58 protein-coding genes, 1 pseudogene and 1 other annotated feature (1 of these 60 running past the window's edge) are annotated in these 57671 nt (G+C 36.3%); of the genes and pseudogenes, 14 read left to right on the plus strand and 45 right to left on the minus strand.

Annotated elements, in window-relative coordinates:
• Positions 1–172 precede the first annotated feature (172 nt).
• Positions 173–553 (minus strand): hypothetical protein, encoded by a 381-nt coding sequence (locus AC1ECF_RS14090; protein WP_480390071.1) that lies wholly within the window; start codon positions 551–553, stop codon positions 173–175.
• Between the two features lie 138 nt (positions 554–691).
• A complete protein-coding gene (locus AC1ECF_RS14095; RefSeq protein ID WP_480390072.1) occupies positions 692–823 on the minus strand; it encodes a hypothetical protein in 132 nt (43 codons plus the stop codon).
• 127 nt (positions 824–950) lie between these two features.
• Here AC1ECF_RS14095 and AC1ECF_RS14100 point away from each other — a divergent pair, with 127 nt between their 5' ends.
• Entirely contained in the window at positions 951–1304 is a 354-nt protein-coding gene (locus tag AC1ECF_RS14100) for a DUF6262 family protein (protein ID WP_480390073.1), read from the plus strand.
• 116 nt (positions 1305–1420) lie between these two features.
• Here the strand turns inward: AC1ECF_RS14100 and AC1ECF_RS14105 are convergent, their stop codons facing one another.
• From AC1ECF_RS14105 to AC1ECF_RS14125, 5 genes are all read right to left on the minus strand, one after another.
• Positions 1421–2455 carry a hypothetical protein gene (locus AC1ECF_RS14105; RefSeq protein ID WP_480390074.1) on the minus strand — a complete coding sequence of 345 codons (1035 nt, stop codon included), beginning with the start codon at positions 2453–2455 and terminating at the stop codon, positions 1421–1423.
• A 48-nt stretch (positions 2456–2503) separates the two neighbouring features.
• A complete protein-coding gene (locus AC1ECF_RS14110) occupies positions 2504–2695 on the minus strand; it encodes a hypothetical protein (protein ID WP_480390075.1) in 192 nt (63 codons plus the stop codon).
• A 344-nt stretch (positions 2696–3039) separates the two neighbouring features.
• Positions 3040–3288 carry a DUF3006 family protein gene (locus tag AC1ECF_RS14115; protein ID WP_480390076.1) on the minus strand — a complete coding sequence of 83 codons (249 nt, stop codon included), beginning with the start codon at positions 3286–3288 and terminating at the stop codon, positions 3040–3042.
• Entirely contained in the window at positions 3288–4319 is a 1032-nt protein-coding gene (locus AC1ECF_RS14120) for an MBL fold metallo-hydrolase (protein WP_480390077.1), read from the minus strand. The genes AC1ECF_RS14115 and AC1ECF_RS14120 overlap by 1 nt, the downstream gene beginning before the upstream one ends.
• 237 nt (positions 4320–4556) lie before the next feature.
• Positions 4557–4835 carry a recombinase family protein gene (locus AC1ECF_RS14125; RefSeq protein WP_480390078.1) on the minus strand — a complete coding sequence of 93 codons (279 nt, stop codon included), beginning with the start codon at positions 4833–4835 and terminating at the stop codon, positions 4557–4559.
• Positions 4836–5297: 462 nt separating this feature from the next.
• On the opposite strand from AC1ECF_RS14125, the gene AC1ECF_RS14130 reads away from it, so the two are divergent.
• A complete protein-coding gene (locus AC1ECF_RS14130) occupies positions 5298–5915 on the plus strand; it encodes a hypothetical protein (protein WP_480390079.1) in 618 nt (205 codons plus the stop codon).
• Between the two features lie 407 nt (positions 5916–6322).
• A complete protein-coding gene (locus AC1ECF_RS14135) occupies positions 6323–7702 on the plus strand; it encodes a WG repeat-containing protein (protein ID WP_480390080.1) in 1380 nt (459 codons plus the stop codon).
• A 305-nt stretch (positions 7703–8007) separates the two neighbouring features.
• Here AC1ECF_RS14135 and AC1ECF_RS14140 read toward each other — a convergent pair whose 3' ends face one another.
• The 3 genes from AC1ECF_RS14140 to AC1ECF_RS14150 all read right to left on the minus strand — a co-directional run bounded on the left by AC1ECF_RS14140 (position 8008) and on the right by AC1ECF_RS14150 (position 11313).
• On the minus strand, positions 8008–8967 hold the full coding sequence (locus AC1ECF_RS14140; protein ID WP_480390081.1) for a DnaB-like helicase C-terminal domain-containing protein: 960 nt from the start codon (positions 8965–8967) through the stop codon (positions 8008–8010).
• Positions 8960–10045, minus strand: coding sequence for a toprim domain-containing protein (locus AC1ECF_RS14145; protein ID WP_480390082.1), 1086 nt, complete (start codon positions 10043–10045; stop codon positions 8960–8962). The genes AC1ECF_RS14140 and AC1ECF_RS14145 overlap by 8 nt, the downstream gene beginning before the upstream one ends.
• A gap of 455 nt (positions 10046–10500) precedes the next feature.
• Positions 10501–11313 (minus strand): hypothetical protein, encoded by an 813-nt coding sequence (locus tag AC1ECF_RS14150; protein WP_480390083.1) that lies wholly within the window; start codon positions 11311–11313, stop codon positions 10501–10503.
• 522 nt (positions 11314–11835) lie between these two features.
• On the opposite strand from AC1ECF_RS14150, the gene AC1ECF_RS14155 reads away from it, so the two are divergent.
• Positions 11836–12801: a DUF4238 domain-containing protein gene (locus AC1ECF_RS14155; RefSeq protein WP_480390084.1), complete on the plus strand. Its 966-nt coding sequence runs from the start codon at positions 11836–11838 to the stop codon at positions 12799–12801.
• Positions 12802–13143: 342 nt separating this feature from the next.
• Here the strand turns inward: AC1ECF_RS14155 and AC1ECF_RS14160 are convergent, their stop codons facing one another.
• The 4 genes from AC1ECF_RS14160 to AC1ECF_RS14175 form a co-directional block, all read right to left on the minus strand.
• Positions 13144–13512 (minus strand): hypothetical protein, encoded by a 369-nt coding sequence (locus AC1ECF_RS14160; RefSeq protein ID WP_480390085.1) that lies wholly within the window; start codon positions 13510–13512, stop codon positions 13144–13146.
• A gap of 179 nt (positions 13513–13691) precedes the next feature.
• Positions 13692–14186 carry a hypothetical protein gene (locus tag AC1ECF_RS14165; RefSeq protein ID WP_480390086.1) on the minus strand — a complete coding sequence of 165 codons (495 nt, stop codon included), beginning with the start codon at positions 14184–14186 and terminating at the stop codon, positions 13692–13694.
• Between the two features lie 138 nt (positions 14187–14324).
• On the minus strand, positions 14325–14648 hold the full coding sequence (locus AC1ECF_RS14170) for a hypothetical protein (RefSeq protein WP_480390087.1): 324 nt from the start codon (positions 14646–14648) through the stop codon (positions 14325–14327).
• 330 nt (positions 14649–14978) lie between these two features.
• Positions 14979–15095 carry a phage holin family protein gene (locus AC1ECF_RS14175; RefSeq protein WP_480390088.1) on the minus strand — a complete coding sequence of 39 codons (117 nt, stop codon included), beginning with the start codon at positions 15093–15095 and terminating at the stop codon, positions 14979–14981.
• Between AC1ECF_RS14175 and AC1ECF_RS14180 the strand changes: the two are divergent.
• Positions 15082–15410: pseudogene (locus tag AC1ECF_RS14180) on the plus strand (IS1595 family transposase); the annotation flags it as partial. The gene AC1ECF_RS14175 and the pseudogene AC1ECF_RS14180 sit on opposite strands and share 14 nt — an antisense overlap.
• 61 nt (positions 15411–15471) lie before the next feature.
• Here AC1ECF_RS14180 and AC1ECF_RS14185 read toward each other — a convergent pair.
• The 5 genes from AC1ECF_RS14185 to AC1ECF_RS14205 form a co-directional block, all read right to left on the minus strand.
• The gene (locus tag AC1ECF_RS14185; protein ID WP_480390089.1) at positions 15472–15843 is read right to left on the minus strand and encodes a hypothetical protein; all 372 of its coding nucleotides are present in this window, start codon (positions 15841–15843) and stop codon (positions 15472–15474) included.
• A 208-nt stretch (positions 15844–16051) separates the two neighbouring features.
• Complete coding sequence (locus tag AC1ECF_RS14190) at positions 16052–16309, minus strand: hypothetical protein (protein WP_480390090.1); 258 nt, start codon at positions 16307–16309, stop codon at positions 16052–16054.
• A gap of 57 nt (positions 16310–16366) precedes the next feature.
• On the minus strand, positions 16367–16690 hold the full coding sequence (locus AC1ECF_RS14195) for a hypothetical protein (RefSeq protein WP_480390091.1): 324 nt from the start codon (positions 16688–16690) through the stop codon (positions 16367–16369).
• A gap of 465 nt (positions 16691–17155) precedes the next feature.
• Complete coding sequence (locus tag AC1ECF_RS14200; RefSeq protein WP_480390092.1) at positions 17156–18238, minus strand: hypothetical protein; 1083 nt, start codon at positions 18236–18238, stop codon at positions 17156–17158.
• A gap of 542 nt (positions 18239–18780) precedes the next feature.
• Positions 18781–19053 carry a hypothetical protein gene (locus AC1ECF_RS14205; protein WP_480390093.1) on the minus strand — a complete coding sequence of 91 codons (273 nt, stop codon included), beginning with the start codon at positions 19051–19053 and terminating at the stop codon, positions 18781–18783.
• A gap of 312 nt (positions 19054–19365) precedes the next feature.
• On the opposite strand from AC1ECF_RS14205, the gene AC1ECF_RS14210 reads away from it, so the two are divergent.
• Both AC1ECF_RS14210 and AC1ECF_RS14215 read left to right on the plus strand, forming a co-directional pair.
• Positions 19366–20010, plus strand: coding sequence for a helix-turn-helix domain-containing protein (locus AC1ECF_RS14210; protein ID WP_480390094.1), 645 nt, complete (start codon positions 19366–19368; stop codon positions 20008–20010).
• Positions 20011–20076: 66 nt separating this feature from the next.
• A complete protein-coding gene (locus AC1ECF_RS14215; protein WP_480390095.1) occupies positions 20077–21339 on the plus strand; it encodes a tyrosine-type recombinase/integrase in 1263 nt (420 codons plus the stop codon).
• Positions 21340–21440: 101 nt separating this feature from the next.
• On the opposite strand, the gene AC1ECF_RS14220 is transcribed toward AC1ECF_RS14215, so the two are convergent.
• From AC1ECF_RS14220 to tyrS, 3 genes are all read right to left on the minus strand, one after another.
• A complete protein-coding gene (locus tag AC1ECF_RS14220; protein ID WP_480390096.1) occupies positions 21441–22187 on the minus strand; it encodes an alpha/beta hydrolase in 747 nt (248 codons plus the stop codon).
• 206 nt (positions 22188–22393) lie between these two features.
• Positions 22394–22642: a DUF3006 family protein gene (locus AC1ECF_RS14225; RefSeq protein ID WP_480390097.1), complete on the minus strand. Its 249-nt coding sequence runs from the start codon at positions 22640–22642 to the stop codon at positions 22394–22396.
• Between the two features lie 304 nt (positions 22643–22946).
• Positions 22947–24212, minus strand: coding sequence for a tyrosine--tRNA ligase (gene tyrS / locus AC1ECF_RS14230; protein WP_480390098.1), 1266 nt, complete (start codon positions 24210–24212; stop codon positions 22947–22949).
• Between the two features lie 92 nt (positions 24213–24304).
• Positions 24305–24502 (minus strand) — a binding site (T-box leader).
• Positions 24503–24601: 99 nt separating this feature from the next.
• Between tyrS and AC1ECF_RS14235 the strand changes: the two genes are divergently transcribed.
• A complete protein-coding gene (locus tag AC1ECF_RS14235) occupies positions 24602–27511 on the plus strand; it encodes a transglycosylase domain-containing protein (RefSeq protein WP_480390099.1) in 2910 nt (969 codons plus the stop codon).
• Between the two features lie 169 nt (positions 27512–27680).
• Here the strand turns inward: AC1ECF_RS14235 and AC1ECF_RS14240 are convergent, their stop codons facing one another.
• Both AC1ECF_RS14240 and acsA read right to left on the minus strand, forming a co-directional pair.
• Complete coding sequence (locus tag AC1ECF_RS14240; RefSeq protein WP_480390100.1) at positions 27681–28241, minus strand: hypothetical protein; 561 nt, start codon at positions 28239–28241, stop codon at positions 27681–27683.
• Positions 28242–28441: 200 nt separating this feature from the next.
• The gene (gene acsA, locus AC1ECF_RS14245) at positions 28442–30160 is read right to left on the minus strand and encodes an acetate--CoA ligase (RefSeq protein ID WP_480390101.1); all 1719 of its coding nucleotides are present in this window, start codon (positions 30158–30160) and stop codon (positions 28442–28444) included.
• A gap of 170 nt (positions 30161–30330) precedes the next feature.
• Here acsA and AC1ECF_RS14250 point away from each other — a divergent pair, with 170 nt between their 5' ends.
• Genes AC1ECF_RS14250 through AC1ECF_RS14260 form a run of 3 tightly spaced genes read left to right on the plus strand, consistent with a single transcriptional unit; the run spans position 30331 to position 32793 of the window.
• Positions 30331–30963 (plus strand): GNAT family N-acetyltransferase, encoded by a 633-nt coding sequence (locus AC1ECF_RS14250; RefSeq protein ID WP_480390102.1) that lies wholly within the window; start codon positions 30331–30333, stop codon positions 30961–30963.
• 34 nt (positions 30964–30997) lie between these two features.
• On the plus strand, positions 30998–31642 hold the full coding sequence (locus AC1ECF_RS14255; RefSeq protein ID WP_480390103.1) for an acetoin utilization AcuB family protein: 645 nt from the start codon (positions 30998–31000) through the stop codon (positions 31640–31642).
• Complete coding sequence (locus AC1ECF_RS14260; RefSeq protein WP_480390104.1) at positions 31639–32793, plus strand: acetoin utilization protein AcuC; 1155 nt, start codon at positions 31639–31641, stop codon at positions 32791–32793. The genes AC1ECF_RS14255 and AC1ECF_RS14260 overlap by 4 nt, the downstream gene beginning before the upstream one ends.
• A gap of 829 nt (positions 32794–33622) precedes the next feature.
• Here the strand turns inward: AC1ECF_RS14260 and ccpA are convergent.
• Entirely contained in the window at positions 33623–34621 is a 999-nt protein-coding gene (gene ccpA / locus AC1ECF_RS14265) for a catabolite control protein A (RefSeq protein WP_480390105.1), read from the minus strand.
• A gap of 172 nt (positions 34622–34793) precedes the next feature.
• Positions 34794–35879: a bifunctional 3-deoxy-7-phosphoheptulonate synthase/chorismate mutase gene (locus AC1ECF_RS14270; RefSeq protein ID WP_480390106.1), complete on the minus strand. Its 1086-nt coding sequence runs from the start codon at positions 35877–35879 to the stop codon at positions 34794–34796.
• A 165-nt stretch (positions 35880–36044) separates the two neighbouring features.
• Between AC1ECF_RS14270 and AC1ECF_RS14275 the strand changes: the two genes are divergently transcribed.
• Positions 36045–38177, plus strand: a complete 2133-nt coding sequence (locus AC1ECF_RS14275) for a cell division protein FtsA (protein WP_480390107.1) — start codon at positions 36045–36047, stop codon at positions 38175–38177.
• Between the two features lie 52 nt (positions 38178–38229).
• On the opposite strand, the gene AC1ECF_RS14280 is transcribed toward AC1ECF_RS14275, so the two are convergent.
• The 10 genes from AC1ECF_RS14280 to AC1ECF_RS14325 form a co-directional block, all read right to left on the minus strand.
• Positions 38230–38799 (minus strand): YtxH domain-containing protein, encoded by a 570-nt coding sequence (locus AC1ECF_RS14280; RefSeq protein ID WP_480390108.1) that lies wholly within the window; start codon positions 38797–38799, stop codon positions 38230–38232.
• 18 nt (positions 38800–38817) lie between these two features.
• Positions 38818–39276: a DUF948 domain-containing protein gene (locus AC1ECF_RS14285; protein ID WP_480390109.1), complete on the minus strand. Its 459-nt coding sequence runs from the start codon at positions 39274–39276 to the stop codon at positions 38818–38820.
• Between the two features lie 259 nt (positions 39277–39535).
• Positions 39536–40837 (minus strand): UDP-N-acetylmuramate--L-alanine ligase, encoded by a 1302-nt coding sequence (gene murC, locus AC1ECF_RS14290; RefSeq protein WP_480390110.1) that lies wholly within the window; start codon positions 40835–40837, stop codon positions 39536–39538.
• A 111-nt stretch (positions 40838–40948) separates the two neighbouring features.
• Positions 40949–43303 (minus strand): DNA translocase FtsK, encoded by a 2355-nt coding sequence (locus AC1ECF_RS14295; protein ID WP_480390111.1) that lies wholly within the window; start codon positions 43301–43303, stop codon positions 40949–40951.
• 403 nt (positions 43304–43706) lie between these two features.
• The gene (gene ytpR, locus AC1ECF_RS14300) at positions 43707–44315 is read right to left on the minus strand and encodes a YtpR family tRNA-binding protein (RefSeq protein ID WP_480390112.1); all 609 of its coding nucleotides are present in this window, start codon (positions 44313–44315) and stop codon (positions 43707–43709) included.
• Positions 44312–45121, minus strand: a complete 810-nt coding sequence (locus AC1ECF_RS14305; protein ID WP_480390156.1) for a DUF1444 family protein — start codon at positions 45119–45121, stop codon at positions 44312–44314. Before AC1ECF_RS14305 ends, ytpR begins: the two co-directional genes overlap by 4 nt.
• A gap of 59 nt (positions 45122–45180) precedes the next feature.
• Positions 45181–45492, minus strand: a complete 312-nt coding sequence (locus tag AC1ECF_RS14310) for a thioredoxin family protein (protein ID WP_480390113.1) — start codon at positions 45490–45492, stop codon at positions 45181–45183.
• A 12-nt stretch (positions 45493–45504) separates the two neighbouring features.
• On the minus strand, positions 45505–46017 hold the full coding sequence (locus AC1ECF_RS14315; protein WP_480390114.1) for a hypothetical protein: 513 nt from the start codon (positions 46015–46017) through the stop codon (positions 45505–45507).
• Positions 46018–46098: 81 nt separating this feature from the next.
• Positions 46099–46620, minus strand: coding sequence for a DUF84 family protein (locus tag AC1ECF_RS14320; RefSeq protein WP_480390115.1), 522 nt, complete (start codon positions 46618–46620; stop codon positions 46099–46101).
• Between the two features lie 57 nt (positions 46621–46677).
• Positions 46678–47751, minus strand: a complete 1074-nt coding sequence (locus AC1ECF_RS14325) for a M42 family metallopeptidase (protein ID WP_480390116.1) — start codon at positions 47749–47751, stop codon at positions 46678–46680.
• Between the two features lie 174 nt (positions 47752–47925).
• Between AC1ECF_RS14325 and AC1ECF_RS14330 the strand changes: the two genes are divergently transcribed.
• Positions 47926–48240: a hypothetical protein gene (locus AC1ECF_RS14330; RefSeq protein ID WP_480390117.1), complete on the plus strand. Its 315-nt coding sequence runs from the start codon at positions 47926–47928 to the stop codon at positions 48238–48240.
• A gap of 625 nt (positions 48241–48865) precedes the next feature.
• Here the strand turns inward: AC1ECF_RS14330 and AC1ECF_RS14335 are convergent.
• Genes AC1ECF_RS14335 through pepV form a run of 7 tightly spaced genes read right to left on the minus strand, consistent with a single transcriptional unit; the run spans position 48866 to position 55070 of the window.
• Positions 48866–49711, minus strand: a complete 846-nt coding sequence (locus AC1ECF_RS14335; protein WP_480390118.1) for a YtnP family quorum-quenching lactonase — start codon at positions 49709–49711, stop codon at positions 48866–48868.
• Positions 49712–49729: 18 nt separating this feature from the next.
• Positions 49730–50371 carry a tRNA (guanosine(46)-N7)-methyltransferase TrmB gene (gene trmB, locus AC1ECF_RS14340; protein WP_480390119.1) on the minus strand — a complete coding sequence of 214 codons (642 nt, stop codon included), beginning with the start codon at positions 50369–50371 and terminating at the stop codon, positions 49730–49732.
• On the minus strand, positions 50368–51309 hold the full coding sequence (locus tag AC1ECF_RS14345) for a diacylglycerol/lipid kinase family protein (RefSeq protein WP_480390120.1): 942 nt from the start codon (positions 51307–51309) through the stop codon (positions 50368–50370). Before AC1ECF_RS14345 ends, trmB begins: the two co-directional genes overlap by 4 nt.
• The gene (locus tag AC1ECF_RS14350) at positions 51302–52273 is read right to left on the minus strand and encodes a nuclease-related domain-containing protein (RefSeq protein WP_480390121.1); all 972 of its coding nucleotides are present in this window, start codon (positions 52271–52273) and stop codon (positions 51302–51304) included. Before AC1ECF_RS14350 ends, AC1ECF_RS14345 begins: the two co-directional genes overlap by 8 nt.
• A 1-nt stretch (position 52274) precedes the next feature.
• Positions 52275–52817 (minus strand): RNA 2',3'-cyclic phosphodiesterase, encoded by a 543-nt coding sequence (gene thpR, locus AC1ECF_RS14355; RefSeq protein WP_480390122.1) that lies wholly within the window; start codon positions 52815–52817, stop codon positions 52275–52277.
• Positions 52814–53665, minus strand: coding sequence for a D-amino-acid transaminase (dat, locus tag AC1ECF_RS14360; RefSeq protein ID WP_480390123.1), 852 nt, complete (start codon positions 53663–53665; stop codon positions 52814–52816). The genes thpR and dat overlap by 4 nt, the downstream gene beginning before the upstream one ends.
• Before the next feature lies 1 nt (position 53666).
• Positions 53667–55070, minus strand: coding sequence for a dipeptidase PepV (pepV, locus tag AC1ECF_RS14365; protein ID WP_480390124.1), 1404 nt, complete (start codon positions 55068–55070; stop codon positions 53667–53669).
• Between the two features lie 344 nt (positions 55071–55414).
• Here pepV and AC1ECF_RS14370 point away from each other — a divergent pair, with 344 nt between their 5' ends.
• The gene (locus AC1ECF_RS14370; protein ID WP_480390125.1) at positions 55415–55636 is read left to right on the plus strand and encodes a DeoR family transcriptional regulator; all 222 of its coding nucleotides are present in this window, start codon (positions 55415–55417) and stop codon (positions 55634–55636) included.
• 31 nt (positions 55637–55667) lie between these two features.
• Here AC1ECF_RS14370 and AC1ECF_RS14375 read toward each other — a convergent pair whose 3' ends face one another.
• The gene (locus AC1ECF_RS14375; RefSeq protein ID WP_480390126.1) at positions 55668–56390 is read right to left on the minus strand and encodes a pseudouridine synthase; all 723 of its coding nucleotides are present in this window, start codon (positions 56388–56390) and stop codon (positions 55668–55670) included.
• 9 nt (positions 56391–56399) lie between these two features.
• A protein-coding gene (locus tag AC1ECF_RS14380; RefSeq protein WP_480390127.1) for a putative polysaccharide biosynthesis protein crosses the window boundary here: on the minus strand, positions 56400–57671 show its 3' portion. 345 nt of this gene lie beyond the right edge of the window; 1272 of the gene's 1617 nt are visible here — the last part of the coding sequence; the start codon falls outside the window, past its right edge — the gene reads right to left on this strand; it ends in the stop codon at positions 56400–56402.

Genomic DNA, 57671 nt, shown 5'->3' on the forward strand with positions numbered 1-57671 from the left:
TAAACAATTTACATATATTAACTTATTCAACGCAATTGCAAAAAAACCTCCTTCTTCAACAAACCTGCCCCGTTTGTACAATAAGGAATTCAACAAAAAGAGCGTTAATCCCTTCTTGGATCAATGCCCCTGAGTTACAGTGAAATGTTTCACAATATAATAAATAAAGTTATTAGTTAACAATATTTTCATTGAAGAATTTCTCGGCTTCATTTATGTCATTTGTTTGAAAGACATTTTCTTCAGAATCCAAAAAGATATAGTATGGAGTATTATTTAGGTCAAATTGATAGCCATATAATTGGTTGAAATCTTTTAGGTCATGGTATATTAAAGTTGACATTTTATCAGGAGATTTTGATTGTAGAAATATAGGTAACATATCATCGTTCATCACATTATTTCCAGATAAATCCTCAATATAGAAAACCGTATACTTACCTTCATCTGGAACATCCAGTTTATCGGGAAAAGTAAAAGTAATTGAATTAGTTTTCGAACATCCACACAACAATAGTGCAATAAGTATTAAAACGAAAAAATTGTTTTTCAAGACACTTCCCCCTTATTTCTAACCTAATATTACCATATTCTTATTGAACTAACCTGCCCCGTTTCTATAATAAGGAATTCACCAAAAAGAGCGTTAATCCCTTCTTGAATCAACGCACCCGTTAGTAAAAAATAAAAGTTATTTTTCTCCGTACTTTCCATCCCTAATTGCCATTCTATACTTAACATCTTCTTCTTTAATGGAAACTGCTTCTTCAACGCTTACTCCGAACAAAAGAACCGTGGTTGGCACCTTTATAATTTTATCCATTCTAAATAGATCACTTTCTTAAGTGAGTGTGGTCTTTTATTATTAATTTTTATTTTAGCATGCTAATTTATAGTATAATGTTATAAAAAATAGGTGGTTTGAGAATAAGTGCACTAATACAGATTCAATGGTAAAGCACGCTAAACTTAAGAGTGAGGAAACTTTAAGTAAGGTCGATGAGGCTATAAAACAGTTACTTAAAAAACAAGACAAAATCAACTTTAACTCTGTAGCAAAAGAGGCAAATGTTTCTAAAAGTTATTTGTATAAACACAAAGAATTAAGAAATCGAATAGAATTACTAAGAACTCAGCAAGTAGTGTTGACTTCCTCGAAACAAGTTAAACGAAATATGACAGATGCATCTAAAGATGTATTAATTGCGAGTTTAAAAAAGCGATTACAAGAAAAAGAACTTGAAAATGAACAATTAAAAAAACAAATTCAGGTTCTTCTAAAACAAGTTTACACAGAGACGTAACAATTGTGTTTTGGACATGATTGTATTCATTAAAATCGATAGTTAAAAAAATCTATAAATGCTGTTATATCAACATTTGTATCTTTTTAATGTATCCAAATTTTCTATTAGGAACTTTACTTGTATGGGTTATTAAGCATCTTGATTGTACCCTTTTTTGAGATTTCATCAATAAGTAGTTCTTTAATGGCAATATCTATGTCTTCAAAACCCATGTTCTCGTTAAAACCTTTTGTAGAATCAAGCCACTGGCAATTCATTGTTCTATCAAATGTTGCTTCACAGGTTCGTCTTGGAAACATTCCTAATGTAGTATCAAAAAAGTTAGTAACATATGAGTAATGATGAGTATGAATGAAATTATTCCATGAATTCAATACATCATTTTCATCTCTAATATCAATTATTTCAATTTCCTCTAAGTTTCGTTTATCAATTGAACCCCATGCTTGCTCCATCATTTCAATTGCAGCAATATCGCTTGCAGGAGCACTGTATCCAAAAATTGTAACCATGTATGCTTTCTCGAGAGCATTACTTAAACTTTGCCATGATTTTTGGATTGCAACATCACTGTTATAATCTTTTTGCTTAACTGGATATAGTAGTTTTGTTGGTTTAAGAAACTTGTTACATTTGCATTTACTTCCCACATAACCTATAACATTATCTTCTTCACAATAACCAACAGCAACGTTTCCATGTAAAAAAACAAGATTGGGAAGATTTTTAGTATATGTAAGAGCACGTTGAAAAGCTTGAACTAGAAGAGGATCCCAATTAAATGTAGCGATTAAATCTTTTTGGGTAAGACTTAGTATTAGAAAATCATAAATAGTTGGTTCGCTTGGTAGCTTATAGTCACTCATATATCTATTAATAATTTCTTCTAATTCAGATTTTACCTCGAGACATTTAGGTTCAGTTGCACTACGTGCATCTAATTCCATATAAATATCTTCAAGGTTATCTGATTGTGTATGAATAGAAACTTTATTAAGGATATGTCCAAGCCCTAACTTTTCTATAAATCCACTCATTGCAGATATTTTCTTACCATACTTGTCCCCATTTGGAATAGCAGCACAACTTGCCCCTGCTCCTAAAATTACTACATGTGGTCTCTGCTTCATTACAGTTTCATAATTCATTTAAACACTTCCCTAATCCGTATTTATCTGATACTTCTGCTTACAGCATTATTCCTCTGTCTTTAAAAAAATTTGATTAGTTAAAGTTTCATGTAATGATGGAGCATCATTTTCAATCAAATCTAGCAACTCTAAAAATTGTGTACGTAATTTAATCGCATTATTAGCTAAATATCCATCACCTCTAGCTTGCGTTTTCTCATAATAACGTCCATTTTCTATATTTTGAATAGCATACAATCAACGTTTATGTTCAAATAATCTCCCACTCCTAAGTCCAGTAATGGAATATTAACGCAAAATCCATATTCTTCTTCAACTATCCTGCCCCTTTACTTCAATAAGAAGTTCAACACAAAAAGGCATTAAACCACTCATTATATTACTCTATTAGGAATTTATATAACATTAGCCGTTTTACGTTTAACTTTAGGTTATATAGGTCCCTCCATTGAAGAGGTCCTAAATAAAGAAAAATATTAAAGGACTTGATTAAGGATAAAATAATTTCAAACTTCAGTTTTCTCTCTCCAATATTCTTTATAAAATAATGACCTATCCAAATAGGATAGGCGTTGTCTTTATTATTTATTTTTACTCTTTAGTTTTTCTATTAACGCATTAACTTTTTCATTAATATTAGCTGTTTCATCATTCAATTTTTCTATTAAGTATTCTGAATCCACAATACTTATAATTACTCTTTCACCCTCCACTAGCTTTCCACTGTATTTATTTACTGGAACTAACAACTGATTCTGTTCTTCTGGATACTCTAAAAATACATAAAAATCTTCCTCTATTCTATCAAGTGTAAATTTTTTATTTTTCATTATCGCTCACACCCCCAACCGTCTTTATCTCTATCAAATTTAGATAAGTACGCAGGGTGACTGCTAGACACTCCATCTGGATAAACCTTTCTTAGTTCTGTACAGTTTTTAAATCCAGTTTGAACAGTAGTCTTTGCTGGTGTTTTAACAGTTGATTTCACAGGTACCTTTGCAGGTGTTTTAGAGGCTGCTTTCTTACATCCACTTGTAACCGAATGTTTAACGCCATTTGTAGTTACTGTAATATCACAATCAGTAGCGGTTTTATATATTTTGGAGTTAACATTTTTGAGGCTTTTTACAACTTTGCTATTAGGATGCCCATAAGAATTATTTTTTCCATAGCTTAGTATCCCAACCTTTGGTTTTACATTACTAATGAATTTTGGAGAACTACTTGTATCAGAACCATGGTGTCCAACTTTCAACACAGTCGAAGCCACATCAAAATCTGTACGTATTTGATCTTCTATTTCTGTACTTGCATCACCCATTAATAAGAATGAAACTTTGTTATAAGTTAATTTCATTACAATAGAAGCATCGTTACTATCAGACGCATCCTCGTTTATATATAGTACTTGAGTAGTCATGTTTTTATCTAATTGAAAAGTGTCCGCTGTTTTAGGAATAAGATACTTAATATTCTTCTTGTCAATCAACGAAAGTAACTCATAGTACGTTTGAGTAGAATGTACTTTCCCACTATCGATAAAACGAGTAACAGGGAATGTTTTTAACACAGAGATTAATCCACCTATATGATCGGCATCTGGATGTGTTGCTACTACATAATCCAGTTTCTTTATACCTTTAGATTTTAAGAAAGCTATTAGTTTTTCCCCTGAAGATTTTGGGCCACCATCTACAAGCATTGTCTTACCACCTGGAGCTTGAATTAATATCGAGTCCCCTTGTCCTACATCAATAAAATGTACTTTTAGTTCCTTAGTGTTGGCATTAACAATAGTTGCTGGTACCAAGTTTAAAAATATAATAAGAGAGACGATGACCAATAAAAATTTTTTCACTTCCATTATTCCTCCTTTTTCCAACTTTTTATCTATTTTTATAATAAATAACATTTACATATAAGTCTAGAATTATTTGGTAAATAAGAAGGAATAACAAATAGTTATTTAGACTCATATTTTTTAAGTTCAGCATAGAAGGTAGCTTTAGGTATTCCATTCAGCTTTAATATATCAGTAACACTCATTTTATTTTCCAAACGGTTATTATACTGTTCTATAGCCTTCTGCATTGCTTTAGGAGTAAATCCAGCCTGCCTTCCTTCCCATATGTTTTCCCTGTTTTTTAGCCCTCTCCCTACCTTCGGTTGTTCGCTCTACTATAAGATCACGTTCGAACTGAGCAAAAGAACCAAGTATATTAAATAATAAAACACCCAAACTATTAGACTTACCTTCTGCTTCAAAGACCATATTTTCTTTAAGAAATCTTACATTTACCCCTCTCTCCCGAAGTTCTTCTACTATCTTATTTAAGCCCATTAAGGAACGAGCAAGACGATCAATCTTCGTCACAATAAGCGTGTCCCCTTTTCTTATATTTAAGTTAATAGTGCCAGTAGGTTTAAGTATAGGTATCGCTCTCGGATGTATGAGATCCTCACTTCATAATTTGTAGATATTTGTATAATTTTAACCGAAGTGCTTACCAAGAGAGGGTTCTTTAGAAAAATCTTAGGCATAACGATTCAAAGAGTATTATGGGTAAAATTCAGAACAGATGGAAGTGAGATCTTAAACTTCAATTTGAATCATTCAAAGAGAACTTCGAAAATAAAGACTAAACGCTCACAAGAAATTAGATTCACTAAAAAAGGCTTACCTAAATTAACTATCAGAGCTAGCAAGTAAATAAAAGTTCCCTAGAACGCTCCTACATGAATCGAGTTTTACCACCCCTCTCTATACCAATTAAAACAATACTTTGGAACTATACACATTTATGGTACAATTTGTTTATACAAGGAGGTTGGAATAATGAAAAAAGGGCTAGTCATAGCAATCACAATATCGGTTCTTATCATCAGTGTTGGAGTTGGTTATTATATTTGGAATAATAATGTAAAAGAAAAAGAATATTCTTCTGAGTTAAGTTCGTTATTAAATGAAATAGAACTTTCGACTGCTGAATCAGCAATAATTGGTGCTACTTATCAAAAATATTGGGGAGAAATAATAGATAGAAGTATCCCAATATCTACCCTAAGTGAAGAATTAAAAATTTCCGAAGAAGAAATTGAACCATTTATAAATTGGGCAAATAGAGCTTATTTCGGTGGTAGCTTAGGATCAGGGTTAGAGAAAGGGAACTTTGATACAATGATTTCAATAGTGACAATCGCTACATTAGATGAAACATCAGTAGCTTTAGACAACTATGGTGCTATCACAGACAAATTATCTTCACTTAAAAATCCACCGTCAAAATTCGAATCAGATTATAAAACTATTTTAGACTTGTATGAGACTTATAATACTTTTATTAGCCTATCTACAGACCCTGTAGGTTCTTATATCGAGTATTCTAGAAATCTAAATTCTACATACGAAAGTGTGCAAAGTAAGATTCAAACTGCAAAAATTCAAATTCAATAACTCAGAATCACTCATTTACTAAATTGATTAACTTATCCATTGGTTCTTAGTGAGTAACGCTCTAATTGCATTCTCATTACGAGCCTTTTTAGCTTTACTAATAAACCATAACCTGCAGCTCTCTATAGCTCTATAAGACTAATCGAGAATTGACTTTGTGCATGATGGAAGCAATATTAATTCTCTTAAAAAAAAGCTGTTTTCTCAAAGATTGTTGCCGTATCAATTAATGCCTATTTTTGTTGGAATAATTGTACTGACGCAGCAGGTTAGTTGAAGAATTTTAGTAAATTTTGCTCAATCTCTTTTTCAAAAGGGACAATTTCAATAAAACTTTAGGAAAAAATAAAATATCACTATTATACTCCGATAACTTATCGGAATATAGTTTTTAAAGGAGAGTTAGAATGTTTAATAATTGGATTACTAAAGGATTGGCACTAACGGTATTAGGAGTATCTTTAACAGCCTGCCAAACATCAGAAGAGTCGAGTGAATTTGTAGGTTCTAATAATGAAAAGAAAGAAGAAATTCAAACAACCTTATTAGAACAGGGTTATCAAGTAATGGATATTGAATCATATGATAAAAATGTAAATGTAGTAAAGCTCGAAAAAGATGGAGAAATCTATTTTGGGACAATAGATGATAATTTCGAATGGTTAATGAAACCAACTTCTGAATTTAATTCATCTGTTGATTTAGAAAATGATAAAATGTTGGAATTTTCTGATGGACTTGCAGCAGTATCAGTACCAGATACAAGAGAAATGCGAGAAGGTAAAGATTTATGGGGCTTCATTAATCCAAAAGGCGAATGGGTTATAGAACCAATTTACCGTAGCGTAAGAACCTTTAGTAGCGATTTGGCTATTGTTTCTACTGTTGAGGAAGATAGAGATGATTTATCTAATTCAAGATTAATCACAATTGACAAGAGTGGTAACGAAGTAGCGGAACTACTTGATTCTAAAGCATATAGAAAATCTGATATTGACATCGAAGACTATGAAGGGGATTATGCGTATGCTGATGGATATTATGAAAACAACATTACGCATGGGGATGACGTAATTTATGATAAAAATGGTAATTACAAAGTTATGGGTGGTGACATCCGTTTAAGTGAAGAGGATTCATTTTCTTTCATTGGTGACAAGATAGTTACATACCAAGAGGACTACCCTCAAGTGAAAATACTGGACTTAAATGGCAATGTCTTAAATGACTCTATCGGAGATACAGCCGGTGATGATTATAGAGTTTCGGAATTTTATTATGATGAATTCCTTGCCAAAAATAATCTGTTTGAAATACATTTCAATAGTAGTGAAGATGTTATTTTTGATACAAATGGTAATGCTGTTTTCACTGAAAAAGGAGATACACTTAAATATGAACTTGACTCTGGATATGCAGAAGGGTTGATTTATAACCATACAGAGAATTCTGGAAGCGGTAAGACGAGTGGTACTTTCTATGATTTGACAGGGAAAGAAATGTTCTCGGTAAAAAAAATGATAGGTCCTTTATATAGTAATAACCGCTACTTTGTAGAAGGTAAAGAATATTATAAATTGGTGGATGTTGAAGGAAATACATTAATCGACGAATCAATGAAGATAACATGGACATCTGCGAAAGATTTTCGTGATTTCTGGGATAACCCTGCGGTTAATCTAGTGAAAATAGAGTACAGAGAGGATTCTAAGGACACAAATCCTAAATCAGCTTTATTAAACATTGAGTCTTTAGAAGTTATACAATGGGAAGAATTATTGCATTAAATTATTGAATACAAGTAAAACATCGAATTTTGAAATTCGATGTTTTTATTTATTTAGTTTTAGTCTACACATTTGTAGATTAAATCCTTCTTTTTGTTTTAACAGCGACATTCTTTGAGAAAACAGTCTAAAAAAATAATAAAAAACCTCTAAACTTAAGCCCTATCTAGAATTCACGAATTGTTTGGCAACAATATATTTATCTCCATGCTAAATTACTTCAAACAAAAAGGATAAGGATTCCAAAATTCTCGCTATCCCTTATGTTCGAAGTATTTTTGTTCAATAACTACACATCTTCCAAATTACCATTCATCCCCCTCAACAACTTCTTCAAAAAAATGATACTTGGAATAATAGTCCAAATCAACCTTTCCAACACCAACCCCGTTTCGGTTTTTCAATAACACAAACTCAATCTCCCTTGTTTCTTTTGCCTTTTCTTTAAAAATTAATTCTCTCTCTTGTTGAATCGAATCTGATGGATTTTTGGTCTTGTTTTTTTGATTTTTTTTAGATTTGAATTGGAGACCGGAAATAATATCAGCACCGTACTCTATTGCTCCACTTTCCTTGAATGATGAGAAATCTAGGTCTTTATTGTAATTTGATCGGTTTAGACTAGAAATCAATATTACACAAATCTCTTTATCTCGTGATAGTCTTTTAAACTCCGGTACCAATTGATCTAAATGTTGCTTCTCTGATTTCGCTCCATCCATTGGCATAATTTGGAGATAATCAACGATAACCACTATTTTTTTATAATCCTGCAATCTTGGTTTCGAATCAAGTACTAGTTTCTTTAGTTTTTCGAAATTCATTGTTTGATCACATTGATGTATGAATAAGGTTGATGCACTCTTTTCATAATGACTCAATGTTTTGTTCACCTCATCCTCCACATTACTCTGTAATCTACTTAGAACAATATCTGTAGTCATTGATTCAATCTCTTCATTCTCATATGAGATTCTTGATAAACTTTTTAAAACAAGCTCTACTCTTGACATTTCGTAAGCAAAGTAATGTACAAGGTGTCCATTTTTCGCCATTTCGTCTGCAATTTGCAATAGGAAAGTAGTTTTCCCCATTCCCGGTATGGCTCCTAATATAGAAAGCCCTACTGGCAGTCCTCCTATTAACAATTTGTCTATGGCTTCAAAGCCCGTAGATAATCGCTGATTTCTTTGTAATTTCATTTCTTGCAAGATTTGTTCCATGCTTTCTATGACTGGTTTGACTGGTTTGTTAATGTTAGTCATTGTTGGTTCCTCCAATTTCTTTTAATTTTTGTGTAACCAGTTCTTCTAATTTTGACCGGTCTTTAATTAACAGATCGTTAGCATCCTTATAACTTTTTTCGATTTCAAGGATTTTATGATTTACATTTATACGTTGCATTGCAGAGCTATACTTGTCTTTTAGATTGCTGCCTGCCTGATCATTGTCGGGTATTAGGATAAAAGTGGTTTCAGTTATATTACGTTTCGTTATCTCATTGATGAGCTTATTTAAATTACTAACACCACATAAAGCTATAGCAGGGTATCCAATTTCTTCTATGGAAAGTGCATCAAATGGTCCCTCTACTATAAAAACAACTTTGTGTTTTTCATTTAGATGAAATCCGTTATATAGCGGAATTGATAAACCAGGAAGGTTATATGCTTTTGGCAAGTTTAGGTGTTTTTGCTCCCACTCATTAAGTTCTTTTGGATCCATTCTGGTTTGCAAATAAATTACCTTATCCTCTGACCCTTGAGTTAGAAAAGGAAAGATATATTTGTATCTTCCTCTAAAACGTTTTTTGGTTGAATCTGTAGGCATTCCCTCTAGCTTGTTTAGCCCATCCTTGGCAAACCCCAGTTTGTACTTAGTAATGGTTGTTTTGCTTAACCCTCGATTTGTAAAGTAGTCTGTATATCCAACATCAAGACTTGCTCTCTCAACAAATGGAGCAAAGTTGTAACTTACAAGGCTATCTTGTGAAGCCTCTCTCCTAATAATTGTTGATTCTTGTACATTGAACTCCGATGGTGTTAATTTTGCTAACCTAAACACCTGTTTTATCGCCTCGCCTGTACTAAGTCCATCTTTGGCAATAAGATAATCTATTAACGTGCCACTTTTAGCACATTCTGCAAAGGTAATAAATGCAAAATCCCCTACTTTTAAATGAGCCCCACCTCCACAAATAGGGCATACTGGTAAAACATAAACACCTTTTCCTTCATGTCTTGCAACTTGGTTCGAAGTGGTTTCAATGTATTCCTTTAAATTAATGCTTGCTAGTGCTCTTGATAGTGCATCATCCTTCAGTCTGTCATGATGTAACGGCATGTATAGTTCCTCCTTGTATGATTGTTAACGAGATGCTTTATGCTCTTTAATATTTACTTTCGAATCGAAAAATCTATAAACCTGTATCAGCATCAATTTGCCCCTTATTTCTTTTAGGCTCCTTTAAAAACGTGCAGCTATTTTTGCTGTTACCTAGAATTGAATTAATCCTTCATCTATAGGAAAGACACAACTTCTAATCTAAAAATTAGAAGTATGGCTGTCCAACCACATCACTGGTAGTACATTAAGTAGCAAGCAGCTTTACTTGCACTTGTATTAATTTATTAAGTTATTAATTTATTAGGAGCAAATTATACTCCAAAACCATTGATATATATGAGTTTTCTTCTCCTTACTTGTACAAGTACTGTATGTTTTGGTAATAGGTAATGTATGTTTTATATACAAGTACTGTATGTTTGCTGTTGTAATACTGTATATTTTATATCTCATTAGCCAGTGTCTATTTTCTTTTTGGATCTAATGTGCATCATTGTATTTTGCAACTCTAGCAATGAAGTAAACTCTGACTGGGCAATACTCACACAGATGCTATCTGCTTTATTTATGTCGCTAACAACTTTTGAAATCAGTACTCCCACAGCCGATAGTCGCTTACGAGATAAACTGTGCTGATCATATCCAAGAAAGCCGAGTAAAGAGGATATCCGTAATTTGTTCTTAGACATATGCATAAGTTGTGTGACCTTTAGCATCGCTAGTATTGAATGGGAATATCTCTGTCCTTTAAATTGAAAAAACTCTACTGGGAGTTCCACATATTTATTGGAAGACACTGTTTCGATCCAAGAATCAAAGACAACTTGTACACTTTGATTAATAACACTAAATTTTTTTAGTATTCCAGAACTGGTTTGTTTTTGTATGCCCTTTACTGTATAATTTATCTCCATGTCAATTTCAGACAAAAACTGCAAATCTTCTAATAGTGTTTTTCGGTTTTCTGAACGTGCAACCACTCCTCTAAGTCTAGTTAGTTCACTAGCTTTAAAGACTATTTTTTTGGTAGTTGTGAGTTTGTACTGACTTAAAAGATAGATAAGTGTTTGAATCACAGAGCCTCTGACACATGAGGCTGGGCACGTACTGCTCATATTATCTCTATTACAACGAATAATACTTTCATTTCTTGTAGAGGCTGTATGTCTTTTAGAGGATTTAGCATTCTTTAATCTCCATATTCCTTCTATAATCTCCATGACAACGTCATTAAGTGGTACTTTGATGTAATTATTTGATATCAATGTAACTCCTCCTTTTTACAACATAATATTCATTACTACACTTCTCATTCCGTTATCTAAGTCGAACAAGGTTTTATGCTTGTAAAAGCATTAGAATTCACTAACTTGTCGTTATATTAAACTTTAGAAATTTCAATACTAAATTGAATTTGTGTGATAGCTATGTATATACTTGTTCTTAATAGTTACTAATCTTTTGAACAAAAAAACTACTTAAGGTTGGGTGAAATCCTTAAGTAGTTTTATAGCTTCCTATACATTTTTGTTTATCAATATATCAAAATCATAATACCGCGGTATTAAAGTAGGAGGTATATAGATCGCTTCCGAACAAAATCTAATTTAATCACCGAACATTATCATAACAAGATTATCTTTCTGACCTAATTACCAACCTACACTCTGATAAAAAGATACCAAAATGTTGTAATGTAAAGAGTTATGTTTAGGAATCATAGATGACGTACAGCTATAATTAGCAATGTCCACAAGAAAATAGGAACATGAGGGGGATGAGATTTTATGTCAAGAGTTAAAATGGAGCATTATGTACCTCAATCATATTTAAGAAATTTTTCTAACAAAAAAGAACAGGTTTATGTCTATGATAAAGGGCAGAAAAAACATTTCATATCAAACATTAAACATGTTGCTGCCGAAGGTAAATATTTTCACTTCGACAAATTGGGAGAAGACAACCCTATTGCTAGCTTCATGAATGAGGAACAGGTTATTGAAAAATTCTTTTCTAAGGAAATAGAAGGAAATTTTAAAAATCTCTTAAATCAAATAAAGACTAGAGCAAAAATGACATATGTGCCTTCTTTCAAACTTGCAATAACAAAAGATGAAAAAGCTGACCTGGCATTTTTTTTAGCTATTCAAATGCTGAGAACAAAGGATGTTAGACAAGCTATTTCAGATGCATCAGAAAAATTATTTAGTGCAATGTCTGACAAAGAAGTGATGCTTACAAGTAAAATGACTTCTTTTCTTGATGAAATTAGAAATACAGATCAAAAAACTGTACAGGCAGGAATGTTATTTGATTCAGAACTAACTGAAAGTATATCAGCAACTATCTCTAGGCACATATGGTTATTCTATATAAATACGACAAAAGATAAATTTATCACCTCGGACAATCCAATAGTTAGGAATGGCAATGTTGCTGATCCCTATATGAGCAATACAGGATTATCTTCGAAAGGTGTAGAAATAGCTTTCCCAATATCCCCAGATTTGCTCTTAGTTATGTATGAGAGAGAATATCACTCGGAGTTGGAACCATGTGATGAAATGTTTATTATCCTAAATGATGAAGGTCTTGTAATGCGATATAATTTGTTACAAATTTATCATTGTCACAAGCAAGTCTATAGTTTAAGTGACCTCAAGCCTTTTATAAGGAATGTAGAAGTTAAATTTCCTAGATTCTTAGAGAAAAGAAGCAAAGTAGACCTTTTTTACAATGGAAAAAAGTATTAGTCCACCAATCTAATGGAGAAAGCAATAACCGGAAATTCGTTTTCTACAGACGGACTACTACCTACATCTTAATTATTAGTACCAACAATTTCAGCTTCAATACGTTTGTTCGCTTTCCTATAGGTTTCAATTGCTTTAAATTTAGTTACCACCAGAACCATTTTCTAAAATCATCAGTCTCTCCATCAAACTAATTTGCGTGGATTGCTCATATTCAAGCAATTCTTGATGTTTTGTAAATAGGGTCCCATTAATTCTGATAAATATCTTCTAAACGCAACAGTTGAGTACAATGAAATGGCCTCGCATCAATTTTAGAAGCGAAGCCAAAGATAATATATTTTATTTGTAACGAAGTGATTTGATTTTTTCCAACAAAGCCTTGTTTTCTTTTTCTATCTTAGTTTCACCTGTGAATTGAGTTACTTTAAGAGGCCTAACTCTTTTTTTTCTCGGAGTTTCGAGTAAATTCTCCAAATTTGTACTTTCCTTATAAAGATGGTTGAGTGTAATCCTTAATCCATTTTTCCAACATAATTCTTCCTTCGATTCATCAATCTCTGCTGATAAAAACAAATCTAGATTTTCACTAACTTCTTTCAACAATAAATAATCAAGGTTATTTACATTCTTTATATCTATTACTCGTGTTCCTGTTTCAAAATCTATTACCAATTTAAAAGTTTTAGTTGCATAAAATGACTTTATCACTATAACGTGCCTCCATCTTTTATTGTCTAAGTAATAGAAAGCAAAAGTAATAAGCCTTCTACCCGACAGATTTACCAGGGTTGTGGTGGCAATGGCACTGCCAAGATTGTAGTAAGTAGATGCATAAGAACTCTCCTTTTTTTATCAGTCTTGTATGATTATTATCCTTTACTATTCGATTACCCATATTTCTCAGTAAATTCTACCATCGCTTGGGCTAAAAGATCCTGCATTTTAAGATAAGAAAATTTTTCCTCACAAAGTTTAGTAAATTGCTCATTTACACTTTTCCCCACTTTAGTGTTTCGAACTACATACTCACTGCTCGACTGGACTACTTTCGGAGATAAGACCAATACGTTATCGGTATCTGCTTTTGACTCTCTATCTAGCAGTCTTTTAATAAGATGATAGTTTTCTTGAAGGTACTTTACAACTTCATTCTTATCCTGTGTAACGTTAGAGTCTTTACCTTCTCGAGGGACATATTGCTTGAAGGAACGCGAATAGCGATATAATCCTTCCTGAGTCATTATCTTACCCAAGACTGAGGCACTTATCCCAATTTTTTTTGCGACATCCTCGACTTTTGTTATGTCAGCACCAAGTAACATTTCATTAATAACTTTAACTCTCTCTTCTTCGTTCATTGAAAGTAACTCATGTTTGTTCATATGTTTTCTCCTCTATTTTTGTTTATCATATCTTATACAAAATTGAGGAGATTCATAACAAAAGAGTTAGCTTATATAATTTGTTTAACAGATTTCACATTGTATATACTAAACAGCAAAGTTAAACCAAATGTATTTCTAGACCCAAGCAGAAATCCACTTTAATTTGTTTAGATCTATTGTTCCCTCTAATGCATACCATAAATATTCAATTTGAATGGTATTTCCAAAAATGGATTTGCCATTGAAATCCCCAAGATAACAGACAATAAGACTTTGCCCTACTTTTAAATCACCCAACTTAGGATCTAACGCTAAAAATCTGTAAAACACAATGCCTTCTCCATTTTCAGGATATGGCGTTAAGACTTTGATGTGTTTTTTGTTTATTTCCTTTATTCTAACCTTTACTTCCTCCCCGTGAAAGTACGTATACTTATTTGTTCTTATCGTTTTATCCATTATTTCATCTCCTAGCTAATTTTTTCTACCAGGTAAACGTTTGTAAATTCTCGTTGACTATAGGCAACAAAAAAAGACCAACACTTTACCCTTTAATAAGGTTCGTGTTGGTCTTATATTTTTGCTTATATAAACTTCTTCTTTTCAATCTTTCCCTCAATTTTGGCACCTCCCAATAATCAGAATAATATTACTCTATCATCGTAATTGTTAAGAGTAAGAGAGTCAATACTTATTTTAATAACTTAAGAGAATGCTCCAACGTGTCTTTTACCTCTACTGATTTACTTCTTTTTAATTATAACCAAAAGGTTAAAAATTACTCTCCCCTTATATAGAATCTGAAACACCTGAAGCAGTGAGTACATCTAATAAGTTCGCTATGCTGATAACTATTATGATTGAAGTTTTCTTTAAGAACCCCCTAAAGGACACTTTAGATTGCACAGATACAGTTACCAACTATAAGAAGTTTACAAGAATTAAGTGATTACAACACGAAACTTTGAATGAAAGACAAAAACAACGTATGAAAAAGGGTATCTACCACATTCAACACGTTAATAACTTTCATAATCGCCTAAAAGGTTGGATGGAACGATTTCAAGGTGTTGGAACTCGTTATTTAGACAACTACCTTTATTGGTTCCGTTGGCTTGAATTAGGAAAAAATTTAGCATTCGATAAACGTGTAGAACAAATGCTTATTTCAGCGTGTCAAAAATCCACAATACTACTGTTGAAACGCTAAGAAGTGCATAAGGAAAGACCTCATTATAAGAGGTCTTTAGGAGTTTTTGAGTTCTTTATTCTTCTACAATTTCTAACTGTTTGTAGTAGTATCTACAATGGGGCGAATATCTGGATTCGAATCGTAATAGGTATTATCAATTTGATTTAGAGTAAACTTAAATTCTTTTTCGCAATCAAAAAGAATGATACCATATCGCCACCCTTCACGTTTTCCTTGATTATCTTGTGGAGTATATTCTATTTCTTTAATCAGAGATAGAAATTCAACGATTTGTTCTTGATTAGTTATGGTTTTAGTTGAACCATCTTGAATGATAACTTTATCTACATTTTCAATTTTTGCATCCTTATAAAACCCTTCTAATGATTGCGTTTTTCCATTAGAACAGGCAGAAGGTAACAATAGGGATATTAACAACATTAAGAACAAGTATTTTTTCATATAACCACATCCAAGTTTATTCTACTACCAATTAGACTTATTAAATTACAAAAAGTTACTTTTTATATATTAAAAAAGATTATTTGTCTAACTTTTTTAAAAAACAACAATCTTTTAGAAAACATCCTAATTTTTCTATGATAAACACCTCCTGTGTCTAAATTTGACCATAGAAAAAGCCACACTCATATGAATGTGACTTAACTAATTATTTATCAATTACTTCTAGAGAGTTTAAAGCTCTAAGTAAATCTTCCTTCCTCAATACTAGTTCACAGATTTTTTTCATTTTATTATTTTCCGTCTCTGTCATTACATTTACCCCAATGTAAATATCATTTGATGGTGTAGTGTCAAACTGCAACCATCTACTAGATACTTCACAAGGTACATATCCATTGCCATGCTCATTAATTTTTCGTTGCGTATACGTGATTGGTATTCTTACAACTTTTTTATCATCCATAAATAACCACCTCAAATTTTCAAAAAAGCCATACCATTAGATGTGACTTAATTTTATTTAAATTTTCTTTTCTCCATCTACAAATAGAGTACCTACATCTAAAATCCTATCTTTTACATCATTTAGATAAAGCCATTTTGACTTACTAAGTTCTTTAATACCCTCATCTCTATCATGTTTTATTCTTGTATGGATAAATCTCCAAGAAAGATCATTATCCTCTTTTAAAAATAACCTAACTACAGTGTACAATTCATCTCCATCATTGACTTCTCTAAAACGTGTTCCATATATAATAAAATATTTCCCTTCAACATCTTCAATTAAATAACATTTTTCCTTAACTCTTCTGTAAGTAATTTCTTCTATTTTCATTTGCATACTATTTACCTCCTATTTATTTTGAATTTGGAATAATTAACTCATCATATATTTCAATCAAACTTACTATTATTAGAAGTATTTGATAAAACTTAACTTTTGTCCATTGATCTGGTTTGTTGGATTAGGTTTCTACTAAACACTTCTCCTTCTACTTGTTTGGTAGCTGTTCTCAGTATGAAGTTCAATAACTTTACAATCTCTTGTGCATTTTTAGTAATTAAAAATGAGTATGGAATCCCCTTTATTGTCTTTCGAAAGTTACTCTTTAAATGTTTACCAAACAAATTCTCTTCACCATCAATTAATTACAACTAGGGATTAGAACTTCGGTTCTACCTCTATCTAAACGTTGATTTATAGCCATTGTTGTATAATGCCCATTATAAACCCACTAAGATATTTCTATCTTTTATTTACCCAAAATAACCATATTTACTTCAGCATAAAATAAGCGTTATTGAACTAAAATTCGTTAGTAAGACTTTTAATCCGACGTGCAATTTTTTCAATATCGTCCATACTTTCATAAGATTGAATGTTAATGGCATTAGAAATAGCTTCTCTTATTGTATATATGTAATTACTAAATATAGTTCTAATTAATCTATCCGGGTATTCAAGTTCCTTTTTAATTCGCTGCTGTAGGTGGTCATAAAAATTAATCCCATTGTTATTATAATGAATCATATTTCTTAGAGTTTTCATCTCATCTTCAAGTGTATTTTCGTACTCAGCAAGTAAATAATTTAAATTGTTTAAGTTCGAGTTAATCCAATAATTTTCAAGTTCAGGCCGATTTTTAATATCCAATAAATTCCGCATTGTTTCAAATAACTTTGTGGATGTTAAACGTAATAAGATGTATTTATCAAAGTTTAGTTTTGGTGAATGATAGTCTAAGTGATTTTCTAGCCAAATGCAGGTAGTTAGTTCATTTTGAACAAGAAGAAGTCGAGTTAGAAATACATTATATGTTATATCATTTGTAAAAAATCTCTGATCCCAAATATCCTTTTGAATATATTCTTTTTCATTAAGAATTAGTAATGGTTTAGAGTCTAAATTTATAGGTTTATTAATATAATATAGAACTTCCTGTAATATTGAACCAATACTGGATGTGAAGCTTAGAGTAGTTTCTTTATCAAATTGATTAAATAAAGGGGTATCAGCGAAAACGAAAGTAGGAAATAAAGTAGTGCTAGCCAAAATCTGATTATCTAGATAAAATCCTAGATTATCTATATCGCTCCCAAAAACACTTTTATGTCCATTTAGAAGTTTATTAAAGGTTTTTCTGTTTTTTAAACCTTGATTAGACTTCACCTTATGACGGACTTCTTCAATCACTTGCATATGTAGTAAATCAGATTGAATAACCCCATCTTCTTTCAATACTTTATTAGTTTCGTAAAGAGTTATACAAATATCACGGAAAAGAGAAAAAATAGGACCTGAGGTAAAATTGTTAGTAGACTGTCCTTCTATCAATAGTTTTCTTAATCCTTGTAAATCGTGATTTATAGTTGTTAAATAGTTTTTCATATTTAATCCCCCACATTTTACAGAATACATATAATTGTATCATTTTTCCATTCGAAACATAAGAAAAAGCGAGACTTCCTTTTAAGAAGAATCGCAGATATTTTGAATCACTATTTAAATATTGCTTTTGCGAGCCATTTCTGACCGCAAAAATTCGAAGTCGCTCTTTCTGCATAATATGAACCAATAATTTAGAGAACTCAATTCTTACACTATTGATTTCTCGATGATAGATTCGAAAAGCTGCATGGTTGATTAACTGTTCAAAAACCACTTCATATACAGACACCTGATCGACTTAAGTTATAGAAGTAAAGGGGCTGCTTCCTGCAATCAATGAACAATTTGGTTAAGTATGTGAAAGAACGTACTTAAACTAATGTGAGCTTTAGTATAATTAGACAATAAAGCAAACGGAACTTCCGGTATATGGGAGTTCCGTTTGTTATTTAAATACATTATCAACAACAAACTTTAAAGACATCTTCTTTACCATTATTTACATTTTCAAGTCCATGCTCGCTCTCCCAAGCATATAAATTTTACTCCCATTCATTAATTATCTGTTCAATAGCTTCCATTGTCGGCTTATATAGCCAATATCTCTTGCGTGACTTCCTACGTTCATATTGCTTCACTCGAGGATCATTTAGGATAAACTCTTCTAAATATCTTGATTTCATGCAAGTGATTTTCATTAGCTTTTCCAGGTCTATTAAGAAAAAATATTCGCTTAAATGCTCGTCAATCTTATTCATGATATAATCCTTCATAATCTTTTCATCAATATCAAGTGAAATTTGGGCTGGAATCATATATTTATCTCCTATCTTTTTAGTTACTCACATTAACCCGTTTGGTATCTAAATAACTCTTTATATCAAAATTACCCCATTAAGACTTGTAATCAATGAGTTGCCACTATCTCTTTGTACTTAATTCACTTAACGATTTTCCTCAAAACACTATTTCGTCTCTGGTCACTTCCTCCAACAAAATTTCTAATATTTGAATTAATTATAAAGCCACAATTACACTCTGTCAACCACTATCAACCAAATTCGGTTGACGAACAACCAATGGGGTGATATATTGTTAATACGAAATAATTAGAAGGAGTGCTAATAATGACAGACTTTGGAACGGTTATCAAAGAAGGAAGAAAAAGAAAAGGTCTATCCCTAAGGGAACTTGCTCGAAGAATCGAAATTTCACATCCATATCTCTCTCAACTTGAAAACAATCGTAATAACAACCCTTCCCCTATAATTATAGTAAAACTTGCTAAATCCTTAGATATACCTGTAGGTATCCTAATACACTTAAGTAAAATTGATATTGGAATAGAATTAATACCACCTGAAACTATTGATTTAAATCTTACAGATAAAAACCTTTATGAAAGCCTAGATTGTTGGGAAAATTTCTTAGACTATTACCGAGTATATAAATATGGTAACAATCAAAACCAGTTAGATTCCACAATACAGGAAGAAGCACATAACCTATTTAGTTATTTTAATCAGCTCAATAGTTTTACTAAAGAGTTTAATTATATAGGGGAAATGCATAAAGATACTGGAAGCCCTAAAACTGATTTATCAGATGTTACAATACCACTTGAAGATATGTTATCAAGCCAATATGGTGTTACTATTAACGGCAGATTATTAAGCAATTCAGAGAAGATTAAAGCTTTAAGTCTCTTAAGATTAGTATTTGAAGAGAATAGTGTAGAAGATAATCCTAAAAGTTCAGGTAAATACTGGTGATAATTTAAAATATACATCCTAATTCTTATTCGCTTCCACCATGCAAAGAAAGAATGGAGATGCAAAATGACATTAAACAGGTCTAACAAAGAACCCGGTGTTTACTCTTACTACTCTAGAAAAGAAAAGTTATGGATGTATCGTTACAAATATTACGACGAGTTAGGAAAAAGAAGAGAAAAAAGTCGAGCAAAATTTAAAACCGAACAAGCTGCTATTAAGGCTCTAATAGAAGTCAAAGCAGCTCTATTAAATGGTCATGTTAGACAAGTGGAGCATGACCAACTTACAGTGTCAGAATGGGTAGATATTTGGTTCGAATCCAATAAACACAGTTGGAAATTAACTACAATTAAACAGCGTGAAATGGCTATAAGATTGCATTTCAAACCACTGTTAGGTCACTACAATCTACAAAAACTAGACAAATCTACTTATAAAAGAGTGTTTATAAACCCTCTATTAAAGCGTTACAAGGTTTCTACCGTGCAGTTGCTCCACAAGTTGTTTAAAGTTGCTGTTAACTCAGCAGTAGATGACGAAATTCTTGCTCGCAATCGTTTTACAAAAATAGCTATCACAAACAGCAAAATTGACCAATCAAAAGAAAAGCTTAAATATTTTAATTCTAAGCAATTGGTAACTTTCCTTGATTTCGCAAAAAAAACTGTACCTTTAACTCCATATATGGCATTATTGGTAATTAGCTATTCCGGGATACGTAAAGGAGAAGCTTTGGGCTTAGTTTGGGAAAACCTTAACTTTGACAGAAACACGTTAACTGTTATGCAAACAAGAGACAACAAAGGCTTAAGAACACCTAAAACTAAAAATAGCTACCGGACAATATTAATGGATCCTAACATTATGAAAGAACTTAAAGCATATCGGGCTTGGTGTGAAAAAACAATGCTCGATTATGGTCTAAAATATTCCGATAAATCATTTGTATTTATTTCAAGTCAAACTGGAAAACCTTATACAGATAATGGTCTTCTTTATTCATTGAGACGCGTAATAGAAGCAGCCAATGTATCTGTAAAAAACAATGGGGATGAAAAATTGCCTGATATCACTATACACGGATTACGCCACACTCACGCTACCCTGCTTATGTTAAACAACGTAAATGTAAAAACAATTGCGGAACGACTCGGCAATACTCCAGATATGATAAATAATATATACGGGCACGTACTTGAAGAGATGGAACAAGAGTCAATGATAATCTTTAGTAAGACACTAGAACAAAGTGGGGCTGAATTTGGGGGCAACTCTTTGAATAAACCTCAAAACCATCTACACGACAACGATTCGTTCGACAGTTGAGTTCTACTCTCGTTAATTAAATTGCTCACTAGTGAGCATAATAAAACCCCTAGAACCCTTAAAAGGAGTTCTAGGGGTTTTCTGTTTCCTACTATAGAAAGTTATATTCTTTCTTTCATAAAAGCAATGCATTTTTGTGCAATTTCCTCTTTGTCGTTATCAAGAGTTGCCACATGATAGCTTTCTTTTAATTCGACTAAGGTCTTATCCTGAGAGGAGATAGATTCGTAAATAAGATCAGAATTTTGTGGAGGAACTACATGATCCTCTTGTGATTTAAAGATTAGTGCTGGTGCAGTGATATGACTAAGCCTACCCTTCACTTCATTGGTTAAAGTAATAATGTCAGCCATCGATTTAACAGGTGTCTTAGAATACGCTAACTCTTTTACTCCCTCTTGTTTAATATCAGAGCCGATTCCTTCTACAAATCTAGTATTTGATTTGGACAACAACTCATAATTGCTTATAAACTCTGGAAGATCAATAGCAGCATTTATTGGCATAATCCCTTTAATCTCTTGGTTATTTTCAGCTAAATATAAGGTTAGCGTACCACCCATAGATAAGCCACACACAAAAATACTTTGACAAGTTTCCTTTAACTTATCAACACCCTTTTGGACATCCTCTACCCAATTTTCATAGCTAGAAGCTTCCATATCCTCTGGATCTGTACCATGACCAGTTAGACGAGGACCAAATACCGTATAGCCCGCCTCTGCTATTCTCTCTCCTAAAAATCGCATACTTTGTGTAGAGCCCGTAAAACCATGAATGACTAAAACGCCAATTTCATTTCCCGGAAAATAAAAAGCCTCTGCTTCTTTCATTACTTCATATTTCATAAATCCTTTCCCCCCTTCCATACAAATTCCTCTACATTTTACCATATATAGAAAATGGAGCATCTGAAAAATCTTTTTGAGACGCTCCATTCGCGACGAGGATGGTGGCATGACTATGCAACCTCCGCAGGAGCACAACAAATAGGTTTTCTGCAAAAGAAAAAGGGCGTACCATAAGCTTTCTACTTATGGCACACCCCAAGAAACTAGTTATTATCCATATTCTCAATTAAATCTAGCAATCTTTTTCTCTTTTCATCTTTTTCTTCTTTGAGAAGCTTAATATTATATCCTGATTTTTCGTCATTAATGCTGATTTCCAGTTGATCTCCTTCTTTCGCATCAATCGTGAATTTCTCTTTCAGAATGACAAGCTTATCTGACTTATCATTTTTACTAAATAAGATAACAAAAAAATCATCAAAATGGTCTAAAACGTATTTCTTCGGTTCCATTTAGAACCACACCTCGTTTCCGCTCTATTTATAAAACAAAATAACAAAAAGTTATTTGTATTTGATAGCTATTTTCTTTCTTATTCTTATTTTATACTATTAACCACTTACTTTTCATCTATTATGATTAGTGTTTATTTATTCTCTATTAAATAATAATTTTCCTTCTTAATTAGGAAACTTTTTAAAAAAACTTTAAAAAAATTATATAATTCATTAACTTTTTCCTAAAATTATCGAGAATTTCTAAATGAAATGAACAAAAAAGCTACTTCTTAATTATTTTAAGAAGTAGCAATAAGAATTATATAAATTTAATCATTTTATAATTTTTCTTTCCTCGACGTATAATCATAAATGTATCATCTAAAATATCTTTATTACTTATAATATATCCAATATCTGTAACTTTTTCTCCATTTAGAGAAATTGCACCGTTCGTTACATCTTCTCTTGCTTGACGTTTGGAAGGAGATACTTTAGCTTCTACAATAAAATCAACTATATTCTTCTCTTCTTTACTCATTTCAACTGACGGAACATCCTTAAAAGCGTCCTTCATTTCTGCAGCAGTTAAATCTTTTAAGTTGCCACTGAACAATGCTTGAGAGATTCTTTTTGCTTGCTGTAATGCTTCTTCACCATGAATTAACGTAGTCATTTCTTCAGCCAATGTGATTTGTGCCTTACGAAGATGAGGCTCCTCTTCCACCGTTTTTTCTAATGCTTCAATTTGTTCTCTTTCTAAGAAAGTAAAGATTTTCAAGTATTTCACTACATCCGCATCCGCAGTGTTAATCCAGAATTGGTAAAACTCGTATGGAGAGGTTTTCTCTGGATCTAACCAAACAGAGCCAGAAGCTGATTTTCCAAACTTTGTACCGTCTGCTTTTGTAACTAAAGGAATGGTAATACCAAATGCTTTCGCTTCTTCGTCCTTTGTTTTACGAATTATTTCTAGCCCTGTTGTAATGTTCCCCCATTGGTCAGACCCACCAACCTGAACTCGACAGCCATGATGCTCATAGAGATATTTAAAATCGATCCCTTGAATTAAGGTGTAAGCAAATTCCGTAAAGGAAAGACCTGAATCCAAACGAGATGCAATAGAGTCTTTCGCAAGCATGTAATTGATATTAATTAGCTTTCCATAATCTCTTAAAAATTCAATTACAGACATTGGCCCTATCCAATCACGGTTGTTTACCATTTTCGCACCGTTATTAGCATCAAAGTCAAAAATCTGCTCCATTTGCTTTTTAATCCCTGCTACATTTTTATCTATTTGCTCAACTGTTTGCAGCTGACGCTCCTCTGATCTACCTGAAGGATCGCCTATCATACCAGTTGCTCCACCTACCAGCAAGATAGGCTGATGTCCATGTAACTGAAAACGTCTAAGTGTTAAGAGCGGAACGATATGACCAATATGCATGCTATCAGCAGTTGGATCCACTCCACAATATAGAGAAATTTTTTCTTTTGATAATAACTCCTCCATACCTTCTGCATCTGTTTGTTGATATAACAAACCTCTCCATTTTAAATCTTCCAGTAACGCGTTTGTCATTTTTATTCCTCCTTTAAATTATCGTTAGCAAAGCTTAAAATGAATGATCAGCGTACTCCTTCTAAATACAAAAAGTCCCTGCATAAAAAGTATGCAGGGACGCTTCAGTCGATTAGCGCGGTACCACCCAGCTTGAAGGGAATTCCCTTCCGCTTTGCTCACTTGTATCGTTGTGACGACGTTTAACTCCAAGCCTGTAATTCGTAATTATACACTGACTAGCTTGCACCAACCGCTAGCTCTCTATACAGTATGCATAACAACTACTTCGGACTCTTCACCATTAAAAGATATTCCTATTTTACCTAATCTGATACGGTTGTCAATAAGTATCGTCTTCTAATATATGTCTATGTTATAATATGGTGGATGTGGAGGTAGAGTGATAAATGAACAAATGGCTCGAAAAATTAAAAATATATAAAGACAAATACGACGCTTGGCAAGCGACAAAATGGGCAAAAGGATTACGAGTCTCAGGAAGCGTAATCTGGAACTTAGGCCTAATTTTTCTAGTTGTAGGAGTGACCTTAGGAGTTTTTGGAGCGTCAGTTGCAGCTGGATATTTTGCCTCCCTCGTAAAAGATGAACCTCTTCGATCGAAGGAAGAAATGAGAAGTGCGGTTTTTAACTATGAAGAAACCTCCGAAATCTATTTTGCCGGAGATATATACTTGGGTAAACTTCGAACGGATTTGGAAAGAACAGAAACCAAGTTGTCTGAGGTTTCTCCTTATGTAATAGATGCAGTACTTGCAACGGAGGACGAATACTTTGAAGTGCATAACGGAATTGTTCCTAAAGCTATTTTCCGTGGTCTCCTCCAAGACGTAACAAATTCTGATACCCAGACTGGTGGTTCTACTTTAACCCAACAGCTAATTAAAAATCAGATTCTTACGAACGAGGTTTCCTACGAGCGTAAAGCAAAAGAAATTCTATTAGCAATGCGTCTTGAAAAGTTTATGGAGAAAGACGAAATATTAGAAGCCTACCTAAATATTATCCCATATGGTAGAAATGCGAATGGAAGAAATATTGCAGGTATAGAAACAGCAGCTCAAGGAATTTTTAATGTGAAGGCAAAGGACCTTACCCTTCCTCAAGCAGCTTATATTGCTGGTATTCCACAAGCTCCATTCAAATATACTCCATTTAAAAATGGTGGAGAGCTAAAGGAGAACGAATCCCTCCAAGCCGGCATTGACCGTATGAAAGTAGTACTTTTTAGAATGAAGGAAACTGGATATATTTCAGACGAAGATTATAATACAGCCTTAAAATATGATATTACAAAGGATTTTAGAGAGCCTGAGGTTCTTCCAGAGGAAAAATATCCTTGGCTTACAGTGGAAATTGAAAAGCGTGTTGTCGACATTTTAAGTAAAGAGCTGGCAAAACAAGATGGTGTTGATCCAGAACGCTTAGATAAGGAAGCTAGTACGAAAGAAAAATATACAATCATGGCTAAGCGTGCCGCAAGCACTGGTGGTTATCGAATCCATACAACAATTAATAAAGAAATGTATGAAACAATGCTCAAGGTACGAGATGAATTTGAACTGTATGGAGCCACTTATACGGATAGAGAGGTAAAGGATAGTGTAACAGGAGAATTAGTGAAGAAGGATTTCCCTGTACAGGTAGGGGGCATGATTATTGAGAACTCTACCGGCAAAATATTGTCGTTCCTTGGTGGAAGAGATTATAATCTAGGGCAGTATAATCATGCAACACAAGCAAAACGTTCGATGGGATCTACTATCAAACCGTTACTTGTATATGCCCCTGCATTAGAATATGGAGTAATTGGCGCTGGAAGTCCCGTAGTGGATGTGAAGTTTGAGTATAATGATCACGGAACCATCTGGAAACCAAACAACTACACGGTAAGTCAAGAACTGGGTATTATCTCTGCCCGTCAAGCACTGACTACATCTCAAAACCTTTCTACCATTCGTTTGTATGATCTCATTAAGGATCGTAAGCCGACTGATTTTATGACAAAAATGGGATTTGACCATATTGGTGAGAATGAATATGCAAACCTAGCACTTTCTATCGGTGGTATGAATAATGGAGCCACGTTAGAAGAAGTAACAAACGCCTATGGTACATTTGCTAATAATGGACAGTTTATAGAAGGTTATATGATTGAAAAGATTGAAGATGTAGATGGGAATCTCATATATGAGCATCAAGTAGAACCTGTAGATGTATTTAGTCCAGAGACTGCCTATATTACAACAGATATTCTAAGAGATGTTGTAAAAACAGGTACAGCGAAGCTTGCTGGCTCTAGACTAAAATTCCAATCAGATTTTGCGGCTAAGACTGGTACTACACAAAATCACAATGATTCTTGGCTTATTGGTTATAATCCAAACATTTCGATGGGTGTATGGCTCGGATATGACGATAATACGATTACATTAAACCGCTTGAACAACCGCTATGGTCATCCAAGTACTAGGATCAACACACTTTGGTCGAATATGATGAATGCAATGTATGAGGTAAATCCAGACTTAGTCAACGGTCCTAATAAATTTACACAGCCCGAAGGAGTCGTATCCAAATCCTTCTGTGGTATCTCTGGTTTAGCTGTCTCTGACGCTTGTCAGCAAGCAGGATTAGTGAAAACTGATTTATTCAATAAAAACGTGATGCTACCTACAGAGCCAGACGATAGCTTAATTACTTCCTCTTATGTGGTGATTAAAGGAAGTAGATACAGAGCCCTTGACTCAACCCCAGCTGAGTTTGTTGTTAGTGGTGGTCATGGTGTGAACCAAGAATTCATCAGTAGGATGCTGGGAAGATTAGGAGGAGATGCAAGTAAGCTTTTCCCTAATAATTCTTCGTTTGCAAGCAATGTAGTTTCTGAACAGGTTTTTGAAGCAGATACGGCCCCTCCTGCTCCTGTAACTGTATCGATGTCCGGCAGCACCATTTCATGGACAGACTCAGCTTCAAATGATGTAGTGGGCTATAGAATATATGAACAGATAAATGACAGCTGGTCTTTCATAGCTACACAACTAGAGGCACAAGAGAACAGTTATACTTTAGGATGGCCAGGAACATTTATGGTAGTAGCAGTTGATATTACCGGTTTACAATCTGGCGCTTCTAACCAAGTAAACAACCTACAGTTTATCCCTACTCCATCTGAACCAACGGATGAAGAGGAACCTGAAGATGGTAATCCAGAAGATGAGATAACTAATCCAGAGCCGACTGACCCGACCGAACCACCTGATGAGGAAACCCCTCCTGAAGAGGATACAGAAGAATAATGGAAAGCAAAAGGGGGGGTGTCCCATAAGTTTTTTACTTATGGGACACCCCCTTCCTTCTTAGACAGATATCTGCTATATAGCATTGCTCCTGCGGTGGTCGCATCAAAATGCCACCACCGCAGGAGCAAAGGGGCGTCTCAAAATGACTTTTCAGACGGCCCCTTTTCTATTCCTCTACTACTTCAAATATTATTTCTCCTTTTAGGTTGTATCTTTTTTCTTCTCCATCAATCACGAAGTCAGTTACAGCCTCAATCTTATAGATACCTGGTGGAAAATCATCTTCCGCCATGCGTTTAAATTCTTCTTCTGAATAGGGTTCCCCTGTATTCCCATCATGATAGGTTCCACCCGAAAATGAGTAAGTATCTGTGATAGTTTCTCCACTACTCATTTGACGAATTATATATGGCTCATTCATAGCACTCCCAAAGTGGTAATCCTTGGATACATTTGTCGTGCTAAGCGCCACCCAGGAACCACCGTGACCTATTACAATATCATCTTCACCACTATATGTTAGTTCAGCAACAATATCTAATGGCTCTCCTTCTTTATACTGTGCTTTCTCGCTCTTAAGTCGAAAAGTAAACCCATCCATCTCGGACTCACTTAACGGCACCAATTCAATGGAAGCTAAATCAACCTTTCCATTCACATTTTCCTGATTTGTCCCACAACCAGCTAATAAACCCACTACTAAAAGCACCCCTAAAAAGAACCTCATTCCTTCTCCCCCTTTTATAGAGTAGACATTCTTTTTAAGGAAATGGTTACATTCATTTAGTAATTTCCATTACAATTTCTTCTGATATTCTAGAGCATGTGGAAGGTTTAAGGGAACTAATTGTTCGGAAATCCATATAAAAAAAGAGCACATGAATGACATTCTTTCATGTACTCGCTAATATTCGTATTTTCTCTCTATTAATCTTCCATTGTAGAAAGATCGCCCGTTGGTAATTGAAGCTCCCATGCTTTTAACACGCGACGCATAATCTTACCACTTCTTGTTTTCGGAAGCTTATCCTTAAATTCAATCTCTCTTGGAGCGGCATGAGCTGCTAGACCCTTTTTGACAAACTGTTGGATTTCCTCAATCAACTCTTCCGAAGGCTCATATCCTTCGTTTAACGCTACAAAAGCTTTAATAATTTCTCCTCGAACAGGATCTGGCTTCCCTATTACCCCTGCTTCTAATATTGCTGGGTGCTCGATTAGCTTACTCTCGACCTCAAAGGGACCTACTCGCTCTCCAGATGTCATTATCACATCATCTACTCGTCCTTGGAACCAGAAGTATCCGTCATCATCCATGTACGCAGAGTCTCCAGAGAAATACCACTCATCATTAATAAAATAAGAATCATACTTCTCCTTGTTCTTCCATACTTGACGCATCATAGATGGCCAGCCTTTCTTAATCGCTAGGTTCCCCATGGTGAATGGTGGAACTTCATTGCCGTTATTATCGATAATTGCGGCTTGGATCCCTGGTAATGGTTTCCCCATGGAGCCAGGTTTTATTGGAAGACAACCAAAATTACAGATCATTTGCCCGCCAGTCTCTGTCATCCACCAAGTATCATGGATGCGCTTGTTGAAGACCTGCACACCCCATTTAATAACCTCCGGATTCAAAGGTTCCCCTACTGATAATACATGGCGCAAGGAGGATAGGTCATACTTTTTCACAATCCCATCGCCCGCTCCCATCAGCATTCGAAAGGCAGTAGGTGCGCTATACCAAACAGTTATCTTATAATCCTCGATTGCTTTATACCAAGCATCCGGAGAGAAACGACCACCTAAGATAAGCGAGGTAGTGCCTGTTAGCCACGGACCAAATATTCCATAAGAAGTTCCAGTTACCCAGCCAGGATCCGCTGTGCACCAATATATATCGTCATCTCGAATATCCATGACCCACTTCATTGTTTGATAATGAAGAACCATTGCATAATGTACATGAAGAATTCCTTTTGGTTTTCCGGTAGACCCAGAAGTATAATGTAAAATAAGTCCGTCTTCTTTATCTACCCACACCATTTCAAATTCCTCTGATGCTTCTCCTAATGCTTTATTAAAATCCACAAATTTGTCTGTTTCTTCGATACCCTCACCAACCAGATACACTGTTTCTAGCGCAGGTAATTTATCTAGTGGAATCCTGCTTAATAGTTCAGGAGTAGTAACGATCGCCTTTGCTTCACTATCCATTAAACGGTCATATACTGCCCCTTCCATAAACGCCTCAAATAACGGACCTACTATTAATCCGTTTTTTAGAGCACCAAGCAACGCAAAGTAAAGTTCTGGTGACCTTGGCATAAAGATAAACAAGCGATCCCCTTTGGTTAAAGTAGAACTGTTTTTGAAAACGTTTGCAGCTTTGTTTGACCAGGCTTTCATCTCGTAAAAAGTGTAAGACTCTTTTCGATCTGCGTCTTGATAATAAAGAGCAATCTTGTCTTTCTTATCAGACTCTGCATGTCTGTCAATAGCTTCATAAGCCATATTGACTTTTCCAGTTTCATACCATGAAAAAGCCTTTTCTGCGTCCTGCCAATCAAAGCTCTTAACAGCAGCATCATAGTCTTTTAATTGATACTCCGCCTCTTTTACTGGTAACATTTCGATTTTCATCCCTATTCACCCTTTCTATAACTTTACTCTTTTATTCTACAATACTTCCTTGAATTTATGCCAATGTTTTAACTTTTTTGAATGTTCCGTTACATAAATGGAAGAAATCGCTTTCTCTCTCCTATTTCATGTATAATAACAACAAAGAACTTATATTAGGTGGTGAATGTGTGGAACATAAAAAAACGTATTATGCTGTTGAAAAGGAAACAAAGAATGGTCTTGTAATCATTGAGGGTCCCGTTTCTTCTGAGCAGCTGGCAGCTTTAGAATTTCATCAAGATTTAGTTGCCTTTCGTGTTCCTGAACAACAGCATAAAGCTCTTGTGGAAATAGCAAAATTACCTGAGGGTAGAATTATCATTGTAAGAAAAGAGCATATGATTGTAGGTTATTGTACATTTCTGCATCCTGATCCATTAGAAAGATGGTCTCAGGGTAATATGGATAACCTAATTGAACTTGGTGCTATTGAAGTGATTCCATCTTTTCGAGGAACAGGAGTTGGAAAACAGCTATTACGTGTCTCCATGATGGATGATGCAATGGAAGATTACATTACCATTACAACAGAATATTATTGGCATTGGGATCTAAAAGGCACTGGACTAAACGTCTGGGAGTATCGAAAAATGATGGAAAAAATGATGCAAGCTGGTGGCTTAGAATATTTTGCCACAGATGATCCAGAAATTAGCTCTCACCCGGCAAATTGCCTAATGGCTAAAATCGGGAAAAGAGTCGATAACGAATCGATTGAGAAGTTCGATCAGCTGCGGTTTATGAATCGCTTTATGTATTGAGTGGTTAAACTTTCACAGTAAAGGAGTTCCTAAAATGCTAGTAGAAGAGATAATGAATAAGTCTGTTCCTACCTTATATCCAGATAACACCATAGAGGAGGCTCTCCAGCTTTTAAAGGAAAAAAGAATCCGACATATTCCGGTTATTAATAAGCAAAGAGAGGTCGTAGGAGTAGTCACCGATCGTGATTTGAAGGAAGCGACTCCTTCCTCTTTAGGCAACGAGGATAGAGGAATTTTAAATAGCCCGATTGAACGAATCATGACTAAAAATCCGATAACTGGTCACCCTTTAGATTTTGTAGAAGAGACCGCTTGCATTTTTTACGATAACAGAATCGGCTGCTTACCAATCATTAGCCAAGGAAAGCTAGTAGGCATGATAACTGAATCTGATTTACTCTACAAATTTATAGAGCTTACAGGTGTTCATCAGCCCGGCTCTCAGCTAGAAATTCGAGTTCCAGATAAAACTGGTGTCTTGTATGAGATATCCAAAGTGTTTTATGAGCAAAAAGTAAATGTATTAAGTGTATTGGTATACCCCGATAAAGAAAATGAAAACAATAAAATACTGGTTGTCCGAATTAAAACAATGAATCCACTTAAGCTCGTAGCAGATCTAAAAACAGAGGGCTATGAAGTTTTATGGCCTAGCCCTCCCGGAACAAGTCTATGAAGAAAAATGCTGTCTTTGTCTATTCGGAAAACCAATTAGGCTATAAGTTTTCAGACTCACATCCGTTTAACCAAAAAAGGCTAAAGTTAACGGTTGACTTACTACAAGAAAGTCAGGCACTTTCTTTATCGGATATTGTTGCTCCAAGGATTGCTACTGATGAAGAGCTCAGTTTAATTCATGATCCTCACTATATTGATATCGTCAAAAAGGCAAGTAACGAAACTGGAGATACTTCTATATATGAAAGCTACGGTATCGGGACAGAAGACACACCTGTTTTTCCGGGTATGCATGAAGCAAGCGCGACCCTCGTAGGAGGTACACTGACTGCTGTCGATTATGTGATGGAGGGAAAAGCCAATCATGCCTTAAATCTAGGTGGAGGATTACATCACGGGTTTAAAGGAAGAGCTTCTGGATTCTGTGTCTATAATGACAGTTCCGTTGCAATAAAATATATGCAAGAAAAGTATAATGCTCGTGTGCTTTACATAGACACAGATGCTCACCATGGTGATGGTGTTCAATGGAGTTTTTATGAGGACCCGAACGTCTGCACTATTTCTATTCATGAAACAGGTAGATATTTGTTCCCAGGAACCGGTAATATTACAGAAAGGGGCTCCGGTCAGGGCTATGGAACTTCATATAACTTTCCAATTGATGCATTCACGGAGGACGAATCATTCCTCGATATTTACGAGACTGCATTCAGAGAAATTATTGAATCGTTTAAACCGGATGTAATACTTAGTCAGAATGGTGCAGATGCCCACTACTTCGATCCCTTAACTCATCTGTATGGTACCATGAATATCTATAGAGAGATTCCCAAGCTGGCCCATCAATTAGCTCACCAATATTGTGAAGGTCGATGGATTGCTGTTGGCGGAGGCGGTTATGACATATGGAGAGTAGTACCGAGAGCTTGGTCACTGCTCTGGATGGAAATGAATGATTTTCCTATTCTAAATGGTGCTCTCCCTCAGACATGGATAGAGAAATGGCAGAAAGAATCGCCAGTGCCCTTTATCCCAACTTGGATGGATCCGGAACCATTATATGAAGCTATTCCTAGAAAAGCAGAAATAACAGAAAAAAACAAACAAATGCTAGACAAAGCATTATATTTACTGCGAAACCAATAACCTGAGGTGGAGGTATCTTAGGAAATCTATATAGAAGGCATTAGTAACTCTTAGAATTTCCAAAAGTTTAGTAGTCTACTATTCGCGCTACCGCCCATGCCGCTTGAGCCTGCAAAAAGAGCGCAGTCTCATTCGTCATGCTCTGGCGGTTGGCAAGGCGCGAATAGAATGAATTATTGCTACCTAACCATTACTCTGAACTACTTAGACCGAAGGAAGAGCCAAGGATATTACCCCCCTCCATTCTTGAGGTGCCCTTTTCTTTTCCGCTTTTATTTATCCATTTTAATCTAGAATAAAAAGTGTACTATTGGTACGGAGAGGATGGTAGGCAAGCAGCAGAAAAGATGCTACAAAATAACCCTTTCTGATGGGTTATATGTTTTTGGGGAATCATTTATCCAATTTAATAATAGAAGCTGAACAAAACTAATCCTTTCTTGATATGTTCTATTCTTATAAGAATTTATTGATCATAGCTTACCATTAGTAGTATCTCTATTGGTTCGGAGCAGCGGCGACGACTCCTGTGGGAGCAGGGTGGTAGGCAAGACAGCACAGCCACGCGCGTTAGCGATGGGTGCTGGCTTGCCTTGTGGAGGGAAAACTAAGGACGTCACATCGTGTGACAACGTTTTCCTGACCAACATCCTGTTGGCCTCCGGGAAAGCGTCCGACGCAGCGGAGAACCCAAGGTTCCATTATAGAAAGTTATCTCTTTTACCGATTAACCTTTATTTGTTCCAAACACTCCCCAACACATAAGAAAGCACTTATGATTCTTATCATCATAAGTGCTTCTCATTCTCTGGGGATATAATCCAAGCATTTATTTTACTGAATCCCTTTCTTCAATCCGATATGGTAGAAAGACCGTCTGCTCATCAATTTTTTCTTTATTCATGAACTTCGTCAACAGTCTCATGGATACTGCTCCGATATCGTAAAGAGGAAGGACAACGCTTGTAAGCTGCGGACGAACCATTCGAGCAAGCTTTGAGTTTTCAAAACTGATAACATCTACATCCTCTGGCACCATTTTCCCTGCATCTTGAGCCCCATGAATCAACCCGATAGCTATCTCATCGCTTCCTGCAAAAAAGGCTGTTGGTGGATTTTCAAGCTGTTGCAGTTGTTCCCAGGCCGCTAATCCATCATCATATGTATTATCTACCCAGACAATCAAATCATCATCAATTTCTAGCTTTGCCTTTTTCATTGCATCCTTATATCCAGCAAGCTTATAGTCGCGATTAATAATAGAGGACATTGCTCCAGAAATAAAAGCTATCCGGTTGTGACCATTCCTAATAATACGACTCACTGCTTCCTCAGCAGCTTCTTGGTAATGTATATTCACAGATGGAAATGTATTTGTTTTTTCCACAGTGCCTGCTAAAACTATCGGCACATTTGCTCTTTCCATTTCTTTTTGCATCTCTGGGGATAAATCATCACTCATCAAGACAATCCCGTCCACTTGTTTACTTAATAATGTGGAGAGCAGCTGTACTTCTTTGTCTTCTTGTTGATCCGAGTTGGTAAGAATTATATTATAACGATACATGGTAGCTATATCTTCAATACCTCGAACAAGTTCTGCATAGAACACATTGGATATATCAGGAATAATTACTCCTACGGTTTTCGTCTTTTTACTTGCAAGTCCTCTCGCTACTGCATTTGGACGATAATCGAGACGTTCAATAACAGCTAGGACCTTTTGACGTGTGGCAGGCTTAACATTTTGATTTCCATTTACTACACGTGAAACAGTAGCCATGGAAACGTTCGCCTCTCTCGCCACATCATATATAGTGATAGTCATTGCTCACCCTCCTCTTCTTTTATTCTTATAATAACCATAATACTTGATAATCCTTCAGACTTTCAAATTAAATTAACAAGAGGGTGCCCAAAAAGTGATAACTTTCTGAACACCCTACCGAATTATTCTATTTATACGAGAGAAATCATTTTAGGCAAGTATCTTCAGTTACCTATGAACGAATATCATGAGACTTCATAAACTTCTGTAATGAATCATAAAACTCATCAAATTGTTTTAGGTTCATTTGTTGAGCAGCATCAGAAAGTGCAACCGCTGGATCTGGATGTACTTCAGCCATTACTCCGTCTGCCCCTATCGCAATTGCTGCTTTTGCTGCTGGAAGTAAGATATCTCTTCGTCCAGTTGAATGTGTTACATCCACAAACACCGGTAAATGTGTCTCTTGCTTTAGAATTGGCACTGCTGAAATGTCTAGCGTATTTCTTGTTGCTTTTTCATATGTTCTAATACCGCGTTCACACAAAATAATTTGGTCATTTCCTTGAGAAATAATATATTCTGCTGCATGAATAAATTCATCAATAGTAGCCGCTATACCTCGTTTAAGGAGAACAGGTTTATTAATTGATCCTACTGCCTTTAACAGCTCGAAATTTTGCATATTTCGTGCTCCAACCTGTACGACATCGATATAGTCAAGAGCTTCCTCTAGATGACTTGGTGTCACAATTTCCGATACAACTGCTAAGCCATATTCTTGAGAAATTTGTTTTAATATTTTCAAGCCCTCTAATCCTAGACCTTGGAAATCATAAGGGGATGTACGAGGCTTGTATGCTCCCCCACGGATTAATTTTAAGCCTTTTGATTGGATTGCAGCTGCCACCTCTGCCACTTGTGTATACGATTCTACTGCACAAGGTCCGAATACAAAAGAAGGAGTACCTGTTCCTATTTGCTCTCCATTAATCGTAACAATTGTGTCCTCCGATTTCCTTTTACGAGAAACTAAAAGGGCTTTCTTTTGATCGTCTACTTGAAGCTCAAGCGCTGTTTTAAAAATTTCTTTAAATATATGTTCTACGGTTGATTGCGGAAGGGTCCCGTTGTTATTTTCCTTTAAATGATCGAGCATGTGTCGTTCACGTAAGGGATCGTAACGATTAACACCCTGCTTCTCTTTTACTTTTCCTATTTCACGGACAACCTCGGCTCTCTCATTGATTAGACGAAGGATTTCCACATTTATATCATCCACACGGCTACGAAGGGCTTCTAAATCAACTTGTTTCATTCTTCTCTTTCCCCTTTCAAAGTTTCAATCACTCTTTCTATCGACTGAAAATTATGATACATTCTTAGATATAAACATTATTATAATCAATATAACTGAGAATGTCACGTCTTATTTTAGCGATTTAACTCGTTAAAGTGCGTGAATGAAAAGGAAGTGAAATGGTTGTCATCTACTCTATTTGCTTTAGATATTGGGACAAGATCCGTGGTTGGAATAATCCTGGAAGAAAAAGAAGAAGGCTTTCATGTGAAAGACATTTTGGTGGAAGAGCATAAGGAAAGGGCCATGCTTGATGGTCAGATACATAATGTACTTAAAGTAGCAGAAGTTATCCAATCTATTAAAGAAAAATTAGAAGAAAAATATGGAAAGCTTGAAAAGGTTAGTGTGGCTGCTGCTGGTAGAGCACTTAAGACAGAGCAGGCTTCTGTGACGATAAATATAAAAAATAGACCGATTTTTTCTGAGGAGGATGTTAGTCGTTTAGAATTATCAGCTGTCCAAAAAGCCCAGTCACAGCTTGTTCAAGCTGAAGAAGGACCGTTAACTAGTCATTATTACTGTGTCGGCTATAGCGTCCTTTATTATAAGCTTGACGGAGAGGAGATTGGTAGCTTAGTAGATCAACAGGGTAATGAAGCATCTATTGAAGTGATTGCTACCTTCTTACCTAGGGTTGTAGTCGAATCGCTCTTATCTGCATTAAAGAGAGCTAATCTAGAAATGGAGGCGCTAACCTTAGAGCCAATTGCGGCAATAAATGTCCTAATACCTCCAAGCATGAGAAGGCTGAATGTGGCTTTAGTAGATATCGGTGCCGGAACCTCCGATATCGCAATTACGGATTTAGGAACCGTTGTAGCCTATGGAATGGTTCCATATGCAGGAGACGAAATAACAGAGGCACTAAGTGACCATTATCTTTTAGACTTTCCACTCTCCGAGAAAGCAAAAAGACAAATCAACGACAACGAGCTAATAGAATTTGAAGATATCTTGGGCTTCAAACAGCAAATACCAAAGGAGGAAGTAATCGACTCCATTTTACCATCCATTCACGAGTTAGCTACATACATATCGTTAGAAATACTAAGATTGAACAACAAAAAATCTCCTAAGGCTGTCATGCTTGTTGGAGGAGGTAGCTTGACACCAAGAATCACTTCTATCCTAGCAGAAAAGCTTCAGCTTCCAGCTAACCGTGTTGCCGTGAGAGGAATAGATGCCATTCCTTTGCTTACGAAGGAATCACATATCCCTACTTCACCTGAGTTAGTGACTCCAATTGGAATTGCAATTGCAGCAAAAAAAGCACCAATCCAGTATATGACGGTAGAAGTAAATAACCAGTTAGTTCGACTTTTTGAACTGAAAGAGATGACGGTTGGAGATGCATTACTCGCAGCAAACATTCCTTCAAGAAAGCTTTACGGAAAACCTGGCCCTGCTTTATCAGTAACCATCAATGGACAAACAATACATGTTCCTGGTGAGCATGGACATCCAGCTGTTTTAAAAGTAAATGGAGCTAGCTCTACAACCAAAACACAGATCAATCATCATGATCAAATTGAAGTAATAGAAGGAGAAGATGGAAAACCAGCTACAGCGACTATACGTGATTTATTAGATGAGGCTTCTGTCAGGACTATTACATTCCAAGGCGTCCTATATACATTAGAGCCAGTCATAACTATCAACGGCAATCCCGCTGGTTTATCCTCTGTTCTGCACGAGAGAGATAAAGTACAAGTAGAACCAATTCAGACGATTGAGCAGTTCTTAAAGACAAGGCATCCAAAATATTTAGAGAAGCTTGCCCCTTATTCAATCAAAATAAACGATCAGAATTATGCTGTACCGAGGCTCTCCTCTACTCTTTCTATAAATAACTCGCCAGCTAGATTATCCTCTCCGATACAGCAGGATGATGTCATTCACATAGAGGGAAATAGGAGTCCATCACTTCATGAAATAGCTGAATGTCTGGATAAGAAGCTAACAGATAAAATAACCGTTTTCTTTCAAGGAGACCTTGTGGAACTAACAAGAGAATGTGCGACAGTTAGCTTCCAGAATAAAAAACTAGCATCCGCTGACCTCGTACCAAATGGCTCTAGTATAATTTGGGAGGAAAAAGAGAACACACCATGGATTTTTCAGGATGTATTTCGCTATATTGAATGGACCTTACCTAAAAATGTTGGTTCTTTCGAAATCTTAAGGAATGGAAACCCATCAGGATTTAACGAAGAAATTGTAAATGGAGATAAATTGGACATTATTTTCCGTTAAGCATTAAAAAACTGTAGCCAAGTATTTATCACCTGGCTACAGTTTTTTGATGTTATTTTTTGTTGTTTTCCTCGGAGATAGCTTCTTTAATTGCTTCCGCTACTGCAGTAGCATTTTCCTCTTGTGCTGTTAATTCTTCCGAAGTATTTGTAATGGTTTCCATAAAATCTAATGGCTCCTCACCTTCTGAGGAAGCAGTTCCATCGTCCTGCGGAGAAGACGGTGAGCCTTTTAAGGATTTTACCTTATCCACAAGTTGGCCCGATTGCTCTTGAATCTGCTTAGAAAGCTGTGTTGTTTTTTCTTTAGCAGTAGAGGATAAATCAATTGTTTTCTCCTTCAATTGGCCTGCTTGGCTGCTTAGAGTATCTCGTAGCTCTGGTCCAGTTTTTGGTGCCAATAGAAGAGCTGTTGCAGCTCCAATAACTCCACCAATTAGGACGCCAAGGATAAAATCCTTTCCATTTACCTCTTTCTCCTCATAGATGCTACTTCTTTGATTGTAAGATGGCATCGGAGGATAGCTGTTCGCTTGTCGATCATAGGAAGCTTGGTTCGAAAAATATTCATGATTAAAATTTGCATCTTTATAATTCGGTTTGCTATTTTCAAAGTTACTCATGTACATTCCTCCATTTTTTTATCGTTTTTTTTCTTCTTCAAATGTATAATAACCAGCTTGCTCTAGTGCTTTTCTTTCTTTCCATTTATCACGGATACCAAAGAAAATACTGCTCCACTGGACAACCTGTGCTATTTTATCCTCATTCTTCTCTACTTCCTTCGATACTGTATCCGTAAAGCGTTGAATAGAGTGATTAAAAGTGTTAACAGAAGTCCCAACATTTTTAACAGCATCTACTACTGTATTTAGTTTCTCCGATTTATGTTGGATGTCATCAGCCAACTCATTGGTCTTATGAAGTAAATCAGCAGTTTCCTTTGTAACATTTTGTAAGTGTGACTCCAAACCATTCAACGTTTCTGCTACATTGTTTAATGTCTTTTTCACGGATGATAAGGTAACAGCTAAACTAATACAAAGTATTAGAAAAGCAATTGCAGCAACTATAGCAGCTATGTATAATAAATTCTCCATCCGAACACTCTCCTTTAACTAAATAGTATGTTGTAATTTTACCCTAAAAGAAATGATTTAAACTTCCTACTTAATACTATACTACGTTTCTTTGGATAATCCTTTAAAAATAATAAAACTTCGTAGAACCTTCAAATATAACAGTCAAATACTTCAAATTGTTGTCATACTGGTCGTTTTCCTATGCTCATCTCTCCGGCTAAAGCCACAATAAAAAAGGATGCCTAGAAAGCAAAAACTTTTTAGACATCCTTTTTGTTCAATTTGTTAATAGGTTTTCAAAGGCTCTCTGATACTTTTGTACATCGCCTGCTCCCATAAAGATAAATAATGCATCCTCATATGCCAGCAGTTGTTCCACAGTATCCTCATGAAGGATATGACTTCCTTCGATTAACTCTGCAAGGGTTTCTATTGTTAGGTTTCCAGCATCTTCTCTTGCTGAACCAAAAATATCACACAGATACACCTCATCAGCAAGCATCAAGCTTTCTTTAAACTCATGCAAAAACTTCTGTGTACGAGTAAAAGTATGAGGCTGAAATATAGCAACAATTTTTCTAGACGGATATTTTTGACGAGCTGATTGAATAGTTGCTCTTATTTCAGTTGGATGATGAGCATAATCATCGACAATGATTCGATTGCCTATGGTCGTTTCCGTAAATCTTCTCTTAACCCCTTCAAAGGTCTCAAGGCCCTTTTGTATAACTTCCGCTGGCACTCCTTCATATTGGCACAAAGAAATAACTGCAAGCGAGTTAAGGACTAAATGATCTCCAAACATCGGGATGGAAAAACGATGATAAAATTCGTTTCTTACAAATACATCAAAGGAAGTACCCTTTTCTGTAATCTCTATATTCCGTGCCGCAAAATCATTATGCTCTCCAAAACCATAATACACAACAGGAACTGCTGCTGTGATACGTTGAAGATATAAGTCATCTCCACAAGCAATTATGCCCTTCTTGACTTGCATGGCCATTGATTGGAATGCGCTAAATACATCCTCAATATCAGAGAAATAATCCGGGTGATCGAAGTCAATATTCGTCATAATCGCATAATCAGGATGGTAGGACAAAAAGTGTCGGCGATACTCACATGCTTCAAATACAAAGTTAGAAGCATCTTCCACACCTTTTCCTGTTCCGTCACCGATTAAATACGAGGTAGGATTATATCCACTTAATACGTGGGATAATAACCCCGTTGTAGAGGTCTTTCCATGTGCCCCTGTAACTGCGATTGACGTAAAGTTGCTCATGTAATTTCCTAGGAATTCATGATATCGAATAACCTCTAGTCCCAACTCTCTTGCTCTTGTTAATTCGGGATGAGAGTCTTGGAATGCGTTACCAGCAATTACCGTCATTCCTTCTTCAATATTCGCCTCGTCAAATAATAGGATTTTTATATTTCGGTCATGTAATGGTTTTTCAGTAAAGAAATACTTATCGATATCAGAACCTTGCACATAATGACCTTCATCATGAAGGATTTGTGCTAGAGGGCTCATTCCGGATCCTTTGATCCCTGTAAAATGATACTTTGTCATACGTAAACCTCCTGGGATCAGTCCCACTTATATACATTAAATAGCGTCTCGTCCTCATTAGACGTATTTCCCATTATATCACTATTTAATCCAATACCTTAATAATTACATTTAACTAAATATTTCATCAAGCTTTTCACTGGATAGTATTACCTCTCGAGCCTTACTACCCCGTTGCTCAGAAATATAACCACATTCCTCCATGGCAGTTATTAACCTTGCTGCCCGATTATAGCCAAGATGAAATTTACGCTGTAATAAAGAGGTAGAAGCAGAACCTTGGTCTACTACAAATCGACAGGCCTCTTCAAATAAATCATCTTGCTCGGCCACTTCCGCCTTTTGTAGCAATTCTTCCTGCTCAAATAGATATTCAGGTTCTCCCTGTGTTCTTGCGTGCTCAATGATACGTTCAATTTCTTCATCAGACACATACGTGCCTTGAACTCGGATAGGACTCGACATCCCGTTCCCTTGGTATAGCATATCTCCTTTTCCTAATAGGCGCTCTGCTCCCTGTTGATCTAAAATAGTTCTTGAATCTATTTGTGACGAAACAGAAAAAGCAACCCTTGTAGGAACGTTCGCCTTTATTAATCCTGTAATAACATCTACAGAAGGACGTTGTGTTGCCAGTACTAAATGTATACCACAAGCTCGAGCCTTTTGTGCAATACGGCAAATAGCATCCTCCACGTCCGTAGGCGCCATCATCATTAAATCAGCAAGCTCATCAATGACAATAACAAGATACGGAAGCTTCTGTGCAAACTGTCTCTTCTCCGTTGCTAGCGTGTTATATCTACTTATATCGCGAACTCCCACATGAGCAAACAATTGATAGCGTCTTTCCATCTCATCTACTGCCCATTTTAAAGCTGCTGTGGCTGCTTTGACATCTGTTATAACAGGGCTCACTAAATGTGGAATATGATTATATGGAGCGAGTTCTACCATTTTCGGATCAATTAACATCAGCTTTAATTCATCAGGAGTCGCCTTATACAACAAGCTGATTAATAAGGAATTAATAAAGACAGACTTCCCAGAGCCTGTTGCCCCTGCAATCAAACCATGAGGCATCTTTCGTAAATCCAATGTTAACGGCTTTCCTGTAAGGTCAAGACCAAGAGCTGCCTCTAATGGAGAGTCGGATTGTTTAAATGTCTCTGTATTTAACACTTCGGAGATTCTAACAGCCCTTGAACGACGGTTTGGGATTTCAATTCCTATTGAACTCTTTCCTGGAATTGGAGCTTGAATTCGAATATCTTTAGCCGCAAGTGCTAACTTCAAATCATCCGAAAGGTTACGGATTTTACTTACCTTCGTTCCGTGTCCTACAGTAAGCTCAAATTGAGTAACAGCAGGTCCTTGGACTACCCGGATAATTTCTCCAGTTACTTGGAAATAAGAAAGGGCTTCAATTAATGTTTTAGCCTGCTCCTCCATCCACTCCTTGTCTTCATCCTTCTCCTCTGGAGGAAGCAAATAACTAAAGGAAGGTGTTTGATAAGCAGTAGTTAGTGGCTCACATTCGACCTCTTTCACCCCTGGCACAACTGTTAAGGAAGTTTTACTGGGAGTGTTTCGAATGCCTGTGGAAACAGGTTCTATATTTTTTATTCTATTCTCTAACTTATTCAACTTTTCTTTATCTGACTTCAACATCAGGACATTAAATGGTCGAATGTTTTCTTTCTTTTTAGGTTCTTCTAGTTTCAACTCGACCGGGACTTCCTCACATGTAAGCTCTTCTACCTGAGTAATAGCTACCTCTTCAATGCCTGGATCCTTTTGTACATGCTGTTCTGTAACTATTTCTACCGGTTCAGCAACTATCTCTTCTGCCTTTTCCTCTTCTTCCTGTAGTTCAACAGGTACAAAAGCTGCTTTTACATCAACCTCAGCAGTACTAAGCTCTATAGAGCTTCTAGCTGCGATTGGCTTTTCTATTGTTTCCGTCTCTTCTTGAAGGGATGGAATATCAATCGGATTAGTAACTGGCTTCTCTTCTACTAACTGCTTATTCAGTTCTTCTATCTGAGAAGGTCTCTTAAAACCGTAGATAGGAGAAGGAACATCGGTAGGTGTAAAAGGTCTCCTCTTTGTAACTTGTCTTATCTCTGGCTCTTTGCTAAATTGGGGCTGTTGATAAATCGGCTTTGGCTTTGGCTTTGGCTGTATAGGAACCACTGTCTCCCGTTTTCGAGGTGGCGCAGGGAAGACAGTTTCTCTTTCATAAAAAGGGTCTTTCTCTCGCTCTTTCTCTACAATTGGGATTTCCCTCTTATATTCAGTAGTCCTGCCATGTAAAATTTCTTGTTTTTCATGATCGGAGATTAAAGGAAACCGAAATGGTGTTTTCGATTGTCGAACTTGTTTCTCCACTACTTCCTCTTCTAGCTCTACTTCTTCTATATTTTCTGCATCTGTTGTTTTAAAAAGTTTCTTTAACCAATTCAATTCTTCATCACTCTTTCTTTTCGATACCTTTTATTTTACCAATAATTAAGGTATCCGTCCTTATTATATTAAATAATAGGTCAAAAAAAGTATGAGTATACGGGAGTTATTAAGAAGTTAGTTGTATAACATTTACTCCACATCATATTTTTATAATATGTAAACGCTTATTAATACATCATGACCTTAGTTTTGGAGTTAATTATCTAAGAACGTTTTCCCTGTTATGTATGTCAAATATTCATCCACAAAGCTATATCGGTTTAAATTTACCATGCAACCCACGAAAAAATTGGTTGTCGTAGAACGCTCTCAAATGTTTGGCTAGCTTTATTTGCTTGCCATGCTTTTTTCGAGAGTTATCAAACGACAACCAATTGTTTATAACTTATCGCTTTGCTAATCAGTTACCTTCAAATGGGCTTCCAACCACTGCATCATTATCTAAAATTAGTATCCCCTTAACTTCAGGTGCATTTGGAAGAGCAAGCTCTCTTGCAGAGCAAAGCATACCATGAGAAGGAACGCCACGAAGCTCTGCATCCTTTATCTGCATTCCAGAAGGCATTACAGCCCCCACCTTAGCTACTACAACTTTTTGTCCCGCATCAACATTCGGTGCACCACATACAATTTGTAGCTTCTCGTCACCTACGTCTACTTGGCAAACTTTTAGCTTGTCTGCATTTGGATGCTGGTCAATGGATTCAACAAAGCCTACTACAAATTTTGGTGATAGATCAACATCCAGTTGATAATTCGCTTCATTTGCGTCCAATGCTTGTTGGACAATACTTACGAATTCCTCTGTAAGTGTAACCGGGCCAGCTGACTCTATTTTATGGTAGCTGCCAAACTGAAAAATGTTTATTGCAACTACTTCCTCATTTTCTGCATTTTTGACAAAAGTAACATTTCCTTTTGTTTCCGTTAGAACGTTTTCCACCTTATCAGTGTTTAATTGAATTAATAGTACGTCTCCTACGCCTGCAGCATTGTAAAAAATATTCATTTGTCTTCTTGCTCCTTTGTCACTCGATTCTTTGCCATAATGAAGATAGGCTCCAGCTCTCCGTTTTCATAGATGAAGGAAAGAGAGGTGATAGGTACAGTCCCAACAGTAAAAAAGTGCATCGTCATCTGAGCTAGCACATCATAGCCTACTTCGTTTCGTATATCTCCAATTATCATAACATCTTGGTGAGGTACGGATACAGTCATATCTCCAGAAATTTGGCTTTTCATTTCCTTCAATAGAGATTCATTTAAAATCCTACTTGCATCATAACCATCATTGTTATTAAAGAAATAAAAGATATTACCATTTACTTCATCTTTTTTATATTTGTTTGGTAAGTTTCTTACTTGGAAAAGAGCACGTTCACGAACCTCTGTCTCTCGTATACCTCGCTCTGCAATCATCTTTTCATCCAACAAGCGATAGGTGTTTCCTAAATCTATTGCATAATAAATTCTCGTCTCAGCCGTATGATCCTTCATGACGAATTTATTGCCATCCTTCGATTCTTTTGGGAAGGAGGTAGAACGGATAACAGGATAAATCGCTCCGGACAAATCGATAGCTGTTTCTTTTTCCATCGCTTCGAACGTCTGATGGATAGTGTAAACAACCTCTTCAATTATTTTCTCTTTTTTTGTTTCATATTTAGCTAGGATAGGCGGGACGGAAATCTCAATTCCTCTCTCCAGACCCTTATGGGTTAAACGAAGCTTATTCGTTTCTCTATTGTAGTCGTAACTATACGTATCCTCGGATAGTCTCTTCTTAAATTCTCTTATCAATTCAAGAGCCTTCATCATACCACCCTTTCCATCATGGTAAAGTATAAAACGGCTCACATACGTGAACCGTCCACTTAAAGCGTTCGAAGAAATGATTCAATCTCTTCTCGAGTTTTGCGATTCTTGCTAACGAAACGACCTATTTCTTTACCATTTTCAAATGCAACAAAGCTTGGTATTCCAAGGATGTCCAGCTGGCTACATAGGTCTAAAAATTTGTCTCGATCTACCGAGATGAAAGTGAAATCCGAAAACTCTTTTTCTACCTCGTCCATAAAAGGATCGATAAAGTGGCAGTCAGGACACCAATCGGCTGTAAATTTAAATACAGTCTTCTTTCCTTGTGTCAATTTCTCAAATTGCTCCAAGTTTGCTAGGTTTTCCATTCTCTATTCCTCCTATTGTGTCTGGATAGATCGGATAATCGTCATCATTTCGTTCAAATTACTTGCAATATTCTTTTCAGAAGAAATAGTCGTTAGCTTCATTCCACCGATACTTGTAACCAGTTCGAAGCTTTCTTCACCATTCTGAATGATTGCAGCAAAACCAAAACGGTTCTCTGCCTCAAACACTTCTTCCTTTATGATATTCACATTACTATTTGCCATCATCAGTTCGTAATATAATTTACTTTTTGGTGTTTCATTTGGATTAATAAATAATATAAAAGAATCTTTGCCTTTTGATAAGAGTATATTCGATTCGTTCGATTCATCTTCTACAGAATATCCACTAGGTAAAAATAATTTTATATTGCCTACTTCATTGTTTGGTGTCTCTGGCTCACCTAGAAATGTTTCTTTTGCACTTTCTAATCCATCGACAGCTCTTTCTTCCAAAGAAGCACATCCAACTAATAAAATGACAGCTAGTGACGCGAGAATTAGTCGCATCCATTTTCCAGTCATTTTGGTTCCTCCCATTCAAGCATGACTGCTATATATTTTAACGATGATTATGTTTCCTTGCAACTAGAAGTACTTTTCTTCTTACTTCTGTTTTTGCGAGAGTAAATATTGTCCAATTAGGAGCTTCATAATATGCTCGAACATTTCACTTCTATTGACAAGACCATCCGTAAATACACCAACAGCCCCTTCTTCATGACGTATACCTTTCTTATTCGTAAAGACGTCCATGACCGGACCAAGTTCCATCCCTTCTCTTATTTGAGTAGCAACCTCTTCTGGTAAAGGAATACCAGCACCAGTCGCTGTATAGATTTGTCCTTCAGCTGTTGCTAATGCCCCCCAATTGCAGACATACATCTGCTCTTCCAATTGGGTTACCCCACCTTCTAATCCAATTGCTATATCCCCATCAAATTTCGTTAGAAGCTGTCTGGCTCTATTGATTGCTCCTCGTCTGGTCTCCTCATTACTCACAGGCTGATCCGCAACAAGAGATGAAACGGATTGGTTCTCAAAAATAGCCTCCGGAAAATAAAGACTTGCAACGTTTTTTACAGCTAATGTTTTTGCTTTATTTTTTGTTCCAATTAATATTTTCATTAAATATCTCCTATGAACGAATGATGATGTGAAAAAAGATGCCTCGAGGGCATCTTTTTATACATTCGCTTTAATTGTCTCTACGGTTGTCTTATCGCATGCCTTTACAAGCTTCACTAGGAGCTCTTTCGCAGCTGCGTAATCATCCGTATGTATGATAGATGCAGATGTATGAATATATCTTGAACAGATACCTATTACAGCACTCGGAATACCTTCATTCGCAGTATGCACTCTTCCTGCATCTGTTCCGCCTTGAGAGATAAAGTATTGATATGGGATATTATGTGTTTCTGCCATATCCAATACAAATTCTCTCATACCACGATGAGTAATCATGGAACGGTCAAAGATACGTAACAACGTGCCCTTGCCTAGCTGACCAAATTCATTCTTATTGCCCGAGGCATCATTTGCAGGGCTAGCATCTAGCGCAAAAAAGATATCTGGCTTAATCATGTTAGCAGATGCTTGGGCACCTCTTAGTCCAACCTCTTCCATTACGTTAGCACCAGAATAGAGCATGTTAGGTAACTTTTCGCCTTGAAGCTCCTTTAATAGCTCAATGCTAAGTCCACAGCCATAACGGTTGTCCCAAGCCTTCGCCATTATTTTCTTTTCGTTAGCCATCGGAGTAAATGGACAAACAGGTACTATTTGGTCTCCCGGACGTATACCCATTCTTGCTACGTCCTCTTTATCGTCTGCACCAACATCAATTAACATATTTTTTATATCCATCGGTTTATTGCGAACCTCATCACTTAGGAGGTGAGGAGGTATAGAGCCTATTACTCCAGGAATCGTAGAATTCTTTGTCACTATTTCTACGCGTTGGGCAAGCAATACTTGATTCCACCAACCACCTAGTGGCTGAAAGCGTAGCATACCATTATCCGTAATCCCTGAAACCATAAAGCCTACTTCATCCATATGCCCAGCAACTAGCACTCTTGGTCCGTTTTCATCGCCCTTTTTAACGCCAAAAATACCCCCAAGATTATCTTGGACAATCTCATCAGAATACTTTGCTAGCTCTTCACGCATAAAAGAACGTACTGCATGCTCGTTACCAGGTGCTCCAGGTAACTCGGTTAATGTCTTAAATAAGGAAAGTGTTTCTCCATTCATAGTGCAAGTATCCTCCTAAAGCTTTAGTATTTTCTATTTATTTCAAAAAGATTCATCTTCTATTGTAATAAAAGTTCTACCCGTTTACTATACTAAAACTTCGATAATCGAAAAATTTATCAGTTTTCCAGTGTTGTGATACACTTAAATAAATGATGAAGAGGAGGAATATGGATGAAACTTAGAGATTATATGATGGGTCTAGGCACAGGTATTGTCATTGGAGTGGTTGCTAGTCAAGCTGCTTCCAGAATAAATAAAAACAAACCTGCAGATTTAGTTCTTAATAATATTAAAGATTCCTTTAAAGAAGAAGGACCAATTGATGGTTCTTGGATTTTCATGTCTCCCGAACCATATCAAAAAGATGTAATTAAATTAGATGTATATAAAGGCGGAGTTTCCCGCATTAAAAACGGCGAGCTCGAACAATTCGAATTTGCAGCAGATGCAAAAACCGGCACCGTTGTTGATCTAGTAAAAATCTAAAAATCAAAACACTAACGAGTCTAATAGAGTTCTGCTATCCTGCTTTTGTACTTTTTATATAATAACTACTCCCCTTGGACTCAGCCAAATCAAATTGCCAAAAGCCCAATGGTTTGAGTAAACTAAAAGAGCCATCTTATCGACAACATGAAACTCGATAAGACGGCTCTTTGCATGGGAGGGTTTCTTTACTTTTTCTATGGACAGAAAAGATGGTGTGGGTGTGTAGTAATGTATATATCATCGTTAAGTATGGCTTATTCTATATGTACTGATTAGATTGTAAGAATGGAACTTTACGCCTCCAATCTCTATAGAGTAAAAAGATTAGAGAAGATACTAGATTCTATCTCTAACAGGAAGCGGCTGGCGGCGACTCCGGTGGGAGCAGGGTGGTAGGTAAGACAGCACAACCACGCGCGTTAGCGATGGGTGCTGGCTTACCTTGTGGATGGAAAACTAAGAACGTCACATCGTGTGACAACGTTTTCCTGACCAACATCCTGTTGGCCTCCACTCCAAGCGTCCGCCAAGAGCGACCTCACTTCTTCTTCTTCTTCTTCTCTCCCCAGAGCCACAGACACTAAAAAAACGATAACCCAATTGGATTATCGCTTGAAAAAAACTATTTTGTTCGCTCAACCTTCTCCACAATCTCTTTCCCATCGGCACTCCACTTAACCAACCGATAAAAAGCATCATGATAAAAACTAAAATAATACCCATTCTGCAAGCCTTCATTTATCCACTTTTCCTTCGCAAACACAGAAGCCATCGGATAATCATCAAAAGCTAACACCCATAGTGGATTTTGATGAGCATGCGTCGGCATCAAATCCGCCATATGAACAATCGTCTCACCATTTTGCTTAAACACCAAAATACTATGTCCATCACTATGACCGCCAGTATGGATCATCTCTATCCCATCTACTACCTCCATGGAATCCGAGAACGTGACAACCTGGTGCTGAATAGGCTCCCAATTCTCCTTCCAATAGGTATTTTTCGATCGAATATTTGGATTTCTCATCTCATTCCACTCAATCTCGGATACATATATTTTCGCATTCGGAAAGGCAGGAACCAGATCCCCATCTACCCATTTTGTTAATCCGCAAGCATGGTCGAAATGTAAATGAGTCATTAGAATAATATCAATATCCTCTGGCAAATACCCAAGCTCTACTAAATTATCATCTACTACCGATTGATCACTAACCCCATAATTACGAAGCTGCTTTTCGTTAAATTTGCCAAAGCCAAGTCCCGTTTCCACCAATATACGATGTCCCTTGTATTGAATAAAAATAGGGTCTGAAGCTAATTCAATTTGATTTTTTTCATTTACAGGGTATTTCTTTTCCCATAATGGCTTAGGAACTACTCCAAACATGGCACCCCCGTCCAAATGAGTAGTCCCTCCCTTCAGCCATGTAAATGTCATTTCATGAAAAGTGAACATATCCATTCATGCCAACCCCTTTTTTTAAACGTATTGAGCTTCCAGTCGGTAAATCGGTTGCCCTTTTGCGGAAAACTTTTCTTCGTATTCCGTCATAATATTATCTTCAGGCATTTCAGCATGCAAGTCCAATGATACATACTTTAGTTTCATGCCATAAGAAGACATACTAACTAACGAATACTCAAATAATCCACGATTATCTGTTTTAAAATGAATCTCCGCATGGTCTATTAAAATTGACTCATACAGCTTTAAAAATCCTTCATGTGTTAATCTTCTCTTTGCATGTCTCGTCTTTGGCCATGGATCCGAAAAGTTTAAATAAACACGGTGAACATCATTTTTAGCGAAATACTTGTCCAAATGTGCACCATTTACTTTTAATAAACGTAAATTTGGCAGTGGCTGAGCGTCTAATGCATTTTCTAGTGCAGACACGATGACGCTATCATAAAGCTCAATTCCAATATAATTAATTTCCGGGTTCTGCTTTGCCATACCCGTAATGAATTGTCCTTTTCCAGTTCCTACTTCTATATGGAGAGGATTATCATTTCCAAATATAGCTTGCCAATTTCCTTTATAGTCCTCTGGGTTCGGAATAATAATTTCTGGATGTGCATTGATAAATTCCTCAGCCCATGGTTTATGTCTTAACCTCATGATTTTAACTCCTTTTTCTTTGTTGTTGCATTTCTCCACGCATGGGGGAGAACAAATACCTGGACTTCTTCAAACGGAGAAACCCCACAAGCAAATTCACCATCTGTATGTACCAGGGTGCTATCTTTAAATGTCAACTGACACATATTTGTCTGGAACTGTTTGACTTCTTTAAATTTTGTATGCGTCCCTAAAAATACAGTACCAAAAACAAGCAGCAGCTTCCATTTCGACAGGTTGTGTACGACGGTAATCTCGAACAGTTGATCGTTGGGTAAAGATTTCGGTGATATTTTCATACCGCCTCCGTAATACGGTTGGTTACTTATTGTGACAAACCAAACATTATCAAACTTTACCCTATCTTCTCCTATTCGTAAAGTGGTGGAAAATGTTCGGAATAAAAACAATTCCTTTATCAGCAATAGAATATACGCAAGCTTTCCCAAACCTACAGTATTTAACCTGCTCTTCCAAAACGAATTATTAACAGAGACAGACACTTTTGCATCAAATCCAAAGCCAGCACTATTAACAAAGCTAAATTGTTGGCCGTTCAATGAAAATATCCCTGCATCGTAAGTATCGACAGCATCTATATTCTCAACATATTGGTTAAGCTGTTCAGTTGTAGTAAATACAGAAAAAGCTCGACCAAAGTCATTTCCGCTTCCTGTGGAAACGACTCCGATTCGAACTTGTTCACTTCCAATGATTCCTGAAATTACTTCATGTACAGTTCCATCGCCACCTAGGATGATGATCAATTGTGGTTCCATACGTTCAGCAATCTTTTGAGAAACCTCCTGAGCGTGTCCCCTATATTTTGTTACAAGGACTGTGTAAGGGAAAACAATCTTAGGCTGCCAATCACTCCATAATTTCTTTGCTTTCCCGTTTCCTGCATGCTCATTTATAATAACTGTCACGTTAATCATTTGACCCCTCACTATCCAACTCCCCTCCCGCTCTAGAATAAGAAGTTGTTTGGACAAGATTTAAAAGGGACTGCGCAGCCTTGAATTGCATATGCTTCATAGGGGAAGGATTGGATTGAAGAGCCTTAAACCAAGCTTGAAATTTCCTTGTATCAATAAATTGCGTATTGTACACAGCTCCCGGGTAATCAATATAGCCATTTCTACTTAGCACAACTCTTCTAATAGGCAAATCGATTGCTTCCTTTTGAAAAACCTGTTGGATAATCGACTCCATTCTATTTAGGTTTATAAGCGGGCTAAGTACCTTTTTTTCTTCCTTTCCGCTCTTTCGAAGCCAAAAGCGGTCACTGCTTCCAATGAATGCATCTAAATCATGCCCCTCCAGAACTACTATACAAATAATTTCAGTAGGAAGGATTAATAGAATCTCTAACTCTATTGGTGCTTTTTTAAGCTTCAATATTGGATAGTACAATAAAAAATAATTATCAGGTAAATGTAATGTCAGCGTTCTTAATAAGCTGTCCCTCATAAATTTCGGATCTACGTAGGATTTATCTAACAATGTAGAGCTTGCCCATTTAATTTGAAAATGAAAGAGCTGATCTAAATACATTCTTTTTAGCTCCTCCAACGTTTGAGGCTGGTACACGATATTGGGCTGAAAATGGAAGGTGGTATCTTCTTCAGGAATGAGTTCTTCGATTTCCTCTGCCGCAACTTCCTCCTCATAAAGGGGGTCTTTCTTTCGACGAAAGAGCTTGGAGAAAAAAGAGCTTTTCTCCAAGTCGTCCTCCACCACTTCTTCCTCTACCCATTGAGCGTTTAAAGAGCCATCTTCCCATTCACTTTTCGTACGCTCCCATTGTTGCTTTTTTAATCGAACAAATTGAGTCGGATATCTTTTCAAATCTATTTGATATCTTGAAATATAATCTTGAAGCTTAACAAGCTGAGCCACTTCATTCCCTCCTACTAGCGAATAAATGTACATCCTCATAACGAGGGGTTTTGGTTGGATTTATTTGAAAAATGGAGAAGCTCTCTACCTGAAAAGACATTTCCTCTATATCAAAATTCTCTATATCTAAGCTAGCCCTAGAAGCCCACTTTTTAGCAATGGTGATATGCGGACGATAGGCTCTTGTATCAGTAATACCCAGTACGGAGGAAACTACTTTTGCTACTTCCATTTGTAACGTATGAAGTTCTTCCTTATGTTGAACACCAACAAATACAACACGAGGAGTCCTTTCATTGCCAAAGAAGGCTAGTCCATCAGTCATTAAAGAAAAAGGAATCCAGTCAATCTGCTCGAGTGACTGCATCAGCTCCTCTAAGTCATCAGGCGCAACAGCTCCTAAAAAGCTAAGTGTTATATGCAAATCCTCTTTTAATGGAAGGCTTTTATGCGTTTTTCGAAGCGTCGTCTCTTGCCTTGCTTGGACAATCTTCTCTGCAATCCATGGAGGAATTTTCACTCCTATAAAATAGTGGTTACTCATGCATGTATAGATGTAGGAATTCTTTTCTCAAAAGCTTTTTGAAGCTTTTGAGTGATCTCTCCTGGCTCTCCATTTCCAATAGTTGTATCTTCAATCTTTATTATCGGCATTACCTCTGCACTTGTTGAGGACATAAAAAACTCATCCATTTGAAGTGCCTGTTCCTTGGTAAAAGCCTCTTCAACTACTGGCACTCCTATTTCTTTGCAGCAATCTAATATTACTTGGCGAGTGATACCGTTAAGAATTAAGTTTGTTGCTGGGTGTGTATAGATCACACCATCCTTAATTCCGTACATATTTGAGGAGGAGCCCTCTGTTACAATATCTCCGCGATGAAGAATTGCTTCAAAGCATCCTTTTCCTACTGCTTCTTGTTTAGCCATAACGTTCCCCAATAGATTTAAGGATTTGATATCACAGCGAAGCCATCTAATATCTTCCACAAAGCAAGCATTCACTCCATGAGCTAAATCTTTAAGTGGTCGCTTTGTTTCCTTTGTATAAGCAGTTAATACAGAGTCTACAGCAGGATCTGGGAAATGATGCTGTCTAAAGCAAGTACCTCGAGTAACCTGTAAGTATACATGACCATTCTCTAATTTATTTTCCTCCATCAACTCATATATCATTTGATGCAGCTTATCCTTTGTATAAGGAATCACTAATTGGATTTTATCTGCACTCTCGTATAATCGATTAATATGCTCTTTTGCTGTAAATAAATTTCCATCATATACCTTAATTACTTCATATACGCCATCGCCAAATTGATAGCCTCTGTCTTCAAAGCCAATGACTACCTTATCCTCTTCTATCAGCTGGTTATTCCAAAGAATTTTTGTCATCTCACTCTTCCTTTCCTTTTTTGCCTGCTAGTTCGACTATAGCATCCGCATAGATGGCAGTAGCCTTTAACAGATCTTCAATATCTACATACTCATCCGCTTGGTGAGCAACATCTTCTCTACCAGGGAAGACCATTCCAAATGCAACCCCTTTTTCCATAGTTCTTGCATAAGTGCCTCCCCCAATGGATAGCAGGTTTGCTTTTTCTCCAGTTTGACGCTCATAAACCTTCTGTAAGGATTGAATGAGGATATCGTTTTGATCCACAAAATGCGGCTTTGAATTAGAGCCGAGGTCTAATGTGATACCTGTATCCTTCAACTTTTCTCTGCATGCAGCAAGCTTTTCATCTAATGGATAGGTCACAGAGTACCTCATGCTAACCTGTGTGCAGGAGCCTTGTGCAGGTGCATAATGGATGACGCCTGGATTTAATGTAGTATCGCCAGAAACCTCGTCAGTGAAATGTAAGTCTAATGCATGACCTCTGCTGTCTTCTCCAAATGCATTTACTAAAAAGTCTACAAATGCCTTCGAGTGTGGAGTAAGAGGAATCTGCTGTAAGAACTTTGCAAGTACAACAGCTGCATTTACGCCTTGGTCTGGTTCCATTGCATGTGCAGATTTGCCATGTACCAAAACCTTTACTCCAGGACCTTCCTGTGTTACTTCTCCTGTTATGCCATTCTCAGCAGAAAATTCCTGAAATTTTTGTTTAATAGAAGGAAGTCCGCCAAATACAAACGCAAATGCCTCATCTGGCACCATGTTCGTTCTTTTTCCTGCTTGGAAAAATTGAATGGTTTCTACATCAGAGGAGCCTGTTTGAGAAAAGATTAAATTTGCAATCCCTTTTTCCGCATTGATAATCGGGAAATCAGCATCAGGTGCAAAGCCCATATCTGGCATTTCTTCTTTTTCAAAATAACGCTTCATACAACGGAAACCACTTTCCTCATCTGCTCCGATGATTAATCGCACTCTTTTAGAAAGCTCTATACCAGATTCCTTGACAAGCTTCATCGCATTCCACGCAGCAATTGTTGGTCCTTTGTCATCGATTGCTCCTCGACCATACACTCGATCGTTCGCTACTACCCCCTCGTATGGAGGATAAGTCCATCCTTTTCCTTCAGGTACCACATCTACGTGACATAGTATCCCTAAGATTTCCTCCCCTTCACCCATTTCAATATGACCTGCCATATTATCTACATTTTTTGTTAAAAAGCCTTCTTTCTCTCCCTCTTGTAGCATATGATTTAATGCTTCGAGTGGTTTAGCTCCAAACGGCGCTTCCTCTGTTGCATTCTTTTCATCTAGTACAGATGGAATCCTTATTAGATTCTGCAACTCACTAATTATCTCTTCTTTTTTCGTTTCTACTTTTTCTAACCAATTCATGTAGCTACCTCCAACTTATATTTATGACTATTCTACACCAGTTTGAATTTATTCACATTATATCTTCTAAAAATTAAAAACGGGGAAAATAAGTATTTAGTCCTTTATATCTTTTCAAACCCTTTTAACCACCACAAGAAAAGAAATATTTACGAATTCTTCACAAAAAGATTAGTTTTTTTATAGAATTTTCTGTTTCTATCTATTATAATATAATTGTCAGATAATAAATTTTCTGATACCTATATAGTAAAGGGGACCTTAAGTGCAATCAATTTATTGCTATTACCCCATGTCGTCCGCTAGTCTTGCCATGAGATATGAAGATGAAGGAGTGGGTACTTTTGAAACCAACTACTGATCGGATGCTCAATCGAATCAAAGACATGTATATGTTCATCCGAGACAACGGAACTGTTACAACACAAGATCTGGTCGATGAATTTGGCATCACTCCTCGCACAATTCAACGAGACTTGAATGTGCTAGCCTTTAATGACTTAGTCATTAGCCCGACAAGAGGTAAATGGACCACGACGAACAAACGAGTGAGAATGACATCTTAGAAATTCCATATGAAAAAGAAGGACCTTGCTGTTAAGCTTGGTCCTTCTTTTGTTCAAGCATATGTAGCTCTTCTTCTGTCAGTTCTCTGTACTCGCCTTCCTGTAAAGCCTCGTCCAGTTTTAAGTCTCCCATAGAAAGCCTTTTCAAATAAATACCCTTCTTTCCGACAGCCTCAAACATCCTCTTCACCTGATGGAATTTCCCTTCTGTAATGGTCAACTCAATTTCTGAAATATTTCCACGTGAAAGGATTTTTAAATATCCTGGCTTTGTATGATACCCATCGTCCAACGTTACGCCTTCTTCAAAAGCTTGTATATCCTCTTCCGTTACCCTACCTTGTACTTTCGCGTAATAAACCTTCGGAACGTCCTTCTTAGGGGAAAGCAGGCGATGAGTCAAATCTCCATCATTTGTAAGCAACAGCAAACCAACCGTATCCTTATCCAGCCTTCCAACTGGATAAGGAGCAAAATGGCGGTCTTCCTCCTCTAATAAATCGATCACAGTCCGGTCTCTTGTATCCTCTGTAGCAGAGACTACGCCTGGTGGCTTGTTCATCATCAAGTAAATGTATTGCTTGTATTCGACCTTTTCTCCGTACACCATAATGCTATCCTCTAGCTCATTTACTTGCATAGCACTATCCTTTACTGCTACACCATTCACTTGAATCGCCTTTGATTTAATCAATGACTTCACTTCTTTTCTAGTGCCGAATCCCATATGGGCAAGAAATTTATCTAATCGCATACCGTTCTCCTAAAAACCAAATTTTTTCGTAAATCTTGTTAATCTTTCTCCAAACAACTTTTGTGCCAATCCTAAGCGAAGCGTCACATATCCATAGAATACCGCTCCTACTCCAGCACAAACAAAGATTACAAGAAGAGCATCTATTTTTCCATCGATTGTAAACCAGTTCACCAATCCCAGCTTTACTATATATACAATAGCCAGCATAAGAACGTTTATAATACCAATAAGTAACACCCTTCTTACTACCATCGTTGATTTGTAGTGTAAAACCTTACGGATTGCAAACATGTTCAAGGAAATCGCCACAATATAACCTGCCGCCGTAGCTAGAATAGCACCGTTCGTTTCAAAGAGCTTGATAAGCGGTGTATTAAGAACAAGCTTCGTTAAAATTCCTATAAGTAGGTTTAAAATAATAATTTTTTGTCGATCTATACCTTGTAATATCGAAGTAGTAACAGGGTATAACGCAAAAAGAATAGCAACTGGAGCATAATGTGCTAGTATATCCGTTCCCGCAGCACTTTGCTCATAAAAGACATGGTAAAACTCATTTGCAAGGACAGATATCCCCAACGCAGCAGGAAGGGTCAAAAATAATAAAATCTGGAAAGATTGGTCTAGCGATTTTCGAACCTCTCCAAAGTCCTTTTTCGCATAATATGTAGTAATCAAGGGAATCAACGTCATGCTAAAGCCAGTGGCAAGCATTACTGGAATCATGACTAATTTATGCGTACCAAAATTCAACATACCGAGTAGCGTATTGGAAACATCTCCAGTGACACCAATTATATTCATCGCTCGGTTGAACGTAATCATGTCAATAAACTGGAATAATGGATTAATAACCCCAACTAAAGCAAAGGGCACCGTGTAAATAAGAATTTCCTTGTAAATATTCTTCAATGATATATCAGAGCTAACTTTCCCTGTCTCATTCATTAAATCATCAAACTCTGGCTTTAACTTCTTCCAATACCAGCCTAGTACGAGTAAGCTTGCAATCGCACCCAGAAAAGCAGCAAATACTGCGAAAGAAACTGCCGTCTTTTCAGAAGCATTCCACACGTAAACAACGAAGAATCCTCCAGCAAGTACGAATAAGATACGCACCACCTGCTCCCAAAGCTGAGAAACAGCGGTCGGTGTCATATGCTGATACCCTTGGAAAAATCCTCTGACCAAGCTCATGACAGGCACTACGATTACAGCAAAGCTGACAAACTTAATGACACTTGCAACGTCCTGAACTGAAAAGTCCGCTTCATCGTC

The organism is Psychrobacillus sp. Z3-81 (genome assembly GCF_056620325.1).

Excerpts from the sequence above, each read along its gene's own strand:
- AC1ECF_RS14145 (WP_480390082.1), bottom strand. The coding sequence starts at position 10,045 with ATGCCGTTACATCATGACAGACTGAAGGATGATGCACTATCAAGAGCA.
- AC1ECF_RS14335 (WP_480390118.1), bottom strand. The coding sequence starts at position 49,711 with ATGGATATGTTCACTTTTCATGAAATGACATTTACATGGCTGAAGGGA.
- AC1ECF_RS14195 (WP_480390091.1), bottom strand. The coding sequence starts at position 16,690 with ATGCAAATGAAAATAGAAGAAATTACTTACAGAAGAGTTAAGGAAAAA.
- thpR (WP_480390122.1), bottom strand. The coding sequence starts at position 52,817 with ATGAGTAACCACTATTTTATAGGAGTGAAAATTCCTCCATGGATTGCA.
- AC1ECF_RS14155 (WP_480390084.1), top strand. The coding sequence starts at position 11,836 with ATGTCAAGAGTTAAAATGGAGCATTATGTACCTCAATCATATTTAAGA.
- tyrS (WP_480390098.1), bottom strand. The coding sequence starts at position 24,212 with ATGACAAACGCGTTACTGGAAGATTTAAAATGGAGAGGTTTGTTATAT.
- AC1ECF_RS14115 (WP_480390076.1), bottom strand. The coding sequence starts at position 3,288 with ATGAAAAATAAAAAATTTACACTTGATAGAATAGAGGAAGATTTTTAT.
- pepV (WP_480390124.1), bottom strand. The coding sequence starts at position 55,070 with ATGAATTGGTTAGAAAAAGTAGAAACGAAAAAAGAAGAGATAATTAGT.
- AC1ECF_RS14310 (WP_480390113.1), bottom strand. The coding sequence starts at position 45,492 with ATGGAAAACCTAGCAAACTTGGAGCAATTTGAGAAATTGACACAAGGA.
- murC (WP_480390110.1), bottom strand. The coding sequence starts at position 40,837 with ATGACAAAGTATCATTTTACAGGGATCAAAGGATCCGGAATGAGCCCT.
- AC1ECF_RS14205 (WP_480390093.1), bottom strand. The coding sequence starts at position 19,053 with ATGATTCCAGCCCAAATTTCACTTGATATTGATGAAAAGATTATGAAG.
- AC1ECF_RS14260 (WP_480390104.1), top strand. The coding sequence starts at position 31,639 with ATGAAGAAAAATGCTGTCTTTGTCTATTCGGAAAACCAATTAGGCTAT.
- AC1ECF_RS14130 (WP_480390079.1), top strand. The coding sequence starts at position 5,298 with ATGAAAAAAGGGCTAGTCATAGCAATCACAATATCGGTTCTTATCATC.
- AC1ECF_RS14225 (WP_480390097.1), bottom strand. The coding sequence starts at position 22,642 with ATGGAACCGAAGAAATACGTTTTAGACCATTTTGATGATTTTTTTGTT.
- AC1ECF_RS14330 (WP_480390117.1), top strand. The coding sequence starts at position 47,926 with ATGAAACTTAGAGATTATATGATGGGTCTAGGCACAGGTATTGTCATT.
- dat (WP_480390123.1), bottom strand. The coding sequence starts at position 53,665 with ATGACAAAAATTCTTTGGAATAACCAGCTGATAGAAGAGGATAAGGTA.
- AC1ECF_RS14210 (WP_480390094.1), top strand. The coding sequence starts at position 19,366 with ATGACAGACTTTGGAACGGTTATCAAAGAAGGAAGAAAAAGAAAAGGT.
- AC1ECF_RS14375 (WP_480390126.1), bottom strand. The coding sequence starts at position 56,390 with ATGCGATTAGATAAATTTCTTGCCCATATGGGATTCGGCACTAGAAAA.
- trmB (WP_480390119.1), bottom strand. The coding sequence starts at position 50,371 with ATGAGGTTAAGACATAAACCATGGGCTGAGGAATTTATCAATGCACAT.
- acsA (WP_480390101.1), bottom strand. The coding sequence starts at position 30,160 with ATGAAAATCGAAATGTTACCAGTAAAAGAGGCGGAGTATCAATTAAAA.
- AC1ECF_RS14200 (WP_480390092.1), bottom strand. The coding sequence starts at position 18,238 with ATGAAAAACTATTTAACAACTATAAATCACGATTTACAAGGATTAAGA.
- AC1ECF_RS14185 (WP_480390089.1), bottom strand. The coding sequence starts at position 15,843 with ATGAAAAAATACTTGTTCTTAATGTTGTTAATATCCCTATTGTTACCT.
- AC1ECF_RS14255 (WP_480390103.1), top strand. The coding sequence starts at position 30,998 with ATGCTAGTAGAAGAGATAATGAATAAGTCTGTTCCTACCTTATATCCA.
- AC1ECF_RS14320 (WP_480390115.1), bottom strand. The coding sequence starts at position 46,620 with ATGAAAATATTAATTGGAACAAAAAATAAAGCAAAAACATTAGCTGTA.
- AC1ECF_RS14140 (WP_480390081.1), bottom strand. The coding sequence starts at position 8,967 with ATGACTAACATTAACAAACCAGTCAAACCAGTCATAGAAAGCATGGAA.
- AC1ECF_RS14100 (WP_480390073.1), top strand. The coding sequence starts at position 951 with ATGGTAAAGCACGCTAAACTTAAGAGTGAGGAAACTTTAAGTAAGGTC.
- AC1ECF_RS14325 (WP_480390116.1), bottom strand. The coding sequence starts at position 47,751 with ATGAATGGAGAAACACTTTCCTTATTTAAGACATTAACCGAGTTACCT.
- AC1ECF_RS14240 (WP_480390100.1), bottom strand. The coding sequence starts at position 28,241 with ATGAGGTTCTTTTTAGGGGTGCTTTTAGTAGTGGGTTTATTAGCTGGT.
- AC1ECF_RS14315 (WP_480390114.1), bottom strand. The coding sequence starts at position 46,017 with ATGACTGGAAAATGGATGCGACTAATTCTCGCGTCACTAGCTGTCATT.
- AC1ECF_RS14190 (WP_480390090.1), bottom strand. The coding sequence starts at position 16,309 with ATGGATGATAAAAAAGTTGTAAGAATACCAATCACGTATACGCAACGA.
- AC1ECF_RS14220 (WP_480390096.1), bottom strand. The coding sequence starts at position 22,187 with ATGAAATATGAAGTAATGAAAGAAGCAGAGGCTTTTTATTTTCCGGGA.
- AC1ECF_RS14285 (WP_480390109.1), bottom strand. The coding sequence starts at position 39,276 with ATGGAGAATTTATTATACATAGCTGCTATAGTTGCTGCAATTGCTTTT.
- AC1ECF_RS14095 (WP_480390072.1), bottom strand. The coding sequence starts at position 823 with ATGGATAAAATTATAAAGGTGCCAACCACGGTTCTTTTGTTCGGAGTA.
- AC1ECF_RS14165 (WP_480390086.1), bottom strand. The coding sequence starts at position 14,186 with ATGAACAAACATGAGTTACTTTCAATGAACGAAGAAGAGAGAGTTAAA.
- AC1ECF_RS14215 (WP_480390095.1), top strand. The coding sequence starts at position 20,077 with ATGACATTAAACAGGTCTAACAAAGAACCCGGTGTTTACTCTTACTAC.
- AC1ECF_RS14105 (WP_480390074.1), bottom strand. The coding sequence starts at position 2,455 with ATGAATTATGAAACTGTAATGAAGCAGAGACCACATGTAGTAATTTTA.
- AC1ECF_RS14170 (WP_480390087.1), bottom strand. The coding sequence starts at position 14,648 with ATGGATAAAACGATAAGAACAAATAAGTATACGTACTTTCACGGGGAG.
- AC1ECF_RS14345 (WP_480390120.1), bottom strand. The coding sequence starts at position 51,309 with ATGATTAACGTGACAGTTATTATAAATGAGCATGCAGGAAACGGGAAA.
- AC1ECF_RS14135 (WP_480390080.1), top strand. The coding sequence starts at position 6,323 with ATGTTTAATAATTGGATTACTAAAGGATTGGCACTAACGGTATTAGGA.
- AC1ECF_RS14235 (WP_480390099.1), top strand. The coding sequence starts at position 24,602 with ATGAACAAATGGCTCGAAAAATTAAAAATATATAAAGACAAATACGAC.
- AC1ECF_RS14280 (WP_480390108.1), bottom strand. The coding sequence starts at position 38,799 with ATGAGTAACTTTGAAAATAGCAAACCGAATTATAAAGATGCAAATTTT.
- ytpR (WP_480390112.1), bottom strand. The coding sequence starts at position 44,315 with ATGAATATTTTTTACAATGCTGCAGGCGTAGGAGACGTACTATTAATT.
- AC1ECF_RS14305 (WP_480390156.1), bottom strand. The coding sequence starts at position 45,121 with ATGAAGGCTCTTGAATTGATAAGAGAATTTAAGAAGAGACTATCCGAG.
- ccpA (WP_480390105.1), bottom strand. The coding sequence starts at position 34,621 with ATGACTATCACTATATATGATGTGGCGAGAGAGGCGAACGTTTCCATG.
- AC1ECF_RS14270 (WP_480390106.1), bottom strand. The coding sequence starts at position 35,879 with ATGAAACAAGTTGATTTAGAAGCCCTTCGTAGCCGTGTGGATGATATA.